The sequence below is a fragment of the Novosphingobium sp. GW821-FHT09E05 genome (assembly GCF_059416165.1).
The window spans coordinates 2245974-2303245 of record NZ_JBWKOQ010000001.1; the positions used below are offsets into that span (position 1 = coordinate 2245974).

Genomic DNA, 57272 nt, shown 5'->3' on the forward strand with positions numbered 1-57272 from the left:
CGGCCGCATAAAATCTGCCGTCATCCCAGCGAAAGCCGGGACCGCTGTGTACCCTTGAGGCGATAGCTCTCCGACAGCCACTCGCCGGCAAGCTCTCCGCAGAAACCTCGCGGGGCCTTGCCAGCGATCCCAGCCTACGCTGGGATGACGGTCAGGGGATCGCGTGCCACCCGGTCAGACCCCGCCGCGATTGACGCAGCCGTCGGTCACCGTCTTGCTGCACTTGGGATACTTCTTGTCCATCGCGGTGGCGGGCGGCGGCGTCAGCGCGCCCTTGTAGGGGCCGCCTTGATAGCTCTCGTCAGCCGGCATGGCCGGACGGGCGGCCTGTCCCGCTGCCTGCGGATCGGGCACTCCGGCGGTCGGCATACCCTCGCCCGGAGGGTTTGCCTGCCCGGCCGGCGTGCTGGGCGTCTCGCCGCTCATCTGCTGCACGACCGAGTTCCACGCCATCTGGCGCTGCTCGGGCGACATCTTGTAGATCTGGCCGCGCTGGTCGCCGGTCAAGGCCCAGTAACCCTTCTGCTGCTCGGCGTTGAGCGTCCAGTAATAGACCTTGTAGTCGTTCGGCCACGAGGCATAGTCGGCCTTCTGCTCCGGCGTCCAGGCGTCGTGGACCGCCTTCTGCTCGGGCGTCAGGGCGGGCGCGGTGGCGGTGGATGTCGCCGGAGCGGCGGGCATGGCATCGGTGCCTTGCGCATGGACGGCGGGGATGGCCATCATGGCGAGGGCAGCGGACCCTGCGAGCAGTAGCTTACGCATTCTCACTCTCCATTATATTTTGTGCTGCCTGACCGACGAACCGGCGCGGGAATTGTTCCGTGCGTGCGACGAACCGGGCTTGCACCGAGCCGTCCCGTTCCCTAGTTGTTCACGGTGAACAATCTGCAATCCCCCCCCTCTCCCGAGGCCCTGATCGAGGGCCTCAACGCACCCCAGCGCGAAGCGGTGCTGACTACCGAGGGGCCGGTGCTCATGCTGGCGGGGGCCGGCACCGGCAAGACCGCCGCGCTGACTGCCCGGCTTGCCCACCTCGTGCGCAATCGCCTCGCCTGGCCGAGCGAGATTCTCTGCGTCACGTTCACCAACCGCGCCGCGCGCGAGATGCGCGAGCGGGTGGGCCACCTGATCGGCCCGGCGGTGGAGGGCATGCCGTGGCTGGGCACATTCCACTCGATCGCTGCCAAGATGCTGCGCCGCCATGCCGAACTGGTGGGCCTGCAATCGAACTACACGATCATCGACACCGACGACCAGCTACGCCTGCTCAAGCAGCTGATCGTGGCCGAGGGCGTGGACGAAAAGCGCTTCCCCGCCCGCCAGCTCGCGCAGCTGCTGGACCGCTGGAAGAACCGCGGCCTCAACCCCGCCGACATCGACGCGGGCGAGAGCGAGGCCTATGCCAACGGCAAGGGCCAGAAGTTCTACCAGCTCTACCAGGACCGGCTGAAGGCCGTGAACGCCTGCGATTTCGGCGATCTGCTGCTCCACATGCTCAACATCCTGCGCACCCACCGCGACGTGCTCGAGCAGTACCAGCAGCGCTTCAAGTACGTCATGGTGGACGAGTACCAGGACACCAACCAGGTCCAGTACCTGTGGCTGCGCCTGATCGCGCAGGGCCGACAGAACATCTGCGTGGTGGGCGACGACGACCAGTCGATCTACTCGTGGCGCGGCGCCGAGGTGGCCAATATCCTGCGCTTCGAGAAGGACTTTCCCGGCGCCAAGGTGATCCGGCTGGAACAGAACTACCGCTCCACCCCGCAGATCCTCGGCGCGGCGTCGGGGCTCATCAACGAGAACAGCCAGCGCCTCGGCAAGACGCTGTGGACCGAGCGCCACGCCGGCGAGCAGGTGCGCGTCGTCGGCGTCTGGGACGGCCCGGAGGAAGCGCGCCGCGTGGGCGACGAGATCGAGCGGCTGGAACGCGAAGGCGCCCCGCTCGACCAGATCGCGATCCTCGTGCGCGCGCAGTACCAGACGCGCGAGTTCGAGGACCGGTTCATTGCGATCGGCATGAAGTACCGCATCGTGGGGGGTTTTCGCTTCTACGAGCGCGCCGAGATCCGCGACGCGCTGGCGTACCTGCGCGTCATCGCCCAGCCGCAGGACGACCTCGCGTTCGAACGCATCTACAACGCCCCCAAGCGCGGCCTCGGCGCCAAGGCGCTGGAGGGCATCCATACCCTCGCCCGCCGGCGCGGCATCCCGCTGACGGCCGCCGCGATCGAGATCGCCGACAGTGATGAGCTACCGGCGCGCGCCCGCAACACCTTCCTCTCGCTGATGCGCGACTTCGCCCGCTGGCGCGACCTTTCCGCCACCGAGAAGCCCTCGGACCTCCTGCGCACCGTCATGGACGAATGCGGCTATACCGACGCGCTGCAGGCGGAGAAGACCGCCGAGGCGACCGGGCGGCTCGAAAACCTCGTCGAACTCGCGCGCGCCATGGAGGAATACGAAAGCCTCGGCGACTTCCTCGAACACGTCAGCCTCGTCATGGACAACGAGAACGCGGCGGACGAGGAGAAGGTCACGATCATGACTATGCACGCCGCCAAGGGCCTGGAATTCGACAACGTGTTCCTGCCCGGCTGGGAGGAAGGCGTGTTCCCCTCGCAGCGCGCGCTCGACGAAGGCGGCCTCGCCAGCCTAGAGGAGGAACGCCGCCTCGCCTACGTCGCGATCACGCGGGCGCGGCGGAAATGCACGATCCTCCACGCCGCCAACCGCCGCATCTACGGGCAGTGGACCAGCTCGATCCCCTCGCGCTTCATCGCCGAACTGCCTGACGATCATGTGGAAGCGGAGACCACGCTGTCGGGCGGAGCCTCGCTGTGGCGCGCGCAGTGGTCGGAGCACGGCGATCCCTTCGCCGACGTCGCCCGCATCCAGCCGTCGCGCATCGTCACGCGCGGCCCCGGCTGGCAGCGCGCGGCGGCGCAGGAGTTCGACACCAAGCCCAAGCGCGTCGCCGAAAGCACTCGCAGCGCCGCCAGCTTCGCCGCCAAGCCCCGCGCCGACATCGGCGTGGGCGACCGGGTGTTCCACGAGAAGTTCGGCTACGGCGCCATCGCCGCGCAGGAAGGCAACAAGCTGGAGATCGACTTCGAGCATTCGGGGCGCAAGCGCGTGATCGACAGCTTCGTCAAGCCTGCCTGAACGCAGTCACACACCCCACTTGGCCAGTCGTTCCGCCAGCCAGTCGACCCCGCGCGTGATGGCCGGCTCGTAGCCCTCCTCCTCGATAGCGGGGCCGAGGAATTCGAGGTCGAACAGCCCGGCGTAGCCCGCCTCCAGCAGTTCCCCCAGCAGCCATTCGAGAGGGATAGAGCCGTCGCCCGGCACGCGGCGGTTGAAGGCAAGCGGCTCGCCGAGGCGGAAATCGCTGACGTTGACGATCAGGAAACGCTCGTGGTTCTCGCGGAACAGGCGCGGCAGGTCGCGCTCGTACCAGCAGTTCTGCAGTTCGACGACGACGCCGGTATCCGCGCGGCGCGACAGTTCGCAGGCGTCGGCGAGCGAGCCGACGAAGCCCAGCTGCCGCGTGGCGATGGAATTGTGCTCGACCGCCAGCCTGACGCCGGACTGGATGGCATAGCCGTTGGCGAGGCCGATCATCGCGGTCAACCGGTCGAACGCCTCGTCGGTGGGCATGTGCTCGGGTGCGGCGCCGGAGACGGTGAAGGCGTTAACGCAGCCGAGCGCTGCCGCCGTGTCGATCAGGGGACGCAGGTGCGCGAGGGTGGCCTGGGCATCGTCGATCAGCGAGGCGCCGCCGGTGCCGATCGAGGCCACCGCAAGCCCGCTGTCGCGCACCAGCGCGATGGCGTCCTCAGGCTGGTCGCCCAGCCGCGCCAGGGTCAGCGACACCGCGCCGACGCCGAGCCGACGCAGGAGGCCGAGCGTGCGTTCGAGCGGCCAGCGCGCGGCGCAGACTACACTGACGGAGAGGCGGGGATGGACCGGGGTGAAGCTCATCCCAGCAGACTAGAGGGTGTCCGGGCGGGGAAGAACCCCAATTTACAGAACTGAACGACCTACTCCGTCGCCCCCGCGGCGGCGGGGGGCCCGCTTCCTTGCGTCACGCCATAACCTGAAAGGAACAAGCGGGGCCCCGCCTGCGCGGGGACGACGAGGGTTTGGTGCTGAGGCCGCCGCGACCGGGATCACCCGGACGCAGTGTTATCTCAGAACAGCGCCGAGACGTTGAGGAAGCTCGGGATCGGGCCGTTCCACGCATCGTCGCGGGCAGCCGCGGGTGCCGGTGCGCGGCGAGCGGGGGCGCGTTTCTCGGTGGGACGTTCGGCGGCGGGTTCGCTGCTCGGCGCCCGCTCGGCGCGCGGGGCACGAGGTGCGCGTTCGGCGCGGGGGGCTCGTTCAGCGCGAGGCGCGCGTTCGGGGCGTTCCGCCACCGGTGCGGCCGCTTCGGGCTGCGTGGCGACTTCGGCCGGTTCCGGCGCTTCCACGTCGGCGCGAGGCGCGCGGCGGGCGCGCGGTTCGCGCTTGGGCTTTTCCTCGCGCGCGGGCTTTTCGCCGCGCTTCGGCTTGCTTTCGCGGGCCGGTGCTTCGGCGCCCGCTTCGGTGGTTTCACCCAGCGCGAGGTCGTAGATCGGGATCGGACCTCCGGTCAGTTTCTCGACGTTGGCGATCGCCTCGGCGTCCTCGGGGGCGACGAAGGTGAAGGCGCGGCCGGTGGCGCCGCCGCGGCCGGTGCGGCCGATGCGGTGGACGTAGTCGTCCGGGTGCCAGGGCGTGTCGAAGTTGAAGACGTGGCTCACGCCCTTCACGTCGAGCCCGCGCGCGGCGACGTCGGAAGCGCACAGGATGCTGATCTCACCGGCCTTGAAGCGTTCCAGTTCCGCGTTGCGCGATGCCTGGTCCATGTCGCCGTGGATCTCGCCCGCCGAGAAACCGTAGCTCTTCAGGCTCTTGGCCAGTTCGCGCACAGTGGTTTTGCGGTTGGCGAAAACGATCGCGGTGGTGACGTTGTCGGTCTTGAGTATCTGGCGCAGCGCTTCACGCTTGCCGCGCGAGGACACCGCAACCTTGTGCTGGACGATGCTGGTGTTGTTCGAGGCCGGACGCGCGACTTCGATGTACTTCGGGTTCGTCAGGAAGCGGTCGGCCAGCTTCTTGATGACCGGCGGCATCGTGGCAGAGAACAGCAGCGTCTGGCGATTGGCCGGCAGCTTCGAGCAGATCGTCTCGATGTCGGGGATGAAGCCCATGTCGAGCATGCGGTCGGCTTCGTCGATGACGAGCAGTTCGCAGCCGGTGAGCATGATCTTGCCGCGCTCGAACAGGTCCATCAGGCGGCCCGGCGTGGCGATGAGCACGTCGACGCCGGCGGACAGCGCCTTGAGCTGGTCACCCATCTGCACGCCGCCGATCAGCAGCGCCATCTTCAGGTCGTGGTTCTTGCCGTACTTCTCGAAGTTCTCGGCGACCTGCGCGGCGAGTTCGCGCGTCGGCTCGAGGATCAGCGATCGCGGCATCAGCGCGCGGCGGCGACCATGGCCGAGGATGTCGATCATCGGCAGCACGAAGGCCGCGGTCTTGCCGGTGCCGGTCTGCGCGATACCGATGATGTCCTTCATCATCAGCACGGGCGGAATCGTCTGCGCCTGGATCGGAGTCGGCTCGGTATAACCGGCGGCCTCGACCGATTGGAGCAATTCGTCAGACAGGCCGAGATCGGCAAAGCTCATAGGCGTTTGGTTTTTCCGGAAAAACTTGGTCAATGGGGCGACATGGAGCCGGACGGAACATCAGCCCGTCGGAGACACCTGTTGCGCGACAGTGCGCCCTTTGCGGGAAATGCCCTGAAAGTCAAGGAATTCCGCGCACTCGTTCGGCCCGGGAGCTCAGTGATCCTGTTCGACCAGTTCGCGGATGCGGGTGAGCTTGCAGCTCATGCCGCTGCGCGAGAGCAGGTTGTCGCGATCGACGCAGACGCGGCCATCGTCGCTGCGCTCGAGCAGGAAGCCCGAATAGAAGTCGCGCGCCCGGCACGAACGGTCGAGTTCGGCGCTGACGACACGGCTGTCGCGCATGAACAGCAGCAGGCGGTTGGCGCGGTCGGGGCGGACGCTGGAGATGCCCGCGATCGTCAGGCACTTGCCGATCTTGCGCTCGGTGAACTGCGGCACGCCCTCGCCGCCGGGCATGCCCATGAACATCTCCGGGGCCACCCGCGCACCCGAGCGCGGGGTGATGCGGATGATGACGCGCTGCTCGATGCGCACCTGCCGCGCGTCCTGCGGGAAAGCGTCGAAGATCAGGCGCGCGGCATAGGGCGAATCGGCGGGAAATCCGGGAATTTCCACCTGCGGCCAGACATGGGCTTCGGCCGGCACCACGCCGCCCACCTCGGCCGCCTGCTCGCGCGCGTCGTCAGGGCGCGAGGCGACATCGCTCGCGCCTGCCGCCGGAAAGAGCAGGAAGATGGGATACAGCAAGGTGGAGACGAAATTCATTCTCGATCATATGTCCCGGATGTCGGCCCCTGGTGCCTGGGGATGCCGACATGTCCGCCATACGGCAAGAGCTTGAACCCGGGCTTAACCCTCCGGCATCGCTCCGGAAAGGAAGCGATGCATTTGTGCAACGCGAGAAGCGACGCCTCTTTAACGAGGGCATGGCCTCAGGTGGGTGAAACCGCCCTCGCCTTGTGCCATATCGGGCGCCATGACCGCATCCTCCCCCTTCCTCGACGAGGCATCCGCCCTGCTCGGCCCTCGCGGCCTGACGCGTGACCCCGAGCTGCTCGGCCCCTGGCTTACCGACTGGCGTGGACGCTTCACCGGCCGCGCCTGCGCCCTCGCCTCGCCCGCCGACGTGGGCGAACTGTCAGCGCTGGTGCAGCTCTGCGCGCAGCATGGCGTGCCGATCGTGCCGCAGGGCGGCAACTCGGGCATGTCGGGCGGCGCCACGCCGGACCAGAGCGGCGAAGCCCTGCTGCTCTCGCTGCGCCGGATGAATGCGATCCGCGAGATCGACATCGAGGCCCGGCGCGTCACCTGCGAGGCCGGCGTCGTGCTCCAGACCCTGCACGAGGCGGCCGAGGCGCAGGACCTGCGCTTTCCCCTGACGCTGGGCGGCAAGGGTTCGGCGACGGTGGGCGGGCTCATCTCCACCAATGCGGGCGGCTCGCAGGTGCTGCGGCACGGCTCGATGCGCGCGCTGGTGCTCGGGCTGGAGGCGGTGCTGGCGGACGGGCAGGTATACTCGGTGCTGACCCCGCTCAAGAAGGACAACCGCGGCTTCGACCTCAAGCAGCTGCTGATCGGCTCGGAAGGGACGCTGGGCATCGTCACCGCCGCGACACTGCGGCTGCTGCCCGCCGTCGCCGAGCGCGTGGTGATCTGGGCCGGCGTTTCCTCACTGCCCGCCGCGCGCACGCTGCTGCTCCACTGCGACGACATGGCGGGCGAGGCGCTCGAAGGCTTCGAGGTCATGCCCCAGGCCAGCATCGACGCGATGAAGGATTACCAGCCCGCGATCCGCGCGCCGCTCGAGGGACGCCATGCCTGGCATGTCCTGATCGAGGTCGTCGCCGACCGCGCCTCCGCGCCCACCCTGCGCGATCGCTGCGAGGCGATGATGGCCGACGCCTTCGAGCGCGACCTGCTCGAGGACGCCGCGATGTCGGCGAGCGAGAGCCAGGCCGAGGCGTTCTGGCTGATCCGCGAGACCGTCCCTGCGGCGGAACGCGCGCGCGGCCCTGCCGTGCAGCACGACATCTCTGTCCCGGTCGAGCTGATGCCCCGGTTCGTCGAAACCACCGCGCCGATGCTCGAAGCGGAGTTCCCCGGAACCGAGGCGATCGCCTTCGGGCATCTGGGCGACGGCAACGTCCACTACCACGTCATCGCCCCGGCCGTGGCCGCGGCCGATGGCGCCGCCTGGAACGCGAACGAGGGCAAGACGATCAGCCGCCGCGTGCATGATCTCGTGACCCAGTGGGGCGGCTCGATCTCCGCCGAGCACGGCATCGGCCAGCTCAAGCGCGACGAACTCGCACGGCTGGGCGATCCGGTGGCGTTGTCGATGATGCGCGCGGTCAAGCAGGCGCTCGATCCGCAGGGGCTGCTGAACCCCGGCAAGCTGGTGTGAGGACAGGTCGTCCCCGCCTGAGCGGGGGCGACGGCCTTTCGATGCGCGCCTGCACGAATCCCCCGGAACGGCGGGCCGCCGTGCTTGCGCCGTCGTAACCGAGACACTAAAGCGGGCGGCTTCACAGACTGCCCCACCTCGCGGAGAGTATCGCAATGGCCAGCGCGCCTCAGAATCCTGCCCTGCCCCTGTTCTACAAGGACCTCATTCCGCTCAATTCGCAGCAGCATGCGACGTGGAAGACCAAGGCGACCGACAAGGCGACCTGGCTCGCCGGGATCAATTCGGTGCCGCTGACGGTGGAGGAATTCCCGCAGGCCCAGCGCAACTTCCCGATCATCTTCACCGCCGGTGCGGACCCGATCCCGCTCGTGCTGATGGGCATGAACGAGGGCGTGAACGTCTTCGTCGAGGACGACGGCACCGTGAAGGACCCGATCTACGTCCCGGCCTATGCGCGGCGTTATCCCTTCATGCTCGCCAAGCTGCGCGCCGACGTGGATGAGCTTTCGCTCTGCGTCGATCCCACCAGCGACCTCGTCGGCGAACTCGACGAGGGCCAGCCCCTGTTCACCGAGGACGGCCAGGCCAGCGACGCCACCACCAACATGCTCAAGTTCTGCGAGAACTTCGAGATCGCCGGCACCAAGACCGCGCAGTTCATGGCCGAGCTGACCAAGCACAAGCTGCTGATGGACGGCGAGCTGAACATCGACCTCGGCAACGGCCAGCCGCCGTTCAACTACCGCGGCTTCCAGATGGTCGACGAGAACAAGCTGCGCGAAGTGCGCGGCGACGTGCTGCGTACCTGGAACCAGAACGGCCTGCTGCCGCTCATCTACGCGCACCTGTTCTCGCTCGACCTCGTGCGCGACATCTTCAGCCGCCAGGCAGCGCAGGGCAAGGTCCCCAATCTGCCCACGCAGGCGGCGGATGCCGCACCCGGCGTGAACGCCTGATTCACCATCGACAGGGCGGGGTTATGACACTTTTGTCACAGTCCCGCCCAATTCTCCAAGCGCCGCTCATACATCGCTGGACATTTCTTATCAGCTCGTCATGACGAATCGCTTGAATATCTGCCGAGGGGTGCGTATGTAGGTCTTGCCCGGCCGGCGCTACCCTCATGGCCCGTTCGGGTTGGTGCATTTCGATGCACCTCCTCCCTGAACCTTGGCCACCTCGCGCATCGCGCGAGGTGGTTTTTTAATGTCCCCAGTGCGCGGATGCCCGGCCTGCCGGAAAGCTTACTCCGCTGCGAGCGGCCAGGCACCGGCGTCCTGTCCCAGATCGGCCACCACCGGCGCCAGGCACCGGACCAGCTGCGCCAGATCCTCGATCATTCCCGCCATCCCAGGGCCCGGCTCGACGAGAGCGGGATCGAGATACCGGCTGCGGTCGATCTCGACCTGCAGGGCATGGATGCCTTGGCGCGGGTTCGCGTGTCGCTCCAGCACGTAGCCACCGGCGTAGGGCCGGTTGTGCCCCGCCTCGCGCCCGCAATGGGCGAAGTGCGCAAATGTCGCCGCCACGACGCTGCCGTGACAGCTGGCGCCGAATCGGTCTCCGATCACCACTTGCGCGCTCGGCACGCCGGGGCGCGTGCCGAGCGGCGGCATCGAATGCAGGTCGATCAGCAACGCCGCGCCCCATCGCTCCCGCAGCCGGGTCAATTCGGCGTCGAGCGCGCGATGATACGGCTCGTGGATGCCGTCGATCCTGTCCGCCAGGTCGGCCGCGCCGAGCCGGCGGCGCCACAGTTCGCCCAGCCCCGCCAACCGGCGCGGGAACAGGCCGAGGCCGCTGCGGGCGCGCCGACTGGTCATCGGCAGGCCGCCGGCAGGATGCGCGCCGCGCTCGACCATCTCCCAGTCGATGTCGTCGATCGCGCGGTTGAGGTCGACCATCGCGCGCGGCGCATGGGCGATCAGCAGGCTCGCTCCGGTGGCCTCCGCAACACGCCGCGCCAGTTCATCGACATGGCGGTCCTCCAGCCTGAGGAGAGCATCCGGCGCATGGCGAAATTCGCGCGTCAGGGACGGCGGATAGACTCGCCCGCCATGCGGCGCGGCGATCACCACCGGGATCGCGGACGCTTCCCGCGCCGTCAGAACAAAGGCCGCCGCCCCCGGAGCGCCGGGGATTCGTCCCCCTCGCTCCTGTTGCGAATCACTCTCATCCGGCTGGTCGATCATGGCCCGACGCTGTGCGCTTCGGGCGATCGTGTCAAAGCGTCCCGATCCCGGTCAGGGTCAAATCGGACAAGAATTTTAACGGGTGGTGCGCTATGGCGGCCTCAGATAACACGACGCGTCGCACGCACTACAATTGGATACCCAGCGATGATCCGCATTCTCCTCGCCGAAGATGACGACGCCATGCGCACTTACCTTGCGCGGGCGCTCGAAAACGCCGGCTACCGCGTCGTCGCAGTGGATCGGGGCACCGCGGCGGTTCCCCACCTCCAGAACGATGATTTCGACCTGCTCCTCTCGGACATCGTCATGCCCGAGATGGACGGCATCGAGCTTGCGCAGAAGTGCGCCGAGATTTCGCCGAAGACGAAAGTCATGTTCATCACCGGCTTCGCCGCCGTGACCCTGCGCGCCAGTCGCGAAGCCCCGCAGGCCAAGGTTCTGTCCAAGCCCTTCCACCTGCGCGACATCGTGCTGGAAGTGCAGCGCATTTTCGGCCTGACCGAGCACGCCACGCTCTGACTGAAATTTTTCTCATCAAGGCGCTTGCCACGGGAAAAACCCGAGGCTAAAGGGCCAGTCCTCCGGCGGGGACACCCGGTCGGAGCGCTCGAATGGTCACCGGCGGCTCGCTGACGGGAACCATTATGGAATGGGCGTATAGCTCAGTGGTAGAGCACTATGTTGACATCGTAGGGGTCGCAAGTTCAATCCTTGCTACGCCCACCATTCCGTAAAAATGCCCGCCGGTCCCTGTGACCCGGCGGGCTTTTTCTTGCCCTTTGGCCTCAGCGCCCCTTCCACTCCGGCGCGCGCTTTTCGGCGAAGGCCCGCGCCCCTTCGCGAGCATCTTCCGACGCGAAGACCGGCGCGACGTAGGCGTTCTGGTGGGTGTTGAGGTCGTCCAGCGGCCAGAGCCACGAATCGCGCACGATTCCCTTCGACGCCGCCACCGCCAGCGGGCCGTTCGCGGCGATGGCGTGCGCCAGTTCCCGCGCCGCCTCTATCGCCGGGCCGTGGGTGACGCGGTTGATGAGCCCCAGTTCCAGCGCGCGCCCAGCCGAGATCGGCTCGCCCGTCAGCGCCAGTTCCATCGCCAGCGGGCGCGGCAGCAGGCGGGGCAGTTGCACCACCCCGCCGCCGCCCGCCACCAGCCCGCGCTTGACTTCGGGGATGCCGAAACGCGCATCCGCGCCCGCGACGATGAGGTCGCAGGCGAGCGCCAGTTCGAACCCGCCCGCGAGCGCCAAGCCATCGACCGCGGCGATGATCGGCTTGACCGGCGTCCAGGTGCAGATGCCCCCGAATCCGCCGCGTTCATCGACCGGCAGCTCGCCGCGCAGGAAGCCCTTGAGGTCCATGCCCGAGCAGAAGCTTCCCCCTGCCCCGGTCAGGATAGCGCAGCGCAGGTGCCCACGCGAATCCAGGACATCCATCGCCGCGCCGATCGCCTGCGCCGCCGCCCTGGTCATGGCATTGCGCTGGGCCGGCCGGTTGATCGTCACTTCCAGCACGCTGCCGCGCTCGGCAACGAGCACCTCGTCTTCCATCCGTCGCTCCTCTCCTGCGATTAGTGACAGGCTGGAGGGACAGGCCCGGCCTGTAAAGCCGATATCCGCCCCGCCATGGCCTTGCCATGCGCGCCCACGCTGCCTAGAGACGGCGGCAATTCTCACCCCAGGGGAGTGTTTTTGAATGGCTAAGATCAAGGTTGCGAACCCCGTCGTCGAGATGGACGGCGACGAAATGACCCGCATCATCTGGCAGTGGATCCGTGAACGACTGATCCTCCCCTACCTCGACATCGACCTCAAGTATTACGACCTCTCGGTCGAGAAGCGTGACGAGACGGGTGACCAGATCACCATCGACGCCGCCAACGCGACCAAGGAATTCGGCGTCGCCGTCAAGTGCGCGACGATCACCCCCGACGAAGCCCGCGTCGAGGAATTCAGCCTCAAGAAGATGTGGAAGTCGCCCAACGGCACGATCCGCAACATCCTGGGCGGCGTCGTCTTCCGCGAGCCCATCGTGATCTCGAACGTGCCCCGCCTGGTTCCGGGCTGGACCGACCCGATCGTCGTCGGCCGCCACGCTTTCGGCGACCAGTACAAGGCCACCGACACCCTGATCCCGGGCCCCGGCAAGCTGCGCCTGGTGTGGGACGGCGACAACGGAGAGAAGATCGACCTCGACGTGTTCGACTTCCCGGCTCCGGGCGTCGCCATGGCGATGTACAACCTCGACGAATCGATCCGCGACTTCGCGCGCGCCTCGTTCAACTACGGCCTCAACCTCGGCTGGCCGGTGTACCTGTCGACCAAGAACACCATCCTCAAGGCCTATGACGGCCGCTTCAAGGACCTGTTCCAGGAAGTGTTCGAGACCGAAGGCTTCTCGGACAAGTTCAAGGCCGCCGGGATCATCTACGAGCACCGCCTGATCGACGACATGGTCGCCTCGGCGCTCAAGTGGTCGGGCAAGTTCGTCTGGGCCTGCAAGAACTACGACGGCGACGTGCAGTCGGACACCGTGGCGCAGGGCTTCGGCTCGCTCGGCCTGATGACCTCGGTCCTCCTCTCGCCCGACGGCAAGACCGTCGAAGCGGAAGCGGCCCACGGCACCGTGACCCGTCACTACCGCCAGCACCAGCAGGGCAAGTCGACCTCGACCAACCCGATCGCGTCGATCTTCGCGTGGACGCGCGGCCTGATCTATCGCGGCAAGTTCGACAACACCCCCGACGTGGTGCGCTTCGCCGAGACGATCGAGCGCATCTGCATCGAGACCGTCGAGAGCGGCAAGATGACCAAGGACCTCGCGCTGCTGATCGGCCCGGACCAGTCCTGGATGACCACCGAGCAGTTCTTCGAAGCGATTGTCGAGAACCTCGACGCGGAAATGGCCAACTGGGCCTGATCCGCTAAGCCGGCAGCGGAAGCGCTGCCGGCCTGAGACCACAAAGAAGCCCGCCGGCTCGGACGAGTCGGCGGGCTTCTTTGCGTCGGGGCGAAAGGTTCAGGCCGCCATTTTCAGCGGCTCCGCTTCCGGCGCGGCTACCGGCTTCGCCCTCAGGGCATCGACCCAGCGTGGCAGGTCGAACAGCCATGCGCCGCTCGCGCGGAGCAGCACGGCATGTGCCGCGAGCGAGCACAGCACCAGGACCCCGGCGCCAGCGACCGGATAGGCGAACCCGGCCCAGACCCAGCCCAGCAGCGGCGCCGCCCAGATCGCGGTGGCGCTCGCCAGGAGCGGCATCGCGAGGAAGTGCAGCAGGTATATCGGCAGCGTACGCCGCGCCAGCCAACTGGCCGGCCGCGCCAGCGCCGGAAGGCCCCGGGCCAGCAATCCGCACAGTCCGGCGCCGGACGCGACGCCCAGCACGTCCACCGGCAGCAGGAATATCTTCAGCTTCACGCAGATCAGCGAGCCGACGACATAGACGGCGCACAGGCCAATCGTGCGCCGGGCGGTCATGCCCTCGACGAACGTGAGCAGCCGCGTCTTCATGCGGACCCCCGCGACGAAGAAGATCGCGCAGCGCAGCATGTTCGTCGGATTTCCGGCGAAATAGGGGCAGATGAGCGTCGCCGCCAGCGACATGACCGCGCAGGCGATCAGCACCGTGGCAAGCGGCAGCTTCAGCGTCGCCTTGGAAAACAGGTAGAATATGCCCAGCGCCGCCATGTACCAGGAGGACGACATCAGCGCCGTCACGAAGAACGCATGGTCCAGAATGGACATATCCGCCCAGGCCCCACCCTCGCCCTCGGGGATGAGCAGCCGGTAGATCGCACCCCATAGCAGATAAAGGTAAAGCGGCCGCGTCAGCCGGTTTCGCGCGGTCAGCGCGTGCGGCCGCAGGATCGAATTCGACGCCATGATCCCGGAGACGAGGAAGAACAGCGGCATGCGCATTGGCCGCAGGAACCAGTTGATCGAATGCCAGGCGTCCGCAAACGGATAGTGGTGGGCCAGCGGCAGGGATGCGATGCGCTCGCCGAAATGCATCACCACCACGAGGATGATGCAAGCGGTCTTGGCCATGTTCGGCCAGACCAGTTCCGCGCCGCCATCTTGATACGTCATGCACTTCAGCCCCCACCGAGCCAGAAGCGTTAAAGGGAAGTGGTTTCTTTCGCGTTAATTGCATCCGTATCGGAGGGGTTGCTACGCATGCGGTCTATCCGCCGCCGAACGAAAACGCCGCCCTCTTTCGAGGACGGCGCCGGTGGTGTCGTTGCGGGCAGAGGCAGTCGGATCAATCGACGGCCCAGGCCTCCTCGCCTTCGAGCTTGGTGCGGTGCATCATGCGCCCGCAGGTGGGATCGTAGGCCTCGGCGCGGTGCATGGTGCCGGTGTTGTCCCAGATCACGAGGTCGCCTACCGACCACTCGTGGCTATAGGTGAAGTCCTCGGAGGTCGCCCATTCGCGCAGGCCATGGATGATCCGCGCGCTTTCGAGGTGGTCGACGTCGAGGACATGGTGGCAGGTGCAGCCCAGCACCAGCGACTTGCGGCCCGACTTGTGCTTCCACACCAGCGGCAGCACCTTCTCGCCGATGCCCTGCATGCCCTTGAGCTTGGCAAGGCTCGGCTCGGGCTCGTAGTAGAACAGCGAGGCCCAGGGGCCGTGCAGCACGCGCATGTCCTCGTACTTGGCCTTGTCCTCGTCCGACAGCGCCTCGTAGGCGGCGTAGGTGTTCGAGAAGCCGGTGTTGCCGGTACCCTTGGGGCTCGGCACCTTGCACGAGAGCAGCGAGGCCAGGATCGGCACTTCGTTGCGAGTGCCGTCGATGTGCCAGTAGAGCGAACCCTTGAGGTATTCGGCGGCGGCCGGGTTTTCCTTCACGTCGAGCGTGATCTTGCTCGGCGCGCCATCGGCGCCTTCGGCGGCATATTCGCCCAGCGTCTTGGTGAAGGCGATCTGCTCGGCGTCATCGAAGTGGATTTCGGGGAAGACGAGGATGCCGCGCGCTTCCAGTTCCTCGCGCAGCTGGGGGCCGAGTTCGCCCGACAGCAGCTCTTCCTTCGTGTTCAGGATGCGGCTGCCGATCTTCGGCTTGACGTGTTCGACCTTGAGCTTGGTCGCGGTTTCGACGGACATTGTGGACTCTCCCATTATCGGGTCGGCGATCGGATATGAGAACACCGTTACCACATTCCCCTGCCGTAAGGGAAGGTTAAGGCCCACATAAGGCACCGCCAGCGCGGTATCGCCTACCTCAGTCCTTCGCGGGGGCAAGGCGTTCGAGCCAAGTCTCGACGATGCGCATGGCCTCGGCGTGGCCGGTGCTGACGCCGAGCCCCTCCTCCATCACGATGGCGCGGCCGATCCCGGCGAGGATGACGCTGAGCCCCGCGGCGTCGAAACCCTCGAGCCGGTCGATGCGCTCGCCCAGGATGCGGCGGAAGATGTCGACCTGCCGCGCGCGCATCGCCTCGCTGTGCCCGGCCATGTATTCGCGCACGGCGGGGCGGTGGTTGGCCAGCGCCATGAATTCGAGCGCCATCGCGGTGCGGCTGGTGTCGGCGAAGAACTGCCAGAGCGCGCGCATCGGGTCTTCGGAGGTCAGCGCCGCCTCGATCATCCGGTCGCTCTCGGCCGCGCCCTGGCGCGAGACTTCGACGAAGAGGTCGTCGGTGGTCGGGAAATAGTAATGCACCAGCGACGGCTTGAGCCCGGCCCTGGCGGCGACGCGGCGGGTGCTGACGGAGGCGTAGCCCTCGTCCCGGATCAGCTGGTTGGTCGCCTCGACGATGAGCGCCCGCGTCGCGGACGTCTCGGCTCCGACCCTGCGCGCTGCGCCTGCCATCGTATTTCCCCTTTGCGACGGGCCTAGGGGCGCGGGGATGGAAGATCAACCGGCGAACGGCGGATTGACTTTTGTTCCCTTTTTGTTCATAAGCGACTCATGGAAAGGATCAAAGGCAGAGGCGCGGTGAGCAGCGCGGCAAGCACCCGTTTCAACCTCCCCGCCCGGGAGGCGGACGGCGACTGGCTCGACGACGCCGAGGTGGTCGACGGCCCCGGCCGCCACCCGCAGACCACCGTGACCGAGGAGCATCCACGCTCGATCCTCTCGTTCAACACCTCGCCCGACATCGGGTTCGACCGCTCGGTCAACGCCTATCGCGGCTGCGAGCATGGCTGCATCTACTGCTTCGCCCGGCCCAGCCACGCCTATCACGATCTCTCGCCCGGCCTCGATTTCGAAACGAAACTGTTCGCCAAGCCGACCGCCGCGAAGCTCCTGCGCGAGACATTGGCCAAGCCAAGCTACAAGCCCGCGCCGATCGCCATGGGCACCAATACCGACCCCTACCAGCCGATCGAGACGCGCTACCGCATCACCCGCGAAGTGCTCGAACTGTGCCTCGAAGTCGGCCATCCGGTTACGATCACCACCAAGTCCGACCGCGTGCTGCGCGACCTCGACCTGCTGGAGCAGATGGCGGCGCGAAACCTCGTGCATGTCGGCATCTCGGTCACCAGCCTCGATCCGGTGCTGTCGCAGAAGCTGGAACCGCGCGCGACCTCTCCGGCCAAGCGGATGGCCGCGCTGGGTCGGCTGGCGCAGGCGGGCGTGCCCGCGCACGTCTCGGTCGCGCCGGTGATTCCAGCGATCACCGACCATTTCCTCGAGGCGATCCTCGAGGAAGCGGCGGCGCTGGGCGTACTCTCGGCTACGTGGATCATCGTGCGCCTGCCGCACGAGGTCGCGCCGCTGTTCCGCGAATGGCTCGACGCCCACTTCCCCGACCGCGCGGGCAAGGTCATGGCCACCATCCGCTCGATGCGCGGCGGGCGCGACAACGACCCGGAATTCTTCACCCGCATGCGCCCGCAAGGCGTCTGGGCCGACCTGTTCCGCGCCCGCTTCCGTATCGCCGCCACGCGCCTCGGCATGACCGGCCCGCGCATCGCGCTCGACGCCGCGCAGTTCCGCCGGCCGTCGCTGGACGGTCAACTCTCGCTGCTATAGCCTCGCAACCGACGTTTCGAGGAGGCATGCGACGATGATCCCGGCAGCTCTTGCGATCCTGGCCGTCGCGGCGGCAACGCCCGCTCCGGTGCAGACAGTGACGATCTCCAACCAGGGCCCGCCGCGCGGCCTGCCCGCCCCTTCATGCAAGACGGGATGCATGTCGGCGATCGAGGCGGTGACGTATGCGTCCTACCTCGGCAACAAGGGCGGCGTCGCGGGCACGTTCGACATGCCGGTCGTCGATGTCGGGCAGCAGGACGGGCTGTTCTACCTCAATTCCGAAAGCGATTACCGCGACCGCAACTGCCTGACCGTGGCGATGACCCCCGACGCCATGCAGTCGCTGGCCCGGACCACCGACCTCGCGCAGATCCGCAAGCGGCTGAACGGCCACCGGGTGATCGTGCGCGGCGTGGCCCGGCAGGTGCGCATCACGTTCTTCGCCAATGGCAGGCCGACCGAGAAATACTACTACCAGGTCCACATCCGCGTGGGCGAGCCGGATCAGGTCCGCATCGCGGCCTGACCCACCGCTCCGACTTCCCGGCGGGGCAATCGCCCCCGCCGCTCCAGGACTTGCCCTCCCCTGCCCGCCGCCCGAGGGTCCGCCGCAATGACGCAAGGGACAGCCATGGCAGACGACCCCATCCTGATCGAGCGGAGGGGCGCGGTGGAGATCGTGTCGCTGAACCGGCCGCAGGCACTCAACACGCTGGACGAGCCGGTCACTTTCGCGCTGCGTGACTATTTCGCAGGGCTCACCGACCGGATCGACGTGCGCGTCGTCATGCTGCGCGCGCAGGGCCGCACGTTCTGCGCCGGGCTCGACCTCGGCGGGTGGGCTAACGACGGCTCGCGCGGGACCCTGCAGCACTACTGGCGACTTCAGCGCGCCATCGCCGGCCTGCTCGAACTCATGCGCGCCTGCCCGCAGCCGATCATCGGGCTCGGCCACGGCGCGGCCTGCGGGGCGGGCTTCTCGCTGCTGCTGGCGAGCGACGTGCGGTTCGGCACGCCCGACCTGCGGATGAACGCGGCCTACATCAAAGTCGGCCTCGGCGGCTGCGACCTCGGCTGCAGCTACTTCCTGCCGCGCCTCGTCGGCGCTTCGATCGCCTCGGAGTACATGCTGACGGGACGCTTCATGACCGCCGACAAGGCGCTGGCGTGCGGGTTGCTGAGCGAGGTGGTGGCCCCGGAAGACCTGCTCGATGCCGGGCTTGCACTCGCGGAGGAGATGGCCGCCAACGCGCCGATGGGGCTGCGCCTCACCAAGGACGCGATCAACCGCAACCTCGACGCGCGCTCGCTGTCCGATGCCATGGCACTGGAGGACCGCCAGCAGGTCATGATGCTGATGAGCGAGGATTTCGAGGAAGGCGTCGCCGCCTTCCGGGAACGGCGGCCGCCGCAGTACAGGGACCGCTGACGCAACCCCTCGCCTCCACGCGCGTTGCTCCCGCCAAGAAACACAATGGACAGGAGCTTAGCATGGCAGACGAAACCGTAGTCACCCCGCCTTCCGACGCCCCGGCGACGCACACCACGATCATCCACGAAAGCCCGCGCTCGAGCAGCGGCATGGGCATCATCATGGCGCTGATCCTGCTCGTTGTCGTGGTGGGCGGTATCTACCTCTTCACCCAGAACTCGAGCGAGAGCCGCAAGGACAACGCCATCGCGGAAGCCGCCGGCGATGTCGGCAGTGCCGCCACCAAGGTCGGCGACGCCGCCGAAAACGCGGTCAGCACCAACAAGTAAGCGCCTGCCTGCCGGGGTGGATCACTCCGGCAGGCGATAGTCCCGGAACCGCGCGCGCAGGTCCTTCTTGCTGACCTTGCCGGTGCCGGTGTGCGGCAACGCATCGACGAACGCGATGCCGTCGGGAAGCCACCAGCGCGGGACGTGCTCGACGAGGAACGCCAGCAGTTCTTCGGCGGATAGTGCACTGCCGGGCTGGCGGACCGCGACCAGCAATGGGCGCTCGACCCAGTGCGGATGCGCGACGGCGATGGCGGCGGCTTCCATTACTTGCGGGTGCGCGACCGCAGCATTTTCCAGCTCGACCGAACTGATCCATTCACCGCCCGACTTGATAAGGTCCTTGGTGCGGTCGGTGAGACGCACCACGCCGTCCGGCGAGATCGCGGCGACATCTCCGGTGTCGAACCAGTTGTCGCGGCCGACTGTGTCCTCGTCCGCCTCGAAATAGCGCTTGATCGTCCATGCGCCCCTGACCTGCAGCGCGCCCGGCGTCCTGCCGTCCCGCGGCGCTTCGCTCGGGGGATCGGAGAGCGAAACGGCGCGCACTTCGCTGCCGTAGACGGGGCGGCCCTGCCGGGACTTGCACGCGACCTGCTCGTCGAAGGTCATCGCGTTCCATTCGGGAGGCTCGTACGTGATCGTGGCGATCGGCGAGGTTTCGGTCATGCCCCAGGCCTGGACCACGCGCACGCCCGCACGCATCAGCCGCTCGACCACGCTGGCCGGAACCGCCGAACCGCCAGAAAGCGCCATCTGAAACGCGGGCATGTCCCGGCCGGTGCGCTCGATATGCTCGAACATCGCCAACCACACCGTCGGCACCCCGCCGACGTGGGTGACCTGCTCGGCGGCGATCAGGTCGCAGAGCACGGCGGCGTCGGCGACCTGGCTGTAGACCATCTTCGCCCCCGTCGCCGCGCAGGCCCAGGGCAGGCCCCAGTTGTTGGCGTGGAACATCGGCACGACCGGCAGCACGCACGAACGCGGCTCGATCCCGAGGCAGGCGGGCTGGAGCATCGCCAGCGTGTGCAGCACGTTCGAACGGTGCGAATAGAGCACGCCCTTGGGGTCGCCGGTGGTGCCGCTGGTGTAGCACAGCATGCACGGCCCCCGCTCGTCGCCGGGGCTCCACAAGGCATCGCCGTCCTCGACCGCGATCCAGTCGGCGAAGGTGACGGCGTACCGGGGGTCGTCGAAACAGATGTAGTGCTCGATCGACGGCCAGCGCGGGCGCATGCGCTCGACGATGGGGTGGAAGGCGACGTCGTAGATCAGCACCCGGTCGGCCGCGTGATTGACGATGTAGTCGAGCTGGTCGTCGAACAGCCGCGGGTTCACGGTGTGGAGCACGCAGCCCGCCCCGGTGATGCCGAACCAGCTGGCGAGATGCGCCCCGTGGTTCATCGCCAGCGTGGCGACGCGGTCCTCGGGATAGATGTCGAGCCGGCGCAGCGCCTGCACCGTGCGCAGCGCGTCGCAGCGCAGGTCATACCAGTTGGTTCGCGTCCGGGTGCCGTCGGCCCAGGCGGTGACGATCTCGCGCGAGGGATGCGCGCGCGCGGCATGGTCGATCAGGCCCGAGACCCGCAACTCCCAGTCCTGCATCCCACCCAGCACCGCAGCTTCTCCCGCTCGGCGACATCGCGCAAGAAGCTATGCGCCCTTTTGAACAAAGCGGATTGTAAATTCGGGACAACGGCAGCAGGAGCGGGCCGGCAGGCATCAGCCTCGCCGCAAGGTGGTGCGGCCTTGCCAGCGGTCCCCGATCAGGTCGGGGACGACGGGCTTTTCACAAGGAGGCTCACGCCGCCAGCCGCACGCCTTCCGGACCGCGCTTGGCGGTGAGCGAGACGTTCGAGATGCCCGCCACGCTCTGCAGCTGCTCGGCGAACTCGCCGTCGAGCGCGAAGTCGCGGCCGAGGCGGATCTTCTGCTCGCGCCCCTGCCCCAGGTGCAGCGTCGCAATCACCTCGCCGCTGCCCCTGGCACCCGGGCGCATCAGCAGCGCGAGTTCCTGCACCGCGTCGATCCGGTCTATGTCGAGCGTGAGCACCATGCGCGCGTCGGCCTTGACCTCCGCGAGCGGCCGCCCGCCGCGCACGGTGACGCGGGGCGGCTCGTCAACGCTGGGCGAATCGAGTTCGACGTTGAGCAGGATGCAGGTGCCGTCCTTGGCCCATTTGACGAAGTTCTCGACCATGCTCTCCTCGAAGCACGAGGCGGAGAAGTTGCCCGACTGGTCGGAGAAGTCGGCGAGCACGAAGTCCTTGCCGCGCTTGGTCTTCCGGCGCTGCACGTTCTCGACCATCGCCGCCATGACCGCGCCCGTACGCCCGCCCCCGCCGCCGCCTGCCATGAGGCTGCCATAAGTCCGCGCGCCGTTGGCCGAGGCCACCGCGCGGTACTGCTCGACCGGGTGCGCGGCGAAGTAGAAGCCGAAGTTCTCGCGCTCCCTGGCCATCTGGTCGGTGCGGCTCCACGGCTCGGCATCGACGAGGCGCAGGCCCTGTTCGGCGTGCTCCTCGCCGCCGAACAGGCCGTGCTGGCTGGAATTGCGCTCGCGCGAGGAGCGGTCGGCCTCGGCCAGCAGGGTGTCGGCGTTGGCGAGCACCTTGGCGCGGTTGGGCTCCAGCGTGTCGAAGCCGCCGGCCGCGCCGAGGCTTTCGAGCTGGCGGCGGTTCATCGAGCCAGCGGGCGCGCGGCGGAACACGTCGTCGAGGCTTTCGAACGGGCCGTTCGCCATGCGCTCGGCGACGATCGCTTCCATCGCCTTCTCGCCGACGTTGCGGATGCCGGCGAGCGCATAGCGCACCGCATGGCTCTCCGCCGTCTCCTCGACGATGAACTCGGCCTCCGACCTGTTGATGTCGGGCGGGGCGAGTTCGATGCCGTTGCGGCGCGCGTCGTCCACGAAGATCGCCAGCTTTTCCGACTGGTGCATGTCGAAGCACATGGCGGCAGCGTAGAATTCGTGCGGGTAGTGCGCCTTGAACCACGCCGTGTGGTAGGCGAGCAGCGCGTAGGCGGCGGCGTGCGACTTGTTGAAGCCGTAGCCGGCGAACTTGTCGATCAAGTCGAACAGCTCGTTGGCCTTGGCCGCCTCGATGTCCGATTCGCGTTTGCAGCCTTCGACGAAACGCTGGCGCTGGGCGTCCATCTCGGCCTGGACCTTTTTGCCCATCGCGCGGCGCAGCAGGTCGGCGTCGCCCAGCGAGTAGCCCGCCAGGATCTGCGCGGCCTGCATGACCTGCTCCTGGTAGACGAAGATGCCATAGGTCTCGCCCAGGATCACCGAGAGCTTTTCGTGTGGATATTCAATGGCTTCGAGGCCGTTCTTGCGGCGACCAAACAGCGGGATGTTGTCCATCGGGCCCGGACGGTAGAGCGAGACGAGCGCGATGATGTCGCCGAAGTTGGTCGGCTTCACCGCCGCCAGCGTGCGGCGCATGCCTTCCGATTCCAGCTGGAACACGCCCACCGTGTCGCCGCGCTTGAGCAGTTCGTAGACCGAGGGGTCGTCCCAGCCGAGCGTCGAGAGGTTGATGGTAATGCCGCGCCGCGCCAGCAGCTCGCCCGCCTTGTGCAGCACCGACAGCGTCTTGAGGCCGAGGAAGTCGAACTTCACGAGCCCGGTGTCCTCGACATATTTCATGTCGAACTGGGTCACCGGCATGTCGGAGCGCGGGTCGCGGTAGAGCGGCACCAGCTGCGCCAGCGGACGGTCGCCGATGACCACACCCGCCGCATGGGTGGACGAGTTGCGCGGCAGGCCTTCCAGCTGCACCGCGAGGTCGACGAGGCGCCGCACGTCGGGGTCGCTGTCGTATTCGCGGCGGAACTCGGGCACCGGCCCGTCCTTGGTGACGCCGTGTGCCTTCCGGCCGTTGATCGTCTCGGTCAGCGTCCAGGGGTCGGTCGGATGGTTGGGCACCATCTTGCAGAGAGAATCGACGCGGCCGTAGCTCATCTGCAGGATGCGCCCGCAGTCGCGCAGCACCGCGCGGGCCTTCATCTTGCCGAAGGTGATGATCTGCGCGACGTGGTCGCCGCCGTACTTGGCCTGGACGTAGCGGATCACCTCGCCGCGCCGGGTTTCGCAGAAGTCGATGTCGAAGTCGGGCATCGAGACGCGCTCGGGGTTGAGGAAGCGTTCGAACAGCAGGCCCAGCTTGAGCGGGTCGAGGCCGGTGATGGTCAGCGCCCAGGCGACCACCGAGCCCGCGCCCGAACCACGGCCCGGTCCGACCGGAATGCCGTTGTCGTTCGACCACTTGATGAAGTCGGCCACGATCAGGAAGTAGCCCGGGAAGCCCATGCCGACGATGATCTTGACCTCGAAATCGAGGCGGTCGGCGTAAACGAGGAAGTCCTCCGTCACGCCTTTCTCGCGCAAGGCCTCGTAGGCGGCGACGCGCGCGTCGCCGGTGAGCGCCATCGCCTCGTCGAGTTCGGCCTCGGTCACCTCTGGCCAGTAGGGCGCGAGCCGGGCGGCGAGGCCGCGGCGCGAATCGTCGGCGAGCATGCGCGCCTCGCCCTCGCGGTCGCCGGCGAGGCTGGGCAGCAGCGGCTTGCGCCTCGGCGGCGCATAGGCGCAGCGTTGCGCGACGACGAGCGTGTTGGCCAGCGCCTCCGGCAGGTCGGCGAACAGCTCCTGCATGGTCGCGACCGGCTTGACCCAGCGTTCGGAGGAGGAGCGCGGGCGGTCGGGCGCGTCGATCTGGGTCGAGTTGGCGATGCACAGCAGCGCGTCGTGCGCGGCGTGGAACGACTGTTCGGGGTACTGGGCGGGATTGGTACCGACCAGCGGGATATCCCGCTGATACGCGAGCGCGATCAGGTCCTCCTCGCTCTCGTCCTCCTCGGGCTCGCCGGTGCGGGTGATCTCGATGTAGAGTCGGTCACCGAACAGCGACTGCAGGGTGTCGCAGTAGCTTTCGGCCTGCTCATGCCGGCCCGCCGCATAGAGCCGCGCCAGTGCGCCTTCGTCGCCGCCGGTCAGGCAGATCAGGCCGTCGGTATAACCGCGCAGCGATTCGAGGCTGACATGCGGGTCGAGTTCCAGCGGCCTGTCTAGGTGCGCGCGGCTGACGTGGTGGCAGAGGTTCAGCCAGCCGGCCTCGTCCTGCGCGAACAGGGCGAGCCAGTCGATCGGCAGGTCCCGTCCCTGTGTGTGCACACCGGGACGGGCGACAGCGAGGAACGTGCCGATGACCGGCTGCACGCCCGCACCCTTGGCCGCGCCTGCAAAGATCGGCGCGCCGTAGAGGCCATTGCGGTCGCAGATCGCAGCGGCGGGAAACTTGCGCTCCCTGGCCAGCTTGGCGATCGCCTTCGGATCGATCGCGCCGTCCAGCATGGTGAAGCTGGAGAAGATGCGGAGCGGTACGAAGGGAGCATGGGCCATCGTGGGAATCTATGCACTGCCCATGGGGGCGATCAAGGGCGGGCTGGGGATAACGTGGGGGATTAGCGGCGATCGGTCCGCCAAGGCTCGGACGGACGGCTGCTGGCTAAGCTGGCCCCCACCTAAATATCCTCGTCGCCCCCGCGCAGGCGGGGGCCCCGCTTCCTTGCGCCGGAACAAGAACAAGCGGGGTCCCCGCCTTCGCGGGGACGACGGAGATTGTTACGGGACGTTGTTGGGCGGACGACAAGGCCTTGTTGCGGAGACCTCACCGCACCGTCAGCGGGTCCCTGCCCACTTTCGCATCCCCGTCCTTGCCGAAGTCGAGGATCACGTCCTTGGCCGGATCGTAGCGCGGCCAGACGGGCAGCGTGCCGCCGTTGGGGTTGCCGGTCTTCGCGAAGGCGACGAGCGCGTCGCTGACCTGGTGGCCGACATGATTGTCGCGCGCGGTGGCGGTGTCGCCGTACTTCATCGCCTGGGTGTCGAAGAAGAACGGGACGTCGGTGGCGTGGCCCGCGCCCGCGTCCTTCTGCGATGAAGCGACGTAGGAGAAACGGTAGGCGTAAGTCGGAACCCCGGCGGCCGATAGCGTGGCCGCCATGTCGCGCGCGCCCTTGATCATCATGCCCTGCGGCCCGCCGATATCCGCGCTGGTAGCGCCGACCATGACCGGCACCTTGGTGAATTTGCCCGAGGCATAGGCCTTGCCCGCATCGACCACCACGCGCCCGTCCACGAAGGGCGAGGAGAACGCCGGGCGGGGGCCGCCGAATAGCGCCGCGAGATTGAGCCCGTCGACCACCTGCTCCGCCGGCAGCGCGCGCAGTCTGGCGAGCGCCTGCGGGTCGGTGGCGGTGATGCCCTTGGTGGCGGCGAACTGTGTGCCGACCGTTTCGGCCGTCGCCATGCCGCCCGCACCGAACGCCTTGCCGTCCCCGCCCGACATGATGACCGCGCGGTGGAACAGGCCCTGCGCCAGCGGCGAGGTCATCAGCATGTGGACGGACATGCCGCCCGCGCTCTCACCCATCAGCGTGACGTTGCCGGGATCGCCGCCGAACGCCGCGATGTTGTCGTGAACCCATTTCAGCGCGGCGACCTGGTCGAGCGTGCCGTAGTTGCCGAGCAGCCCGCCGTCCGCGTTCGCAGCGGTCAGCGCCGGATGCGCGAAAGTGCCGAAGCGGCCGAGGCGGTAGTTGAAGCTGACCACCATCACGCCCTTGCGCGCCAGCTCCGCCCCCGAATACGTCGGCGGCGAGGACCCGCCGTTCACGAAGCCGCCGCCGTAGATCCACAGCACAACGGGCAGCTTGGCCTTCGCGCCTTCCGCCTTCCAGACGTTGAGGTAGAGGCAGTCCTCGGACGGCGGCGCGCCGAGCGGCGCGGCGTCGCTGGGGAACGGCTCCTGCATGCAGTCGGGGCCGTAAGCGGTGGTTTCCCGGACGCCCTGCCATGCAGGTGCAGGCTGCGGTGCCCGCCAGCGCAGGTCGCCCACCGGCGACGCGGCGAAGGGAATGCCCTTCCAGCTGACGACGCCATGGTCAGTGGTACCGGTGACGGTGCCACTGCCTGTCTGCGCGGTGGGCGACTCAGCCAGCACCGGGGCGCAAGCGGTCAGGATGGTCGCGCCGGCAAGCGATGCGGCGATGGTCAGGCTTTTCATGGGGGGGCAGCTCCGATGGAGTGAGAATTGCGTGGTCCCCGGCTGGGTTCGGGATCGCTGGCAGGGCCGCACAGGCTGTAGGTCGGGCTAAGCCCGAAGGACGGCCAGCGGGTCCCGCCTTCGCGGGGGCGTATTAGTGGGACGACGGCTAAAGCAGCGCCTCGATGTCCTTGGCCATAGCCTCGGGCTTTTCGGTGGGGGCGTAGCGGCGCACGACCTTGCCGTCGCGGCCGATGAGGAACTTGGTGAAGTTCCACTTGATCGACTTGGAACCGAGCACGCCCGGCGCCTCGGCCTTGAGCCAGTCGAAGAGCGGCGCGGTGCCTTCCCCGTTGACCTCGACCTTGCCCATCAGCGGGAACGAGAGGCCGAAGTTCACTTCGCAGAACGTGGCGATCTCGTCGGCCTCGCCCGGTTCCTGCTTGCCGAACTGGTTGCAAGGGAAAGCGATCACCTCGAAGCCGCGGTCGCGGTACTGCTGCCACAGGTCCTCGAGGCCCTTGTACTGCGGGGTGAAGCCGCACTTGCTGGCGGTGTTAACCACCAGCACCACCTTGCCGAGGCGGTCCGCCAGGCTGATCGCCTCGCCGTTGGGCAGTCTCGCCGTGAAGTCGGCAATGGTGCGGGGCGTGCGCGGATCAGGCATTCTTGGGGAAGTCCGCGCGGCGCGAGAGATTGCGTATCTCACCGATGCGGAAAGTGTGGTCGCCGTCCTTCTGGATGGCGTAGTCGTCCTGCCTGTCCTCGGGCATGCCCATGACGAAGCCGATCAGTTCGGCCACGGTACCCCGGCGGATGGTCTTGAACCGGTGGAACAGGCCGCCGCCATCCTCGCACTTGTGAAGTTCGGCGGAATCCTCCCAGCCGAAGCCCTTCACCGGCGTGGTGCTCGTCTCGATGGTGGACGGGGTGTCGCTCATCGGCGGTGTCCTTTTCTGTTCATTGTCGCACATACGATGTGGGAACAGAAAACCGCGAGTGCAACGTCGGTTCCGACCCGCAGACGTTAAGTAAGCACCCCATCGTGGAGGCGCACTACGCGGTCCATCGCCGCCGCCAGTCGCTCATTGTGCGTGGCGACCAGCGCTGCGCTGCCCTCCCCCCGCACGAGTGCGAGGAACTGCGCGAAGACCTTGTCGGCGGTCGCCTCGTCGAGGTTGCCGGTGGGCTCGTCCGCCAGCACCAGGTGCGGCCGGTTGGCGAGCGCGCGGGCCACCGCCACGCGCTGCTGTTCGCCGCCCGAGAGCTTGCTGGGCCGGTGCTCCAGCCGCTGGCCAAGGCCCAGCGCTGTCAGCAGTTCCCTCGCCCGCTCGTCGCACTCCGCGCGAGGCTTGCCGGTGATGAGCTGGGGCAGCACCACGTTCTCGCTGGCGTTGAAGTCGGGCAGCAGATGGTGGAACTGGTAGACGAAGCCGATATGGTCGCGCCGCACGGCCGCGCGCTGGTCCTTGCCGAGCTTGCTGGCGTCGATCCCGGCGATCTCGATGCGGCCGCCGAAGCCGCCTTCGAGCAGGCCGATCGCCTGCAGCATGGTCGACTTACCCGAGCCCGAGGGGCCGAGCAGGCCGACGATCTCGCCGGGGCGCACGGTCAGGTCGACGCCGCGCAGCACGTCGATGCGCACGCCGCCCTGCTCGAAGCTGCGGGTCACCTGCGTGAGGCGCACGACGGGGGCCGAGGTGGAGGCGGGGATGGTTTCACTCATAACGCAGCACCTGCACGGGATCGGTGCTCGCCGCCCTGTAGGCCGGGTAGAGCGTCGCGAGGAAGCTGAACACCAGCGCCATGACGCAGATCGTGACGATCTCCACCGGGTCGGAGCGCGAGGGCAGTTCCGTCAAAAAGCGGATCGAGGGGTCCCACAGGTTCTGCCCGGTGAGGATCTCGACGAGATGGACGATCGGCTGGCGGAAATAGAGGAACACGAAGCCCAGCAGCAGCCCCACGAACGTCCCCATCGCGCCGATGCAGAAGCCCGCCGTCACGAACACCTTGAGCAGCGACCGCCGCGTCGCGCCCATCGTGCGCAGAATCGCGATGTCGCGGGTCTTGGCGCGCACCAGCATGATGAGCGAGGACAGGATGTTGAACACCGCCACCAGCACGATGATCGAGAGCACCACGAACATCGCGACGCGCTCCACCGCCAGCGCCTCGAACAGCGAGGCGTTGATGGTCTTCCAGCTGTTGACCACCGCGCGGCCCGCGAGCTGGCGTTCCAGCGGGGCGAGGATGGCGCCGACGTTGTCGGGATCGTTGGTGGTCACCTCGATCATGGAGATCGAATCGCCCGTCAGCAGCAGCGTCTGCGCGTCCTGCATGGGCATGACCACGTAGGCGTTGTCATAGTCGTAGATGCCGATCTCGAAGATCGCGGAGACCGTGTAGGCAATCTGGCGCGGCACCGTGCCGAAGGGGGTGGAGCGCCCCTGCGGGTTGATGATGGTGATGACGTCGCCCACCTGCGCGCCGAGGTTCTGCGCCAGCTGCTTGCCGATGGCGACGGTATCCCCGCCCGGCTTGAGTGCGGTGAGCGTCCCGGCCTTAACCTTGTCCTGCAGGCGGCCGAGGTCCTGCGCCGTGTTGCCGCGCACGAGGATCGCCTCGACCCGGCCGTTGAAGCTGGCCAGCAGCGGCTGCTCGATCAGCGGCGAGGCGCGGGTGACGCCGGGCGTCTTCCTCACGTTTTCGAGCACGTTCTGCCAGTCGTCGATCCGCCCGCCATAGGCCTGGATGATGGCGTGGCCGTTGAGGTTGACGATCTTGTCGAACAGCTCGGCGCGGAAACCGTTCATGACGCTCATGACGATAACCAGCGCGGCGACGCCGAGCGCGACCGCCACCAGGCTGATGCCGGCGACCAGGGCAATGAAGCGCTCGCCCTTGCCGGGCAGCATGTAGCGCTTGGCGATGGTCCATTCGAAAGGGGATAGGATCAAGAGCGACGGGTCCGTCTGTGATCGGCTGGGTAAGCCCGGCATTAGGATGATGGCTGCGCGCTGGCAAGCGGTGGGGCAAGCGATGCGGCGCGCGAATGGTTCCCGGTGCGGCCATCATCCTCCAAATCACCCCCTGCGTCGCCAGCGTAGACGCGCAGCAGCATTTGCCTTTTTCTGGAGCCCGCCTTGGGGGTATCCATGAACGAGATCGCGCGCGCCTACGAAAAGCACTGGGTGAGGCCCGTCGCGCCTTTCCGCGCCGTCGCAGTCGATCTCCTCGTCGGCGGGGACCGGCACGCCATCGCCGCCGACCGGCCGCGCGTGTTCGATGCGCTGACTCTGGTCTCGCACGACACCTGCTCGAGACGGAGCGCCGACCTCGGCGGGCGGGGCCTGCGCGCCATCTCGAAGTGGGTGGTGAGCCGTCATGCGCGGCCGCTGCGCACCGGCTACTTCTTCGACACCCGCTTCATCGAGCCGAACAACGTCTCGCACCTGCTGATGGACATTATCCCGCTGTGCCTGTCGGTCGGAAAGGAAGTGGGCGAGGTGACCTTCGTGTTCCGCTCGCTGCAGCCCCGTTTCCGCGAGCTGCTGTCCCATTTCGGCATCGAGCCGCTCTGCACCTACCGCCCGGTCAGTGGCCGGCGCCTGACCTATCGCCTCTCGCGCGGGCTCGCCCAGTTCGAGATCACGGAAACCTTCGACGCGCCTTTGTACAGCTACATGGGCGACGTCTATTCCGGCTATACGGCCGCGAGCGAGCCGGGGTCGAAAGTTTTCGTCTCGCGCCGAGGGCCGAGGGCTCCCACCAACGCCGCCGAACTGGAGGCCTTCCTGCGCGGACGGGGTTACGAAATCGTCTTCCTCGAAGACCATCCGATTCCCGAGCAGATCGCCGTGATGCAGCGCGCGGACGAGGTCGTCGCCATCCACGGCGCGGCGATCGCCTATCTGGCCCTGAAGGAACGGACGCGCTCGCTCGTCGAGATCATGCCGCCCAGCGTCTACCACGACCATTTCGCGGTCGGGGTCGGGGGCAAGGTGGACAGGTTCGTCCAGATCATACCCCGCTTCGACGAGGAAGTGCAGTTCCAGGGCTGGCCCGCGATCCTCGCCAGCAAGCAGCAGCCCTTCGCGGTGGCCCTCGGCCAGCTGGAGCGGGCGCTGGACTTGGTCGGATAGACGATTTTCCCGCATCGCGCGCCGCTGCAGGCCCTTTCCCATAGTCGATCCCCAGCCCGCCTTTCCCTCACGAAGACGGCGCCGCGCGGATGTGCTTCATCCACGGAAGCCCCCACCCCGGCCCCGTCATCCTCGCGTCACACGCCGACCGCAAAAAACCAGCCCGCCGTCGCCCCGTCGCAAGCGCCCGCCTTGCCCCTTGCTTTTCGGAACGATCGCAGCCAAATGCGCGAGCGTTTTGACGCGCCAGCGGGCTGGACACATCCATGAACATGACACACCCCTATCGTGATGCCGACGGGGACAAACTGCGCGAAGAGTGCGGTATTTTCGGCGTTATCGGCGCCAAGGAAGCTGCGGCGATCACCGCGGCGGGGCTCCATTCCCTCCAGCACCGCGGGCAGGAGGCGGTGGGAATCACCTCCTTCTCCGGCGACGAATTCCACTCGCACCGCGGCATCGGCCACGTGGCGCAGGTGTTCAGCCAGAAGGAAGTGGACACCCTGCCGGGCGCCATGGCCTCGGGGCACGTGCGCTACGCCACCACCGGCGGCTCGGGCCTGCGCAACGTGCAGCCGCTGTTCGCGGACCTCGCCGCGGGCGGCTTCTCGATCGCCCACAACGGCAACATCTCCAACGCGATGGCGCTGAAGCATGACCTCGTGTCGAAGGGCTCGATCTTCCAGTCGACCTCCGACACCGAAGTCATCATCCACCTCGTCGCGACCAGCCGCTACCCCACGCTGCTCGACCGCTTCGTCGATGCGCTGCGCATGGTGGAAGGCGCCTATTCGCTGATCTGCATGACGCCCGAGGGTATGATCGCCTGCCGCGATCCGCTCGGCATCCGTCCGCTGGTGATGGGCCGTATCGACTCCGCCACGGTCTTCGCCTCCGAAACCGTCGCGCTCGACATCGTCGGCGCCGAGTTCGTCCGCTCGATCGAGCCGGGCGAGCTGGTCCAGGTCGACCACAAGGGCACGATCTCGAGCCACCGCCCGTTCGGCGATCCCTCGCCCCGCCCCTGCATCTTCGAGCACGTCTACTTCTCGCGCCCCGATTCGATCATGGACGGCCGCTCGGTCTATTCCGTGCGCAAGCAGATCGGCGTCGAACTGGCCAAGGAAGCCTTCGCCGAGGCCGACGTGGTCATCCCGGTGCCCGATAGCGGCGTACCGGCGGCCATCGGCTACGCGCAGGAATCGGGCATTCCGTTCGAGTTGGGCATCATCCGCTCGCACTACGTGGGCCGTACCTTCATCCAGCCGGGCGACGCCGCCCGCCATGCCGACGTGAAGCGCAAGCACAACGCCAACCGCCCTGTGGTGGAAGGCAAGCGCATCATCCTCATCGACGATTCGATCGTGCGCGGCACGACCTCGAAGAAGATCGTCGAGATGATGCGCGATGCCGGCGCCGCCGAAGTGCACATGCGCATCGCCAGCCCGCCGACCGAGCACTCGTGCTTTTACGGCGTCGACACGCCCGAGCGTTCGAAACTGCTGGCCGCCACGATGGATACGCAGGCCATGGCCGATTTCATCCAGGCCGACAGCCTCGCCTTCGTCTCGATCGACGGACTCTACCGCGCGGTCGGCGAGGAAAAGCGGACGAACAAGTGCCCGCAGTTCTGCGATGCCTGCTTCACCGGTGAATACCCCACCAAGCTGACCGACTTCTCCGACCGCTTCCCGGCGGCACTCAACGCCGCATGAGCACGCCGTTCGAAGGACAGGTCGCGCTCGTCACCGGGGCCAGCCGCGGCATCGGCGCGGCGACGGCGATCGCGCTCGCTGCGCAGGGTGCGCACGTCGTGCTCACCGGACGCGACACCAAGGCCCTCGAAGGCGTCGAGGACACGATCTTCCAGGCCGGCGGTTCGGCCACGATCGCGCCGGTGGACCTGGTCGAGCCCGATGGCATCGCCCGGCTGGCGACCGCGCTCTCGCAGCGCTGGGGCAAGCTCGACATCATGGTCGTCAACGCGGCTATCCTGCCCGAGCTGACCAGCGTCGCCGACATCGACCAGCGCGCCTTCAACAAGGCGCTCACGACCAACGTCCTCGCCACCCAGGCACTGATCGCCAACTTCGATCCGCTGCTGAAGAAAAGCGGCAACGCCCGCGTCGTCGGCATGACCACGACGGTGGCCCAGGCGCCCCGCGCCTACTGGGGTGCCTATGGCGCCACCAAGGCCGCGTTCGAGGTTCTGCTTGATGCCTACGCGCAGGAAACCGCCAGGATCTCGAAGATTCGGGTCGCCATCGTCAACCCCGGCGCCACCCGCACCGCGATGCGCGCGCGCGCCTATCCGGGCGAAGCCCCGGCCTCGGTGAAACCGCCGGAAGTTGTCGCTGACCGCCTGGTTTCGCTGCTGCTGGAGGACTTTACGACCGGACACCGGGAAACCGTTAACCAACCGGCGTAATTCGAAGGTAACCCCAAAGTGGGACACATGGTGCCGACTCGGCGCTGGACATGCGCTCAGTTCTAAAAAAGAGTGAGGTCGCCATGGTCAACCACTCCCAGCAGGAACGTTACGCAGCCGCCGCCCAGGAAGACCGGAGCGCGCCGCGATTGCGCATTTCCATTCCGGCATCCTTACGCCCCTCGGGCTCGAAAAGTTTCCAGACCGCCGTTCGGGACCTGTCGCTCTCCGGCTTCTCGGCCACCGCCATGTCCCAGATTGCGCCGCGCACGATGTGCTGGCTGACCCTGCCCGGCATGGTGACGGTGACCGCCAAGGTCGTCTGGTGGGACAACGGTCTCGTCGGCTGCGCTTTCGACCAGCTGCTCGACCCCGTCGAACTCGAAACGATTCTGAGCCGCTGGGACCTCGACGCGCCGCGGCGGCGCTGACGGGCCGAGTTTCAGCCCTTCACCAGTGTCACCTGTGCGACATCGATGCCGCCGCCGAGGAAACCACCCTCGCAGTACATCAGGTAATAGCGCCAGAGCCGCACGAAGCGCTCGTCGAAGCCCTGCGGCAGACGGCCTTCCTCCACCGCGAGGTCGAACAGGCGGCGCCATTCGCGCAAGGTGCGGGCATAGTCCGGCCCGAAACCATGGCGGTCCTCCCAGCTCAGCCCGCGCTCGGCGGCGAGCGCGCGGAACTCGCTCTCGCTCACCAGCATGCCGCCGGGGAAGACGTAAGTCTGGATGAAGTCCGCGCTGCTGGCGTAGCGTTCGAAGATGTCGTCGTGGATCGCGATGTACTGGATCGCCGCGCGCCCGCCCGGGCGCAGGCTGCGGGCAAGGCAGTCGAAGAAGTCGGGCCAGTAGGCGCGGCCGACCGCCTCCACCATCTCGACCGAGACGATCGCGTCGTACTGCTCCGCAACGTCGCGGTAGTCCTGCTTGCGGAACACGGCGCTGCCGCCCTCCCGCGCCCAGCGATCGCGGGCATAGGCGAGCTGTTCGTCCGACAGGCTGATCGCATCGACGTGGACGCCGTCGTGGCTGGCGAGGAACGCCGCCAAGGTGCCCCAGCCGCAGCCGATCTCGAGCACCCGCTCGCCCGGCGAAACCGCGATCCGGTCGATCATCGCCCCGGCCTTGGCCGACTGCGCGCAGTCCAGTTCGGTGACGAACTGGCTGTAGGCGTTGGGCCCCGGGTCCGTCCGGGAATACATCGCGCTCGAATAGAGCATCGTGTCGCCCAGCCACTGCGAATAGAAGTCGTTGCCGAGGTCGTAGTGCGCGTGGATGTTCTTCAGCGAGCCCGAGCGCGTGTTGCGGTGGAGCGCATGGACCAGCCGCGTCACCAGCCGCCAGGGCCCGTGCGCGCGGGCCACGCCGCCCAGAGCGACGGCGTTGTCCATGAACAGGGCGAACAGCGGTACCGGGTCCGGGCTGTCCCACTCGCCTGCCTCCCAGCCCTGGTACCAGCCGACCGAGCCCGCCGTCGCCAGCCGCAGCAGCGCGCGCCAGCTCCTGAGCTCGACGACCGCGTCGAACCCCGGCGCGCGCCCGCCCAGCAGCCGCGTCTCGCCGCCCGGCAGCGTCGCCATGATGGAGCCGCGCTGCAGCCCGGCGTCGATGCGGTCGAGGATCCTGTGGACTCCGCCCGACCACAGGCGCGCAAGCCACTGCGGCCCGACGCCGATGGCCCGTCCGCCTTCAAGAAGCTCCCCGCCCCTACCCGGTACATGCGCGTTCATGGTGGTGATATGGACTCGAATTCGATCCCGGGCAATTGCCTAGGACGATGGACGGATTGCACTATTGCGCCTTGGCCTGCTGCCATGCCGACAGTGCCCGTTCGCGCGCGTCGCGGTGCTCGATGCGCTTCGCAGGGTAGCCTTTGGGACGCATTAGCGCCGAAGGATCGTGGATTTCGTCGTCCGGGAGGTCGGCGAGTTCGGGCACCCATTCGCGGATGTAGCGGGCGGCGTCGAACTTCTCCGACTGCGTGAGCGGCGCCATGATCCGAACGAACATGTTCGCGTCCACGCCCGAGCCCGCCGTCCACTGCCAGTTGACCGCGTTGGAGCCGTAGTCGGCATCGACCAGCGTGTCCCAGAACCATTTCTCGCCCTCGCGCCAGTCGATCAGCAGGTGCTTGATGAGGAAGCTCGCCGCGATCATCCGCACGCGGTTGTGCATCCAGCCGGTGTGCCAGAGCTGGCGCATCCCGGCATCGACGATCGGATAGCCGGTGCGCCCCTGCTGCCACGCCTCGAGATCGGCCTTGCTCGTCCGCCAGGGAAAATCGCCGAACGGATCGCGGGCATATCTGCTGCCATAGTCGGGAAACTGCAGGATCACGTTCTGCGCGTAGTCCCGCCAGCCCAGCTCGCCAAGGAACGTCCCCACCGAACCGCCGGCGTTCGCCGCCGCATGCCAGACCTGCGAGGGCGAGACCTCGCCGAAATGCAGGTGGGGCGAGAGCATCGAGGTGCCGTCCACCGAGGGGAGGTTGCGCTGCCCTTCGTAGGCCGAGGCTTCCTCGGCGAAGCCGCGCAGGCGCTTTGCCGCCCCCGCCTCGCCGGGCTCCCACATGTCGCGCAGGCCGCCTGCCCAGTCCGGCTTCGAGGGCAGCAGGCCCCAGTCCTCCAGCCTGTCCGACTTGGGCCATGTCGCCGGCGCGGCGATCGTCTGAGGGCAACGCTCGGGCTCGGGCGGCGGCAAGCGTTCGCGCAAGGTTCGCCAGAACGGGGTGTAGATCTTGTAGAGCCCGCCCGATCCCGTCGTCACCGATCCCGGCGGGGCGAGGTAATTGCCGTGGTGCAGGCACAGGGTCAGGTGTCTGGCGACTGCCTTCTCGGCATTGCGCCACCACGGTTCGTAATGGTGGAGCGCATGGACTTCGGACGCCCCCACCTGCTCTGCCAGCTTCGCGAGCACGTCGTCGCTGCGCCCTCGCCGCAGGATCAACCGCAATCCCTTTTCGCGAAACGCCGCCTCGAGGCTGGCGAGCGAATGGTGCAGCCACCAGCGCGAGGCGCCGCCCATGGCGCGGTGTTTGGGCGTCTCGTCGTCGAGAATGTAGACGGGGATCACCGGGCCTTTGCGCGCGGCTTCCGCGATGGCAGGCTGATCCGACAGGCGCAGGTCGCGCCGCAGCCAGACGATGACGGGAGAACTCATGGACAGCAACTCATCGCAGGGGCAACGCCTTGCCCGGAAGCGCGTTCCCTAGCGCGATGGTCGTCGCTTCCGAAACCCTGAGATTGCCCCTGCGCGGCTTTCGCATCGATCCGCGCAAGGCGCTGGCCTGCGCCATCCTGTGCTGGGCGGGTGTCGCGCTGGTCGTATGGGCCATGCGCAGCGGTCACATTGCGGCGCTCGACGAGACCGGCCTGCTGTTCTGGCGCGACGACACGCTCCGGCCGCAAGGCTCGCCCAAGCTGCTCGAAGGCGTGCGCGACGTGACGGCGCTGGGCGGCGTGCTGCTGCGCAACCTCTTCGCCGCCGGCGCCGTCGTCGCGCTGCTGTTCCTGCGCCTGCGCCGCGAGGCCGTGCTGCTGGCCCTCACGGTCGCTTCGGGCTGGGCGGTCAACAGCGCGCTCAAGGGCCTCGTCGGCAGGGCGAGGCCGGAGATCGTGCCGCACCTCACCGAAGCGGGCGGCAACAGTTTCCCGAGCGGGCACGCCTTCAACGCCGCCGTGGTCTACATCGCCATGGCCCTCGCCTTCGCGGCGCTGAGCCGGCGCGAGACGGTGCGCTGGACGGTGATCGCCGCCGCCATGGCAACCAGCCTCGCGATCGCTTGGAGCCGGGTCTGGCTGGGGGTCCACTGGCCCAGCGACGTGATCGCCGGATGGCTGGGCGGCGCCGGCTGGGCCTTCCTCGCGAGCGCCCTGCTCTACCGCCCGGCGCGGGCCACGGTCGATGCGGCCGAAGCTGTCAGCAGCCCGGAGCCAGCGTAGGCACCGTCGCGACGTGGGTGAAGCTGCCGGCCACGCGCGGCCCGGAGAAGCGCGCATCGCCGAAGGTCACTCTCGCCGCGCAGCCATGGCGCTCGACTTGCGCGAAAGGCATCTGCGACCAGTCGAGGAAGTCCGCCACTTCGGGCGAGGCGGCGATGGCGCGGCGGACCAGCGGATCGGCCATGTTGTCGGGCCGAGATGGTGCGATCCCGGTCAGTTCGAGACCGTGCAGAGGATCGAAGCGGCCTTGCCCGATCCTGCCATAGCTGCGCCAGACGACCTCCCGGCGCCAGAACAGCAGCGCCTCGGGCGAGGCGAAGACACGATCGGTGCCCGCGTAGTTGGGCGCCGAAACCCACGCCAGCGCCGAAATGCCGAGGTTGAGCACGATGAAAGCCGCGGTTGCCGCGAGCGCCATCGAGGCCGGTCGCCCCGCCTTCGGACGGCCGCAGCGCCAGCGGCGGCGCGATCGCCATATGCCTGCGCCCAGGATTGCGAGCAGCCATGGCGAGACGATGAACAGCCCGTCGGTATGGAACCAGCGCGCGCTGAGCGGCGACAGCAGCTGCACGGCATAGGCGTTCTGCAAATCGAGCAGCGGATGCGTCAGCGCACCGAGATAGCACAGCGCCAGCAGCCAGCCGAAATGCATGCGCAGCCCGCTCTTGAAGAAGGCTCCGCGCGCGATCTGCCAGCGGTCGAGCCACCACAGCAGCCCCGCCAGCAGCGGCGGCATCAGCAGCACCCCGCCCACCAGGCCATGCGTGAAACCCCGGTGCATCGCCAGCGGCGCCCACGGGGCCCAGCCGAAGAACACGTCGATGTCCGGCATGTTCGCCGCCAGCACGCAGGCGGCGAGGCCCTTGCGCGTACGGCGCTTGAGCCCCGTCTCGGCGAGCGCCCAGCCGACCAGGCTGTGGGTGAGATTATCCAAGAGGGATGGGCAATTGCATCGCGCGGACTATCGGGCGCGGGCGGCCATTAGGCAAGCCCACGACGACAAGCTGCCTTCGGCACCCTTCCGTTGGCGCCGAGCGGAAGGGGTTCGGCACCAAAACGGGTAAAATCGACGGAGGGCCTCAGACGTCCGGCGCGCTCACCGTCCAGGTCTGCCCCTTCGAGAGCAGCTTGCCCAGGTCCGCCGTCTTGCCCGAAACCAGCGCCGCGCGCTCGGCGACGACGGCGCTCTCGAAGGTCGGCGCGGGATCGTCGTAGATCACGCCCAGCGCCATCGGGAACGGCCCGAAGGGCATCTCCACCAGCATATGCGCGAGGCCACGGCTCTGCGGGTTGTGCAGCGCGACGCCCGCCGTCTTCCAGTCACCATCCACCAGATCGACCACCTTCAAAGACAGCGTCTCGAGATCGAGTGCCAGCCCCTTGGTTCCCTTGGCGAAAACGAGCGGCTCGCCGTCCCGGCACACCACCTGATTGTCCGCCGCGACGGCCTTCTGGGTGAAGTCGTCGAAGCGGTCCTTGTTGTAGACGATGCAGTTCTGGAAGATCTCGACGAAGGCCGCGCCCTTGTGGCGATAGGCGGCGACCAGCACTTCGGACAGGTCCTTCGACACATCATACCCGCGCGCCACGAACCGAGCGCCCGATCCCAGCGCGAAGGCGCAAGGGCTAGCCGGGCGATCGACCGACCCGATCGGCGAAGTCGGCGACGGCGTGCCGACGCGGCTGGTCGGCGAATACTGCCCCTTGGTGAGCCCGTAGATCTCGTTGTTGAACAGCAGGATCTGGCAGTCGAGATTGCGGCGCAGGACGTGCATCGTGTGGTTGCCGCCGATCGATAGCCCGTCGCCGTCCCCCGTCACCAGCCAGACGTCGAGGTCCGGATTGGCCAGCTTGATCCCCGTCGCGACCGCCGGCGCACGGCCGTGGATGGTGTGGAAACCGTAGCTTTCGACGTAGTATGGGAAGCGGCTCGAACAGCCGATGCCCGAGACGAACACGGTATTCTTCGGATCGGCGCCGACCATCGGCAGGGTGCGCTGGACGGCCTTCAGGATCGCATAGTCGCCGCAGCCAGGGCACCAGCGCACTTCCTGGTCGGTTTCCCAGTCCTTGAGCGTGGTCTGGATCGGGGTCATGTCGTTCATGATCGGGGCTCCAGGCTCAGGGCCGTTCGATTTCAGGGGCGGGAAGCTGGGTGGCGTTGACGAAGACCTCGCCGCCCTCGTTGCCGGGCACGCCATCGAAGAACTTCGCGATGGCGGCCTCGATCTCGGCGATGGCGAAGGGCTGGCCGCTGGTCTTGGCGAGCGGCACCGCGTCGATGAGGAACTGGTCGCGCAGCACCGTCTTGAACTGGCCGGTGTTCATCTCGGGCACCAGCACATGGTCAAAGCCAGCGAGCAATTCGCCCAGATTCGCCGGCAGCGGCCAGACGTGGCGGACGTGGATGTGGCTGACCGCCAGGCCCTTGCGGCGGGCGCGGCGCACGGCCTGGTGGATCGGCCCGAAGGTCGAGCCCCAGCCCACGACCGCCAGCTTGCCCGAGGTCTCGCCCAGCGCCACCTCCTGCGCCGGAATGGCGTGGGCGATCCCGTCGATCTTGGCCTTGCGCGCGTCGGTCTGGGCCTGGTGGACGTCGGGGGCGTAGTCGATGGCGCCGGTGTCGATGGCCTTCTCGATCCCGCCGATACGGTGCATCAGGCCCGCCGTGCCGGCCTTGATCCACGGCCGCACCCCGCGCGCGTCGCGGCGGTAGGGCAAGACCTTGCCGTCCGGGTTGTTGCTCTCCTCGAGGAAGCGCACCGGGAACGGCGTGAACGCGGCCGGGTCGGGCACTTTCCACGGCTCGGAGGCATTGGCGATGTAGCCGTCCGTCAGCAGGATCACCGGCGTCATGTACCCCACCGCGAGGCGGCAGGCCTCGATCGCGCATTCGAAGGCGTCGGCGGGCGAGCGGGCCGCGATCACCGGCAGCGGCGCGTCGCCGTTGCGCCCGTAGACCGCCTGGTAGAGGTCGGACTGCTCGGTCTTGGTGGGCAGGCCGGTGGAGGGACCGCCGCGCTGCGAATTGACGATGACCAGTGGCAGTTCGGTCATGATCGCCAGCCCCATCGCCTCGCCCTTGAGCGCGATGCCCGGGCCCGACGAGGAGGTGACGCCCAGCTGCCCGGCATAGGACGCCCCGATGGCGGCGCAGATCGCGGCGATCTCGTCCTCGGCCTGGAATGTGGTGACGCCGAACTCCTTCATCCTGACGAGGTTGTGCAGGATCGCCGAGGCCGGGGTGATCGGATAGCCGCCGAAGAACATCTCCAGCCCCGCCAGCTGCGCCCCCGCGACGAGGCCGAGGCTGACCGCCTCCGCACCCGTGATCGTGCGGTAGAGGCCCGGTTCGGAGGCCACCGGCTCGACGTGGAGCTTCCTCAGCGGACCCGCCAGCTCGGCGGTCTCGCCATAGGCGTGCCCGGCATTGAGCGCGGCGATATTGGCCTGCGCCAGAACCGGGTTCTTCGCGAACTTGGCTCCCAGCCAGTCCACCAGCGGCTGGCGGTCACGGTCGAACATCCAGAGCGCCAGGCCCAGCGTCCACATGTTCTTGCAGCGCAGCGCCTCCTTCATGCCGAGGCCGAAGGGCTTCACCGCTTCCATCGTCAGTTCGGAAATGTCGAAGGCCAGCACGTCCCATTTGGCAAGGCTTCCATCATCGATCGGGCTGGCCTCGTACTTCGCCTTCTCGAGGTTGCGCTTCGTGAACTCCCCGGTATCGACGATGACGAGACCGCCCGGTTTCAGCGCCTGGACGTTGGTCTTGAGCGCCGCCGGGTTCATCGCCACCAGCACGTCGGGCGCGTCGCCGGCGGTGGTGATCTCGCTCGACCCGAAGTTGATCTGGAACGCAGAGACCCCGAACAGCGTGCCCTGCGGCGCGCGGATCTCGGCGGGGAAGTCGGGGAAAGTGGCAAGATCGTTGCCGGCGAGCGCGGTGGAGAGGGTGAACTGCCCGCCGGTCAGTTGCATGCCGTCGCCCGAATCCCCGGCGAAACGCACCACCACTGCCTCGGGGCCGGCTTCTGGCGCGGCTTCGCGGATTTCGTGCGTGGCAGGTGACCTCGCCATGGCCCATCCTCTCTCCGGTCTGTGCCGGAATTTCCTTGCACTTCGAAGGTGCGCAGTTCCATTCGCCTCTACAAATTAGTTTTCCCTTGGGCGAACAAACATTGCATTTCCCATGTCCCACTGTGGGCCGCAAATCCGGCTAGTCAAGCGCGCGCCCATCGGCCATTCTGACGCTCACGGTGTGCACTTCCGGGAAACCATCCGAGTGCCTTGCGCGCCCTCACCCCTTCAGCCTGGAAATGTCTTTCGCGATGACCGATCCCTCGTCCCTGCCCTACCGCCCCTGCGTGGGCGTCATGCTCGTCAATGCCGACGGGAAAGTCTTCGTCGGCAAGCGAATCGACACGCGCGAGGGCGACTGGTGGCAGATGCCCCAGGGCGGCGTCGACAAGGGCGAGGACCTCAGGGCCGCCGCCTTCCGCGAGCTGTGGGAGGAAACCGGCGTCACCGAGGACAAGGTCAAGTTGCTGGCGCAGACGCGCGAGGAACTGCTCTACGACCTGCCCGACGAACTCGTCGGCAAGCTGTGGAAGGGCAAGTACCGCGGCCAGCGCCAGACCTGGTTCCTCGCCCGCTTCGAAGGCGACGACGACGGTGTCGATCTCGACGCGCACCAGCCGCCGGAATTCTGCGACTGGAAATGGGTCGAGGCGGAACTGCTTCCCGACCTCATCGTGCCGTTCAAGAAGCGCGTCTACCGCGCGGTGCTGGAAGAGTTTCGCGCGCTGATCTGAAGGCTGAATCGCGGATCAGGTGTGCGTCCGCTGGAGCTTCGCCTGCGATGCCTCTGCTCAGACTCCGACCCTTCCCTTTATCTTCGCCCCCGCGAAGGCGGGGGGTCCCGCTTCCTGGTGCCACGTCTCAGGAAAAAGCGGGGTCACCGCCTGCGCGGGGACGACGGGGCTCGGGTTCGATTGACTTGGTCAGCCGTGCTCGGCGTCCCACCGCACACAGCCCATGCGGGCTCAGTTTTCCGAAACCACCGTCTTGGGCGCCCCGGCGTCGGCCGTGACCATGCGCGGCGCCGGGCCCTTGGCGATCGCCGCCGCAAGCGTCTCGGTCTCGCTGCAGGACTTGCCGCAGAGCGTCTGCAGCCGCGCGAGGTTGCGGTTGGCCTTCTCGGTCGCGCCCTTTTCCGCCAGCGCCATGCCCTCGCCCGCGATGGCGGTGAGGTTGCGCGGGTCGCTGTTGAGCGCGATGCGATAGTAGTGGAGCGCCTTGCCCTGCAGGCCCTGACGGCGCGTGGCCTCCGCCAGCGAAAGCAGCACCGGCACGCTGCTGGGTTCCACCGTCAGTGCCGACTCGTAGGCATCGATCGCCCCGTCGACATTACCGCCGGCCAGCGCCGCCCGTCCTTCCGCCAGCAGCGACACCGCGCGCGGGTCGAGCGGCTGGGGCGACTGGCTATGCGTGACACTGGATGAAATGGCGGCGAGAAGGGAAAGAGCAACAGCAGCGGGCGTGTAGCGCATCAGCAGGTCCTTGGCCGAGGTCTTCGTCCTCATCATGGGACGGGACGCTATCACAGGCGGATGAAGCGTGCGACGAAAAAGCCGTCGGTGCCGTCATGATACGGTGACAATCTGAGGCCCGGACCGCGCGGGGTTCCAGCTGGCAACACCGGGACTTCGCCGCGCCAGCCAGGATGGCGGTCGAGGAAGTCCTGCGCCTGCTCGGCCCCTTCGAGGTCGAGGAGCGAGCAGGTGACGAACACCAGCCGTCCGCCGGGCTTCACCAGCTTCGCACCGATGTCGAGCAGACGCGACTGCACCGCCATATAGCGCTCCAGCTGCTTTTCGGTGAGCCGCCAGCGCGCTTCGGGGTTGCGCCGCCACGTTCCGGTACCCGAACAGGGGGCATCGACCAGCACGGCGTCGGCCTTGGCGGCATAAGGAGCTAGCGCTTCCATCTCGCGGTTGGCGTCGAGCAGCAGCGTCTCGATCATGGTCGCCCCGGCCCGCTCGGCGCGGGGAGCGAGTCGGGAGAGGCGGGCGCGGTCGGCGTCGCTGGCGATCAGCGTGCCGGTGTTCTCCATCGCCGCCGCCAGCGCGAGCGTCTTGCCCCCTGCCCCGGCGCACAGGTCGATGACTGTCTCGCCGGAGCGCGCGGCCACGGCCTCGCAGGTCAGCTGGGAGCCGGTGTCCTGCACCTCGATTTGGCCCTGGAGATAGGTCGGCGACTGCTCGATCCGCGTCTCGGGCGGATAGCGCCAGCCGTTTGCCGCCACCGTCCGCTCGCCGCCCTCGGGCAGGTCGAGCGCGCCGGACTTCAGCGTGTTGACGCGGATGTCGAGCGGCGCGCGGCCGAGCAGCGCCTCGCCTTCGGGTTCCTCGATGTCGCTTTCGGCCAGCCGCTGCATCAGCCACGCCGGGGCGACGCCGGGTGTTGCAGCCCGCTCGTCCGGCCCGATCGGTGCGGGAGCATGGGTCGAGCCGTCGAACAGTGCGGCCAGTTGCGCATCGTGCGCGGCGACCAGCAGCATCGCTGCCCGGCCGCTCTCGGGCACTTCACCGCAGGCGCGGATCGCGCGGTAGGCGAGTTCGCGCACCGCGCGCCGGTCGCCGCTGCCGGCAAAGCGGCGGGCGCGGAACCAGTCGGCGATGATCCGGTCGGCGGGCGCGCCGTTCGCGCGCGCCGCCTCGATCACGAGGTCGAGGATGTCGATTCCTGCCTGGACGCGGGCGGAGGGGGTCATCGCCCGTCCCTCGCTCAGCCCCGCGTCGGGTAGTTCGGTGCCTCTCGCGTGATCGTCACGTCGTGGACGTGGCTCTCGCGCAGGCCCGCGCCAGTGATGCGGATGAACTTCGAGTTGCGGCGCATGTCGTCGATCGTGGCCGAGCCGGTGTAGCCCATCGCCGCCTTGATGCCGCCGACGAGCTGGTGGATGACGTCCTTGGCCGGGCCCTTGTAGGCGACCTGGCCCTCGATGCCCTCGGGCACGAGCTTCATCTGGTCCTTGATGTCGCCCTGGAAGTAGCGGTCGGCCGAACCGCGCCCCATCGCGCCGACCGAGCCCATGCCACGGTACGACTTGTAGGCGCGGCCCTGGTACAGGAAGGTCTCGCCCGGCGCTTCCTCGGTGCCGGCCAGCATCGAGCCGACCATGATGGTGGAGGCACCGGCGGCCAGCGCCTTGGCTGCGTCACCGGAGGTGCGCAGGCCGCCGTCGGCGATGACGGGGACGCCCGCCTTGTCGGCTTCCTCGGCAGCTTCCATGACGGCGGTGAGCTGCGGCACGCCCACCCCGGCGACGATGCGCGTGGTGCAGATCGAGCCGGGGCCGATGCCCACCTTCACGCAGTCCGCGCCCGCGTCGATCAGCGCCTTGGCGGCTTCCGCGGTGGCGATGTTGCCGGCGATGACCTGCGCCGAGTTAGACAGGCGCTTCACCCGCTCGACCGCCAGCGCGACGTCGCGGTTATGCCCGTGGGCGGTATCGATGACGACCACGTCGCACTCGGCCGCGAGCAGCGCCTCGGTGCGGGCGAAGCCCTTGTCGCCCACCGTGGTGGCGGCGGCGACGCGCAGGCGGCCGGCGCCGTCCTTGGTGGCGTCGGGATAGGTGACGGCCTTCTCGATGTCCTTGACGGTGATGAGGCCGACGCAGTGGAAGCCCTCGTCAACGACCAGCAGCTTCTCGATCCGGCGCTGGTGGAGCAGGCGGCGCGCCTCTTCCTTGCCGACGCCGATGCCGACAGTGGCGAGGTTCTCGTGCGTCATCAGCTCGCGCACGGGCTGCATGGGGTTGTCGGCGAAGCGCACGTCGCGGTTGGTGAGGATGCCCACCAGCCGCCCCGAGGCCTCGACCACCGGGATGCCGCTGATGCGGTTCGCGGTCATCAACGCCTGCGCCTCGCCCAGCGTGGCGTTGGGGTCGATGGTGATGGGATTGACCACCATGCCGCTCTCGAAGCGCTTCACCTGGCGGACTGCCGCGCACTGTTCCTCGATCGTGAGGTTGCGGTGGAGCACGCCGATGCCGCCCATCTGCGCCATCGCGATCGCCATGTCGGCCTCGGTGACGGTGTCCATGGCGGACGAGATGACGGGGATGTTGAGCCCGATCGTGCGGGTCAGCATGGTGCGGGTATCGGCCTGGGTGGGGACGATGTCGGACTTGGCGGGACGCAGCAATACGTCGTCGAAAGTGAGTCCGAGCTGGATATCCATGTGCGCCACCAATGCCTTTGCGGGGGAGAATCGTGGCGGCCCATGTAATCAAAGGGGGGCGCGAGGGCTAGGGCCTGATCGCTTTCTATTTTGATGCGGTGGTTTTCGGGCGATTTTGCGAGGCTCGCCCCGCCCGCTCACTTCCTCGCGGGTACTTTCGCCGGCGCCCCGCCGACCGGCACCCGGCGTGTATCGCCGAACCAGCGCCCCAGCGCGGTGAGCATCTTCACATCGTCCATCGCGCCTGCCAGCTCGAGCGGGTGCGAAAGGTCGTCGCTGGGGCGGTGATAGTCGCCGTCGAAGAACGTGCGCATGCGGTCGATGTCGCCGTAGGACGTGGTGACCATGACGGCGGGGATGTCATGCTGGAGCAGCGCCCAGCCGTCCTGCCGCTTGACGAATTCATTGGCCTCGTCGTTGTCGCGCAGCTTGAAGCCTTCGGCCTTGGCGACGCGGGCGATATCCCTGTCGAGCCCGGTCATGCCGCGCCCGACGATGGCGAAGGGCGTCCGACGCGGGGCGATGGCGATCGAATCGATGTTGAAGGCGGCAACGATCCTTTCCAGCGGCAGCGGCGGATTTTCAGCGAAGGCGTGGGCGCCCAGCAGGCCCACTTCCTCGGCCGTGGTGGCCAGGAAATAGACATCGCGGTCCAGCTGCGGGGTGCGGGCAAGGCGGCGCGCCACTTCGGTCAGCGCGGCGACGCCGCTGGCGTTGTCGATCGCGCCGTTGCAGATCAGGTCCTCGGCCGGCGGCTCGCCGCACTCTCCGAAATGGTCCCAGTGCGCGACATAGAGCAATGCGCCGGCCTGCCTGTTGCGGCCCGGCAGCTTGCCGATGAGGTTGTGGGTGCGGATCGTGGTCTCGTTGGTGGTCGCCTCCAGCGTGGCCGTGACATCGAGCATGATCGGCACGAACTCAGGCTCCGCAGCCGCCAATTCCAGCGAAGCGAGCGTGTGTGCGGTGCCCTTGAGCAGTGTTTCCATCGTCGCCCGGCCGACGAAGGCCTCCAGGTCGCCGCCCAGCGAATCCTCCGACAACGCATAGCCCGAGCGCTGGCGCCGCGCCGCGACCGCGTCGAGCCCCCGATCGCCGTCGAGCACGGTCAGCACAGCCGAGGCCCCCAGCGCGAGCAGTGCGTTCTGGCGCGTACTGTCGGGCGTCTCGCCGTCGAGCACGACCGCAATGCGGCCTGCCAGTTCGGTACGCGAAAAGTCCTGGCTGCGGGCCTTGCCGACGAACAGCAGCGGCGCATTGCGCACGAGGCTGCGCTTGCCCGATGTCAGGACCAGCACGTCTTTCGGCGCGATCACGGTGCGGAAGCCCCGCCGCAGGAACTGCGCGGTGCCCGTCGCCGGTTCGCGCGCCACGAGAGTTACCGGCGCGAACCACTCGTTCCCGGGATCGTTGGTGCCCGAGACTAGGCCGATGTCGAACCACTGCTTGGCCAGATAGCGCAGCGTCTTCGCTTCGCCTTCGGTGCCCGGCTCGCGGCCGTCGAACGAATCGCTGGCCAGCGTCTCGATATGCGCGCGCAGCCGCGCCTCGAGTTCGCGGTCGGCACGGCTCGGGCTTGCGGCGGGAGCGGGCGCGGGCACGAAAAAGGCGAGCGCAAAAGCGGCGAGTGCGCAAAGCGCAGCCGCCCTCCCCGTCAAAGTCCCTGTGCCCGAATTGCCCGCGATCATCGTCCCTCATCTATACGACACAATTTGCCCGGCGCTTGGAAAATCTCCGCCGGGATGGGTTCTTCGTGTCATTTTACACGCATGCCACCGCGACATGACGCGCCCGTGCAACACCGAAGACTTGGGAAGATACGGGGAACGACGGTGCGCCTTGCGAATTGATCTGCGCACGGCGACAAGGCCCTCTCCATGGGACACAGGGAAGGACTACTCGGCAATGCGGCTCAACAGGTTCGATCCTTCCAACATTCGCGTGACCAGTGGCGGAGGAGGCGGCGGCTTTCCCGGCGGCGGCGGCGGCAAGCTGGGCTGCGGCTCGCTGGTGATCGTGCTGATCGGTGCGCTGGTCTTCGGCGTCGACCCCGGGCAGATGCTCGGTACGCTGGAAGGTGTCCAGCAGCAGACTTCGGCCCCTTCCGCGCCGACCGGACCGCAGGACACGACCCAGATCTGCGAGGCCAACGCCTATTCGCTCGAATCGTGCAACGCGCTGGATTCTCTCAACAAGACCTGGCAGCCGCTGTTCCAGCAGGCGAACGTCAAGTTCGACCAGCCGACGCTCAACTTCTACGCCGGCGGAACCAGCAGCGGCTGCGGCGCGGCGCAGAGCGCGATGGGACCTTTCTACTGCCCTCCCGACCAGGGCATCTACATCGACACCAGCTTCTACGACCAGCTCGACAGGCAGCTCGGCGCCAAGGGCGACTTCGCCCGCTATTATGTGATCGCCCATGAGTACGGACACCATGTCCAGCACATGCTCGGCCTCAACGCGCAGGTCCGCAAGGAGCAGCAGCGCAACCCCTCGCAGGCCAATGCGCTGCAAGTGAAGATGGAGCTTCAGGCGGACTGCTATGCGGGCGTCTGGGCAGGCAAGCACCGTGATCTGATCGAGCCCGGTGACATGGAGGAAGGCCTGACCGCCGCCAGCGCCATCGGCGACGACACGCTGATGAAGAACGCCGGCCAGGACGTGAATCCCGAAAGCTTCACCCACGGCTCCAGCGCCGAGCGCATGAAATGGCTGAAACGTGGGCTCGACACCGGGAACGAGGAGGCATGTGACACGTTCACTGCCGGGAGATGACATAGGCAGCGGCTCGATTTGGCGGTCGCCGCGCTGGGCACGAACAGGAGTAACGGGGATGAACAAACACTGGATCAGCGCGGTCGTGATAACGACCATGCTTGCGACGCCCGCTATGGCCAGGCAGGAGGAGAAAGCGATCACCAATCGCGATCCCAACGCCATGGATGTCGCCAAGACTCCGATCGACGATCTCAACGTCGGCCGTGACCGCGAGATCCCGCCGCTCCTCATCGCCGCGACGGGAGAGCCCTACACGCTCAAGGGCCTGGGTAAGTGCCGCCAGCTAGCCGGGGCGATCCAGGAACTCGACGAAATTCTCGGCCCCGACATCGACCTTCCCGCCAGCGAGCGCGAACGCATCAGCGCCGGCCGCGTGGGCAAGTGGGTGGTCGCCTCGTTCATACCCTTCCGCGGACTGATCCGCGAAGTCTCGGGCGCCAACGCGCAGGACCGTAAGGTCAACGCGGCGATCCAGGCGGGCCTGACGCGGCGCGGCTTCCTCAAGGGCGTCGGTGCATCGAAGGGCTGCCGTTATCCCGCGTCGCCGGCTCCGGCCAGCGTCGTTCAGGCGCACGTCGACAAGATGGAATCGGGCAAGAAGAGCAAGGATGGCAAAGGCGCCGGTGAGCTGGCGTTCAAGTCCGAGCCGGACGCGCAGCAGCCCTCACCCAAGAACTGACTTTCTGACGACCACGCGCGGGGCCGCCGGTTGCAGGACCGGCGGCCCCGTTTTGCGTCGAACCGTCATTTCAGTCACTTGCGCAAGAGACGAATAGAACATAATAAGAACTTATGCCTCAAACGCCCATGATGGAGCGGCTCGCGATTCTCGCCGATGCCGCCAAGTACGACGCTTCCTGCGCCTCGTCGGGCACGGCGAAACGCGACAGCCGCGACGGCAAGGGGCTGGGCTCGACCGAAGGCATGGGCATCTGCCATGCCTATGCGCCGGACGGGCGCTGCATCTCGCTCCTCAAGCTGCTGCTGACCAACCACTGCATCTTCGACTGCCATTACTGCATCAACCGCAAGAGCTCGAACGTCGCCCGCGCGCGCTTCACACCGCAGGAGGTGGTGGACCTCACGCTGTCGTTCTACCGGCGCAACTATATCGAGGGGCTGTTCCTCTCCTCGGGCATCATCAAGTCCTCCAATCACACGATGGAGCAGCTGATCGAGGTCGCGCGGATCCTGCGCGAGGAGCACGCGTTTCGCGGCTACATCCACCTCAAGACCATTCCTGAGGCCGATCCCGAACTGGTCGCCCAGGCGGGCCTGTGGGCCGATCGCGTCTCGATCAACGTCGAGCTGCCCACCGAGGCCGGGCTCGCCCGCCTCGCGCCCGACAAGAACGGCGCGACGATCGAGGGCGCGATGGGCAACCTCTCCGATTCGATCGTCGAGGCGAAGGATGCGAAGAAGCATTTCCGGCATGCCCCGCGCTTCGCACCCGCCGGCCAGTCGACGCAGATGATCGTCGGCGCCGACGGGGCGAGCGACGCGCAGATCGTCGGCAAGGCCAGCACGCTCTACGACCGGTTCGCGCTGCGCCGCGTCTACTACTCGGCATTCAGCCCGATCCCCGAGGCAAGTGCGGTGCTGCCACTCAAGCGCCCGCCCTTGATGCGCGAACACCGGCTCTACCAGTCCGACTGGCTGATGCGCTTCTACGGCTTCGCGCCGCATGAGGTGCAGCAGGCGGCGGATGCGGATGGGATGCTGCCGCTCGACATCGATCCCAAGCTGGCGTGGGCGCTCAAGTTCCGCGAGCGGTTCCCGGTGGACGTCAACCGCGCCCCGCGCGAGGACCTGCTGCGCGTGCCGGGCCTGGGCACCAAGGCGATCGCGGCACTGCTGACGGCGCGGCGCTATCGCACGCTGCGGTTGGAGGACGTGGGCCGGTTGACCACCTCGATCCGCAAGCTGCGCCCCTTCATCGTCACCGCCGACTGGCGTCCCACCCTGCTCACCGACCGCGCCGACCTGCGCGCCCGGCTCGCGCCCCCGGCGAAACAGATGGAGCTGTTCGGATGATCGCCGCCGACCTCGCCGAGCCCGACGACTTCGAGGCCTGGCGCGACGAGGCGCGGCGGCTGGTCGGCCAAGGTGTCGCACCCGATGCGGTGGCGTGGAGCGATGGCGACGGTGCGGGCGATCTCTTCGCCGTCCCCGCCGCGCCCGGCGCTGCGCAGGTCCGCGAAGTACGCGCCAGCCGCGCTTTCATGGACCTTGCCCGCAGCGCCATCCTGCACAGCGATCCCGGTCGCCTGTCCCTGCTCTACCGCGTGCTCTGGCGGCTACAGGACCAGCCCCGCCTGCTGGACGATACCGCCGACCGCGACGTTGCCGCGCTGGAGCGGCTGGCCAGGCAGGTGTGCCGCGACATCCACAAGATGCGCGCCTTCGTCCGCTTCCGCTCGGTAACCGACGAGGACGGGATCGAGCGCTTCGTCGCCTGGTTTGAGCCCGACCACCGGATCGAGCGCGCCAATGCGGATTTCTTCGTGGCTCGCTTCGCCAGCCAGCGCTGGTCGATCCTGACCCCGCGCCTTTCGCTGCACTGGGACGGCATGGCGCTCCTCGAAGGCCCGCCTGCCGAGCGGACCGATGCGCCGTCCGAGGATGCCACCGAAGACCTCTGGCTGGAATACTACCGGTCAACCTTCAACCCCGCGCGGCTCAAGGTGGGCATGATGGTCAAGGAAATGCCGCGCCGATACTGGAAGAACCTGCCCGAAGCACGCGAGATTCCCCACCTGATCGCCGGCGCCCACAAGCGGGAGGCGGCGATGATCGCCACCGGCGCCAGCCTGTTCGAGGAAGTTCCGCCCGCCACCCTCAAGGCCGTCGCCGAGGGCATCGCCCAGTGCCGCCGCTGCGCGATCGGCTGCAACGGCACCCGTGCGGTCATGGGCGAAGGGGCTGCCCACGCCGACCTGATGATCGTGGGAGAACAGCCCGGCGACACCGAGGAGCGCGACAACCGCCCCTTCGTCGGCCCCGCCGGCCAGTTGCTGGACAGCGCGCTCGCCGAGGCCGGGATCGACCGCGCAGCGGCCTACGTCACCAATGCGGTCAAGCACTTCAAGTTCGCCCCGCGCGGCAAGCGCCGCCTGCACCAGACCCCGACGGCGGGCGAGATCGACATCTGCCGCTGGTGGCTCGACGGCGAGCGGTCGCTGGTGAAGCCCCGCGTCATCCTCGCGCTCGGCGCCAGCAGCGCGCGCGGTCTGCTCGGCCGCACCCCCTCGATTAACAGGGAGCGCGGTCAGGCACTGGCGCAGGGCGACGGCACCCTGGTATGGCTGACCGCCCACCCCAGCTACCTCCTGCGCCTCGACGGCGAAGCCCGCGAGCGCGAACATGCCAGGTTCGCGGACGATCTCGCCGGGTTGGCGGAGGTACTGGCGAAAACCTGAGACCGCGCGCGCCCTTCCGTTCGTGTCGAGCGAAGTCGAGACCCGAACGGAAGGGCGTGGTGTCTCGACTTCGCTCGACACGAACGGAAGGGGGTGTTCGGATCACCCCCAAACGACCGCAATTCCGCCAGCACAAACTTAACCCGTCGTCCCCGCGTAGGCGGGGACCCCGCTTGTTCCTTCGGCCTCGCAGAAGAAAGCGGGACCGCCGCATCCGCGAGGGCGATGAAGTGTTTGTGGGATAGGAAGGATTGCCGGCCCACCGCACAAATCCCCCGGTCTCCGGGGTAATCCGCGCCGCGGGAACCACCCACGCTTTCCACCGCTTGTGACAGCGGAAGGAACCGCCCATGCCCGCACGCGCCTACTGGAAAGGCCAGATCCGTCTGGCCCTCGTCTCGATCCCCATCGAGGTCTACCCGGCGACCCGCTCGGGCGCTGCGATCGCGTTCCACCAGATCCACGAGCCGAGCGGCCAGCGCATCCGTTACGAGAAGGTCGCGCCCGGCGTCGGCCCGGTCGACCGCGACGAGATCATCAAGGGCTTCGAAGTCTCCAAGGGTAGCTACGTGCTGCTCGACGAAGAGGAGATCGAGGCGGTCAAGATCGACAGCCGCAAGACGCTCGAACTCGTCCAGTTCGTCGATTCCGACGAGATCGACGTGCTCTATTACGAAAAACCCTATTTCGTCGTCCCCGCCGACGACCTGGCGGAAGAGGCCTACATCGTCCTGCGCGAGGCGCTGCGGGCCAGTCGCAAGGTCGGGCTCGGCCAACTGGCGGTGCGCGGGCGCGAGCAGCTGGTCTCGATCAAGCCGTGCGGGCGCGGGCTGGTCATGGAAGTGCTGCGCTACGCCGACGAGGTCCACAAGGCGCAAGGCTACTTCCGAGACATCGAGGACGGCAAGCCCGACGCCGACCTGCTCGACCTCGCCACGACGCTGATCGACAAGAAGACCGCGCCGTTCCACCCGGCCGAATTCCACGACCGCTACGTCGATGCGCTCCACCGCCTGATCGACAAGAAGGCCAAGTCCAAGAGCAACAAGCGCATCCTCGAGGACGTCGAGGCACCGTCATCGGGCAAGAGCAACGTCATCGACCTGATGGCGGCACTGAAGAAATCGGTCGGCGACGGCGGGACCACCAAGGCGGCCAAGAGCGCGAAGCCAGCGGCGGCGGCCGAAAAACCCGCCGCAAAGAAGGCGCCCGCCAAAGCCGCTGGCAAGCCCGCGCCCGCGCCAACCCGCTCCCGCAAGCGCGCCTGAGCCATGGCCCGGCGACCGACCACCACCGCCGCCGATCCGGGCCGGGACCTGCTGGCCGAGTACAATCGCAAGCGCGATTTCAACAAGACCGCCGAACCCTCCGGCAAGCGCGCGGCGGGCAAAAGCGGCAACAGCTTCGTGGTCCAGAAGCACGCCGCGCGGCGCCTGCACTGGGACTTCCGGCTGGAGGTCGACGGCGTGCTCAAGTCATGGGCGGTGACGCGCGGCCCCAGCGCCGACCCGGCCGACAAGCGCCTCGCCGTGCGCACCGAGGACCATCCGCTGACTTACGGGGGCTTCGAGGGGCTGATCCCCCAGGGTGAATACGGCGGCGGCACCGTCATGCTCTGGGACCGCGGCACTTGGGCCCCGATCCCGGGCAAGAGCGCCAAGGACATCGAAGAGGGCCACCTCCACTTCACCCTCGAGGGCGAACGGATGAAGGGCGAGTGGCTGCTGGTGCGCATGAAGGGCCGCCCCGGCGAGAAGCGCGAGAACTGGCTGCTGCGCAAGGTCAGCGACACCCATGATACAGTCGGCGACACGCTCGTCGAACAGGGTCTCACCAGCGTCCTCACCGGCCGCACCATGGCCGAGATCGAGATCGACAAGGCCGGCACCCAGTCGCTCAAGGGCAAGAAGGGCGACGCCTTCACCAAGGCGATGCAGGCGGCCTCCACCCACACCCAAAGCAAGGCCAAGCCGAAGGCCCGTCGTAGATCCCCCGGCACGCCGCCGAAATTTCGTCCGCTCCAGCTCGCCACGCTGGTCGACGCGGTGCCCACGGGCAACCTGTGGATGCACGAGATCAAGTTCGATGGCTACCGCGCCCTCATCGCCGCGGTGGGCGAAGCCGTGCAGGTCCACACCCGCAGCGGCCTCGACTGGACCGACAAGTTCGGCCCCCTTGCCGCGCACATCGCCGCGCTCGACCTGCCGCCCTGCCTGATCGACGGCGAGGTCATCGCCCGTAACGCCGAGGGCAACCCGGACTTTTCCAGCCTGCAATCCGTGCTCAAGCGTGGTCACGGCAGCCAGACGCAGGACGACAAGCTGGAATTCCACGCCTTCGACCTGCTCGAAATCGACGGCGAGGACCTGACCGCCCTGCCCCAGATCGAGCGCAAGGAGCGGCTCGAAGCCCTGCTCGCCGACGCGCAGCCGCCGGTCTTCGTCGCCGACCACGTCATCGGCGCGGGCGAGAGCCTTTACCAGGCGATGTGCGGCGCCGGGCAGGAAGGCATCATCGCCAAGCGCGTGGACGCAGCCTATTCGGGCAAGCGCAGCCGCTCATGGGTCAAGGTCAAGTGCACCCGCCGGCAGGAGTTCGTCATCGTCGGCTGGTCCAGATCGAACGCCAAGGGCCGGCCGTTCTCCTCGCTGCTCCTGGCGCAGTACGAGGGCGACAGGCTGGTCTATCGCGGCAAGGTCGGCACCGGCTTCAATGGCGACAGCCTTGCCGACATGGCCGCCCGGCTGGACAAGCTCGCGCGCAGGACCGCGCCTCTGGAGGTCGACCGCACCGAGGCGCGCGGGGCAAGCTGGGTGACGCCGAAACTAGTTGCCGAGGTCGCCTTCGCCGAACTGACCGCCGAGGGCCGCGTGCGCCACGGCAGCTTCCTCGGCCTGCGAGGAGACAAGGACGCCAGGGCCGTGACACCTGAAAAACCGCAGGCCGCGCCGGTGGCGGAGATCGATGTGAAAGTCACCAACCGCGAACGCGCGATCTTCGAAGGCGGCCAGACCAAGGGCGACCTCGCCGACTACTACGCCGCCATTGCCCCGCTCATGCTGCCCTTCGCCGCGAACCGGCCGATCAGCCTCGTGCGATGCCCTCAGGGCCGCGCCAAGAAATGTTTCTTCCAGAAACACGACAGCGGATCGTTCGGCCCGCACGTCTCGCAGGTCCCCATCCGCGAGAAGGACGGCGGCTCGGAAGACTACCTCTACCTCGCCGACGCAGCCGGGCTGGTCGCCTGCGTACAGATGGGCACGATCGAGTTCCACGGCTGGGGCGCCAAGGTCGAGGACGTCGAGCAGCCCGACCGCATGATCTTCGACCTCGACCCCGACGAGGGGCTGGATTTCAAGGAATGCGTCCGCGCCGCGCAGGACATCCGCGCGCACCTGTCGGACATCGGCCTCGTCAGCTTTGCGATGCTCTCGGGCGGCAAGGGCGTGCACGTCGTCGTCCCGCTCAAGCGCGGGCACGACTGGGACACGCACAAGGACTTTTCACGCCGCTTCGCCGAGGCGCTGAGCATGGCCGAGCCCGACCGCTTCGTCGCCACCATGAGCAAGGCCAAGCGCAAGGGCCGGATCTTCATCGACTGGCTGCGCAACCAGCGCGGCGCGACGGCGGTCCTGCCGTATTCCGCCCGTGCCCGCGTCGGGGCGCCGGTCGCGGTGCCGATCGCCTGGGACGAGCTCGACGCGGCGAAGGATGCGCATCCGTTCTCGATCGCCGACGCGGACACGCTGGTCGAGCGCGCACAGGGCTTGCGCGGCTGGGGATTTGCCGAACAATCGCTGCCGGAGTTCTGAGCAGCACGGAGTCCCCACCTCAGCTGGCCGAACAAAACCGACCCTCACCCCGAAAGAACAAGGGGGGCCCGCCTTCGCGGGGACGCCGGGACTCACACCGCCATGACACCCGGGTACTTCCCCGCAGTCGCGTGAGCGTCTATCTGCGGCGGGCGACTACAGAAACCTCCCTGCCCAGTGACGACAGAACCCATCAGTGCCGGACTTGAAGCGGCTTTTCTCGACAACCGGGACAAGCTGGTCCGATTCCTGCGCGCGCGCGGAGCGGGCGACGCGGCAGAGGACCTCGTGCAGGAGGTCTGGCTGAAGATCGCCGCCAGCCGCGCCGGTCCTGTCACCTCGCCGCTGTCCTACCTGTTCCGTACCGCCGACCTCGTCATGATCGACCGCTTTCGTTCGGCCCGGCAGGCCGGATTACGAGACCGGGACTGGACACAGATCCATGCCGGGGACCCGCCCGGAACTTCCGCCGAACCCTCGCCCGAGCGCCGCATCGCCGCCGCGCAGGAAGCCGCCAGCGTACTGGCCCTGCTCGACGGGCTGGGTCCGCGCGTCGCCGCGATCTTCCGCCGCCACCGCATCGACGGAGCACCGCAGAAGACTATCGCGGCCGAGATGGGGCTTAGCCTCAGCACCGTGGAAAGCGACCTGCGCGTGGCCTACCGGGCGCTCGCCGAATGGAAGGACCGCGAGAAATGAGGCTCGCTATAAGGCTGGGGACGAACGCCTCCGTCATCGCCGCAGAAGGAGCGCGTAATGGCGAGTGACGGTGCAATTCGGGAACAGGCTCTCGACTGGGCGGTGCGTGCGGGCGACCCCGCGTTCGCCGACTGGGAGGCGTTCACGCTGTGGCTGGAAGCCGACCCCGCCCATGCGCGCGCCTACGACGAAGTCACCGCCGCCGCCACCGACGGCGCCGACCTCATTGCCGAGGCCGGTCCCGCCAACGATGACGTGGTCGAGGACCGCCGCCGCCCCCGCCGCCTGTGGCTGGGCGGCGCCATCGCCGCATCGCTGGCACTGGTCGGCGCCCTGTGGCTGTTCCAGGACCAGAGCCGCGATCTCTACACCGTCAGGACCGCGCTGGGCGAAGCGCGCGCGATAACGCTCGATCCGGGCACCCGCGTGGACGTCGCCGGCGGTACAACGCTCGTGCTCGACCGCAAGGATACCCGCTTCGCCCGGCTCGACGAGGGTCAGGCGCTGTTCACCGTCCGCCACGACGCGGCGCACCCCTTCGAAGTCGCCGTGGGCGAGGAGAAGCTGGTCGACATCGGCACCGTCTTCGACGTGCGCCACGATAGCGGCGGCGCGCTCAGCGTCGCGGTCTCCGAAGGCGCGGTGCAGTTCGATCCCGGCGGCGCCGACGTACGTGTCTCGCCGGGCGAAGTGCTCCGGCGGGAGGCCGGGGCCACCGCTCTCTCCGTGTCCAAGGTCGCGGCCGAACAGGTCGGCGAATGGCGCGAGGGGCGGCTGACCTTCGAAGCGGCTTCGCTCGAGGATGTCGCCGCGCAACTGCGGCGCGCCACCGGGATCGACTACGCCGCCGCGCCCGGCGGCGGCTCGGGCACCGTCTCCGGCTCGATCCTCGTCGCGCCGCTGCGCATGGACCCCGCCGCCCTCGGCCCGCTGCTTGGCGTGTCGGTGCGGGCCGAAGACCATCGCTGGGTCATCGGCTCGCACTGAGGCATGCGCCGGGGCTCCCTGATCGCGGCGGCCACAATGGCCCTGCCCCTGGCCATGCCGGGAACCGCGCTTGCACGGGAGAGCGCGGTTTCGACACGCGCGGGGCTGGCGGGCGACGTCGCGATAGAACTGGCGCGCCAGACCGGATCGAGCATCGTCGTCGCAGACTCCCGGGTGGCAAGCCGCATCGTCCCGGCCTTGCGCGGGCGGATGGAGCCCGCCGAAGCGGTCCGCCGCCTCGCGCAGTCCGCCGGTGGCCGCGTGATCGCGGTCGCACCGGGTGCCTGGCGCATCGAGGCGGCCGCCCCTGCGCGGACACGAGCGCCCCGGCCCGCTCCCGCGCCTTCCGCCCCCTCCATGCCGCCGCCTCAGGAACCCGCCGAGCCGATCGTCGTCATCGCCTCGAAGCGGGAGCTGCGCATCGGGCAGCTCCCGGGGCAGGTCTCGATCCTCGACGGAGCCTCGCTGGAGGCGGGCGGGATCGGCGGTACCGAGAAGATCACCCAGCGCATCGCCACCGTCACCTCGACGCATCTCGGCTCGGGCCGTAACAAGCTGTTCATCCGCGGCATCGCCGACAGCAGCTTCACCGGGCCGACGCAGGCCACCGTGGGCCAGTACCTCGGCGACCTGCGCCTCACTTACAACGCCCCGGACCCCGACCTGCGCCTGTCCGACATGGCCCGCGTCGAGGTGCTG

49 protein-coding genes and 1 tRNA gene (1 of these 50 only partly in view) are annotated in these 57272 nt (G+C 67.8%); 25 read left to right on the top strand and 25 right to left on the bottom strand.

All coding sequences use genetic code 11. The features are described 5' to 3' along the window. Positions 1–174: 174 nt before the first annotated feature. Positions 175–762: a hypothetical protein gene (locus tag AC07M9_RS10655; protein ID WP_494883622.1), complete on the bottom strand. Its 588-nt coding sequence runs from the start codon at positions 760–762 to the stop codon at positions 175–177. 114 nt (positions 763–876) lie between these two features. On the opposite strand from AC07M9_RS10655, the gene AC07M9_RS10660 reads away from it, so the two are divergent. Then, positions 877–3165 (top strand): ATP-dependent helicase, encoded by a 2289-nt coding sequence (locus AC07M9_RS10660; RefSeq protein WP_494883624.1) that lies wholly within the window; start codon positions 877–879, stop codon positions 3163–3165. Between the two features lie 6 nt (positions 3166–3171). On the opposite strand, the gene AC07M9_RS10665 is transcribed toward AC07M9_RS10660, so the two are convergent. The 3 genes from AC07M9_RS10665 to AC07M9_RS10675 all read right to left on the bottom strand — a co-directional run bounded on the left by AC07M9_RS10665 (position 3172) and on the right by AC07M9_RS10675 (position 6482). Beyond that, complete coding sequence (locus AC07M9_RS10665; protein ID WP_494883626.1) at positions 3172–3984, bottom strand: sugar phosphate isomerase/epimerase family protein; 813 nt, start codon at positions 3982–3984, stop codon at positions 3172–3174. 209 nt (positions 3985–4193) lie between these two features. Beyond that, entirely contained in the window at positions 4194–5714 is a 1521-nt protein-coding gene (locus AC07M9_RS10670) for a DEAD/DEAH box helicase (RefSeq protein ID WP_494883627.1), read from the bottom strand. A gap of 156 nt (positions 5715–5870) precedes the next feature. Beyond that, positions 5871–6482, bottom strand: a complete 612-nt coding sequence (locus tag AC07M9_RS10675) for a hypothetical protein (RefSeq protein WP_494883629.1) — start codon at positions 6480–6482, stop codon at positions 5871–5873. Between the two features lie 211 nt (positions 6483–6693). Here AC07M9_RS10675 and AC07M9_RS10680 point away from each other — a divergent pair, with 211 nt between their 5' ends. Continuing rightward, positions 6694–8121, top strand: coding sequence for an FAD-binding oxidoreductase (locus AC07M9_RS10680; protein ID WP_494883631.1), 1428 nt, complete (start codon positions 6694–6696; stop codon positions 8119–8121). A 155-nt stretch (positions 8122–8276) separates the two neighbouring features. Further along, positions 8277–9080 (top strand): SapC family protein, encoded by an 804-nt coding sequence (locus AC07M9_RS10685; protein WP_494883633.1) that lies wholly within the window; start codon positions 8277–8279, stop codon positions 9078–9080. A 288-nt stretch (positions 9081–9368) separates the two neighbouring features. On the opposite strand, the gene AC07M9_RS10690 is transcribed toward AC07M9_RS10685, so the two are convergent. Continuing rightward, positions 9369–10316, bottom strand: coding sequence for an N-formylglutamate amidohydrolase (locus AC07M9_RS10690; RefSeq protein ID WP_494883634.1), 948 nt, complete (start codon positions 10314–10316; stop codon positions 9369–9371). Between the two features lie 147 nt (positions 10317–10463). On the opposite strand from AC07M9_RS10690, the gene cpdR reads away from it, so the two are divergent. Both cpdR and AC07M9_RS10700 read left to right on the top strand, forming a co-directional pair. Then, positions 10464–10838, top strand: a complete 375-nt coding sequence (cpdR, locus tag AC07M9_RS10695; RefSeq protein ID WP_494883636.1) for a cell cycle two-component system response regulator CpdR — start codon at positions 10464–10466, stop codon at positions 10836–10838. Positions 10839–10970: 132 nt separating this feature from the next. Next, positions 10971–11045 (top strand) — tRNA-Val (locus tag AC07M9_RS10700). Between the two features lie 59 nt (positions 11046–11104). Here AC07M9_RS10700 and AC07M9_RS10705 read toward each other — a convergent pair. After that, positions 11105–11866 (bottom strand): crotonase/enoyl-CoA hydratase family protein, encoded by a 762-nt coding sequence (locus tag AC07M9_RS10705; RefSeq protein WP_494883637.1) that lies wholly within the window; start codon positions 11864–11866, stop codon positions 11105–11107. A gap of 145 nt (positions 11867–12011) precedes the next feature. Here AC07M9_RS10705 and AC07M9_RS10710 point away from each other — a divergent pair, with 145 nt between their 5' ends. Beyond that, positions 12012–13235 carry an NADP-dependent isocitrate dehydrogenase gene (locus AC07M9_RS10710; RefSeq protein ID WP_494883639.1) on the top strand — a complete coding sequence of 408 codons (1224 nt, stop codon included), beginning with the start codon at positions 12012–12014 and terminating at the stop codon, positions 13233–13235. A gap of 99 nt (positions 13236–13334) precedes the next feature. Here the strand turns inward: AC07M9_RS10710 and AC07M9_RS10715 are convergent, their stop codons facing one another. The 3 genes from AC07M9_RS10715 to AC07M9_RS10725 form a co-directional block, all read right to left on the bottom strand. Next, positions 13335–14405 carry an acyltransferase family protein gene (locus AC07M9_RS10715; RefSeq protein WP_494883641.1) on the bottom strand — a complete coding sequence of 357 codons (1071 nt, stop codon included), beginning with the start codon at positions 14403–14405 and terminating at the stop codon, positions 13335–13337. A 172-nt stretch (positions 14406–14577) separates the two neighbouring features. Then, a complete protein-coding gene (locus tag AC07M9_RS10720; protein ID WP_494883643.1) occupies positions 14578–15423 on the bottom strand; it encodes a TauD/TfdA dioxygenase family protein in 846 nt (281 codons plus the stop codon). Positions 15424–15541: 118 nt separating this feature from the next. Beyond that, positions 15542–16132 (bottom strand): TetR/AcrR family transcriptional regulator, encoded by a 591-nt coding sequence (locus tag AC07M9_RS10725; protein ID WP_494883645.1) that lies wholly within the window; start codon positions 16130–16132, stop codon positions 15542–15544. Positions 16133–16231: 99 nt separating this feature from the next. Here AC07M9_RS10725 and AC07M9_RS10730 point away from each other — a divergent pair, with 99 nt between their 5' ends. From AC07M9_RS10730 to AC07M9_RS10745, 4 genes are all read left to right on the top strand, one after another. Beyond that, positions 16232–17302, top strand: a complete 1071-nt coding sequence (locus AC07M9_RS10730) for a PA0069 family radical SAM protein (protein ID WP_494883647.1) — start codon at positions 16232–16234, stop codon at positions 17300–17302. A 34-nt stretch (positions 17303–17336) separates the two neighbouring features. Further along, positions 17337–17831, top strand: a complete 495-nt coding sequence (locus AC07M9_RS10735; protein WP_494883649.1) for a hypothetical protein — start codon at positions 17337–17339, stop codon at positions 17829–17831. A gap of 105 nt (positions 17832–17936) precedes the next feature. Beyond that, positions 17937–18734: an enoyl-CoA hydratase/isomerase family protein gene (locus tag AC07M9_RS10740; protein ID WP_494883650.1), complete on the top strand. Its 798-nt coding sequence runs from the start codon at positions 17937–17939 to the stop codon at positions 18732–18734. 62 nt (positions 18735–18796) lie between these two features. Then, positions 18797–19066: a hypothetical protein gene (locus AC07M9_RS10745; RefSeq protein WP_494883652.1), complete on the top strand. Its 270-nt coding sequence runs from the start codon at positions 18797–18799 to the stop codon at positions 19064–19066. Between the two features lie 21 nt (positions 19067–19087). Here AC07M9_RS10745 and AC07M9_RS10750 read toward each other — a convergent pair whose 3' ends face one another. The 7 genes from AC07M9_RS10750 to AC07M9_RS10780 form a co-directional block, all read right to left on the bottom strand. Next, positions 19088–20686, bottom strand: a complete 1599-nt coding sequence (locus AC07M9_RS10750) for a long-chain fatty acid--CoA ligase (protein ID WP_494883653.1) — start codon at positions 20684–20686, stop codon at positions 19088–19090. 184 nt (positions 20687–20870) lie between these two features. Next, positions 20871–24473: a DNA polymerase III subunit alpha gene (dnaE, locus tag AC07M9_RS10755; protein WP_494883654.1), complete on the bottom strand. Its 3603-nt coding sequence runs from the start codon at positions 24471–24473 to the stop codon at positions 20871–20873. A gap of 268 nt (positions 24474–24741) precedes the next feature. Next, on the bottom strand, positions 24742–26139 hold the full coding sequence (locus AC07M9_RS10760; RefSeq protein ID WP_494883656.1) for a carboxylesterase/lipase family protein: 1398 nt from the start codon (positions 26137–26139) through the stop codon (positions 24742–24744). Between the two features lie 148 nt (positions 26140–26287). After that, positions 26288–26785: a glutathione peroxidase gene (locus AC07M9_RS10765; protein ID WP_494883657.1), complete on the bottom strand. Its 498-nt coding sequence runs from the start codon at positions 26783–26785 to the stop codon at positions 26288–26290. After that, positions 26778–27059, bottom strand: coding sequence for a hypothetical protein (locus AC07M9_RS10770; RefSeq protein ID WP_494883658.1), 282 nt, complete (start codon positions 27057–27059; stop codon positions 26778–26780). The genes AC07M9_RS10765 and AC07M9_RS10770 overlap by 8 nt, the downstream gene beginning before the upstream one ends. Positions 27060–27145: 86 nt before the next feature. Continuing rightward, the gene (locus AC07M9_RS10775) at positions 27146–27844 is read right to left on the bottom strand and encodes an ABC transporter ATP-binding protein (protein ID WP_494883659.1); all 699 of its coding nucleotides are present in this window, start codon (positions 27842–27844) and stop codon (positions 27146–27148) included. Beyond that, positions 27837–29078 (bottom strand): lipoprotein-releasing ABC transporter permease subunit, encoded by a 1242-nt coding sequence (locus tag AC07M9_RS10780; RefSeq protein ID WP_494883660.1) that lies wholly within the window; start codon positions 29076–29078, stop codon positions 27837–27839. The genes AC07M9_RS10775 and AC07M9_RS10780 overlap by 8 nt, the downstream gene beginning before the upstream one ends. 198 nt (positions 29079–29276) lie before the next feature. On the opposite strand from AC07M9_RS10780, the gene AC07M9_RS10785 reads away from it, so the two are divergent. From AC07M9_RS10785 to AC07M9_RS10800, 4 genes are all read left to right on the top strand, one after another. Further along, positions 29277–30263 (top strand): glycosyltransferase 61 family protein, encoded by a 987-nt coding sequence (locus tag AC07M9_RS10785; protein ID WP_494883662.1) that lies wholly within the window; start codon positions 29277–29279, stop codon positions 30261–30263. 266 nt (positions 30264–30529) lie between these two features. Next, the gene (gene purF / locus AC07M9_RS10790; protein ID WP_494883664.1) at positions 30530–31978 is read left to right on the top strand and encodes an amidophosphoribosyltransferase; all 1449 of its coding nucleotides are present in this window, start codon (positions 30530–30532) and stop codon (positions 31976–31978) included. Continuing rightward, complete coding sequence (locus tag AC07M9_RS10795; RefSeq protein WP_494883666.1) at positions 31975–32691, top strand: SDR family NAD(P)-dependent oxidoreductase; 717 nt, start codon at positions 31975–31977, stop codon at positions 32689–32691. The genes purF and AC07M9_RS10795 overlap by 4 nt, the downstream gene beginning before the upstream one ends. An 83-nt stretch (positions 32692–32774) precedes the next feature. Further along, complete coding sequence (locus AC07M9_RS10800) at positions 32775–33122, top strand: PilZ domain-containing protein (protein ID WP_494883668.1); 348 nt, start codon at positions 32775–32777, stop codon at positions 33120–33122. 11 nt (positions 33123–33133) lie between these two features. Here AC07M9_RS10800 and AC07M9_RS10805 read toward each other — a convergent pair whose 3' ends face one another. Together AC07M9_RS10805 and AC07M9_RS10810 are read right to left on the bottom strand one after the other, a co-directional pair. Further along, on the bottom strand, positions 33134–34423 hold the full coding sequence (locus AC07M9_RS10805; RefSeq protein ID WP_494883670.1) for a class I SAM-dependent methyltransferase: 1290 nt from the start codon (positions 34421–34423) through the stop codon (positions 33134–33136). 61 nt (positions 34424–34484) lie between these two features. Continuing rightward, on the bottom strand, positions 34485–35852 hold the full coding sequence (locus tag AC07M9_RS10810) for a cryptochrome/photolyase family protein (RefSeq protein ID WP_494883671.1): 1368 nt from the start codon (positions 35850–35852) through the stop codon (positions 34485–34487). A gap of 29 nt (positions 35853–35881) precedes the next feature. Between AC07M9_RS10810 and AC07M9_RS10815 the strand changes: the two genes are divergently transcribed. Next, entirely contained in the window at positions 35882–36634 is a 753-nt protein-coding gene (locus AC07M9_RS10815) for a phosphatase PAP2 family protein (RefSeq protein WP_494883673.1), read from the top strand. On the opposite strand, the gene AC07M9_RS10820 is transcribed toward AC07M9_RS10815, so the two are convergent. From AC07M9_RS10820 to AC07M9_RS10830, 3 genes are all read right to left on the bottom strand, one after another. Next, entirely contained in the window at positions 36612–37568 is a 957-nt protein-coding gene (locus AC07M9_RS10820; protein ID WP_494883675.1) for a metal-dependent hydrolase, read from the bottom strand. The genes AC07M9_RS10815 and AC07M9_RS10820 overlap by 23 nt on opposite strands. A gap of 145 nt (positions 37569–37713) precedes the next feature. After that, entirely contained in the window at positions 37714–38739 is a 1026-nt protein-coding gene (locus AC07M9_RS10825) for a 2-oxoacid:ferredoxin oxidoreductase subunit beta (protein WP_494883677.1), read from the bottom strand. Positions 38740–38755: 16 nt separating this feature from the next. Continuing rightward, positions 38756–40711, bottom strand: coding sequence for a 2-oxoacid:acceptor oxidoreductase subunit alpha (locus tag AC07M9_RS10830; protein WP_494883679.1), 1956 nt, complete (start codon positions 40709–40711; stop codon positions 38756–38758). A 251-nt stretch (positions 40712–40962) separates the two neighbouring features. On the opposite strand from AC07M9_RS10830, the gene AC07M9_RS10835 reads away from it, so the two are divergent. Then, positions 40963–41445 carry an RNA pyrophosphohydrolase gene (locus tag AC07M9_RS10835; protein WP_494883680.1) on the top strand — a complete coding sequence of 161 codons (483 nt, stop codon included), beginning with the start codon at positions 40963–40965 and terminating at the stop codon, positions 41443–41445. Positions 41446–41676: 231 nt separating this feature from the next. On the opposite strand, the gene AC07M9_RS10840 is transcribed toward AC07M9_RS10835, so the two are convergent. The 4 genes from AC07M9_RS10840 to AC07M9_RS10855 all read right to left on the bottom strand — a co-directional run bounded on the left by AC07M9_RS10840 (position 41677) and on the right by AC07M9_RS10855 (position 46566). Then, a complete protein-coding gene (locus AC07M9_RS10840) occupies positions 41677–42219 on the bottom strand; it encodes a tetratricopeptide repeat protein (RefSeq protein WP_494883682.1) in 543 nt (180 codons plus the stop codon). Positions 42220–42233: 14 nt separating this feature from the next. Beyond that, positions 42234–43406 carry an RsmB/NOP family class I SAM-dependent RNA methyltransferase gene (locus AC07M9_RS10845; protein WP_494883684.1) on the bottom strand — a complete coding sequence of 391 codons (1173 nt, stop codon included), beginning with the start codon at positions 43404–43406 and terminating at the stop codon, positions 42234–42236. Positions 43407–43420: 14 nt separating this feature from the next. Further along, positions 43421–44881: an IMP dehydrogenase gene (guaB, locus tag AC07M9_RS10850; RefSeq protein ID WP_494883686.1), complete on the bottom strand. Its 1461-nt coding sequence runs from the start codon at positions 44879–44881 to the stop codon at positions 43421–43423. Positions 44882–45018: 137 nt separating this feature from the next. Beyond that, positions 45019–46566, bottom strand: a complete 1548-nt coding sequence (locus AC07M9_RS10855) for a M20/M25/M40 family metallo-hydrolase (RefSeq protein WP_494883688.1) — start codon at positions 46564–46566, stop codon at positions 45019–45021. 217 nt (positions 46567–46783) lie between these two features. Between AC07M9_RS10855 and ypfJ the strand changes: the two genes are divergently transcribed. The 9 genes from ypfJ to AC07M9_RS10900 all read left to right on the top strand — a co-directional run. Beyond that, entirely contained in the window at positions 46784–47653 is an 870-nt protein-coding gene (ypfJ, locus tag AC07M9_RS10860; RefSeq protein WP_494883690.1) for a KPN_02809 family neutral zinc metallopeptidase, read from the top strand. Between the two features lie 58 nt (positions 47654–47711). Next, complete coding sequence (locus AC07M9_RS10865; protein ID WP_494883692.1) at positions 47712–48335, top strand: hypothetical protein; 624 nt, start codon at positions 47712–47714, stop codon at positions 48333–48335. A gap of 113 nt (positions 48336–48448) precedes the next feature. Then, a complete protein-coding gene (locus tag AC07M9_RS10870) occupies positions 48449–49690 on the top strand; it encodes a putative DNA modification/repair radical SAM protein (protein WP_494883694.1) in 1242 nt (413 codons plus the stop codon). Further along, positions 49687–51075 carry a UdgX family uracil-DNA binding protein gene (locus tag AC07M9_RS10875; RefSeq protein ID WP_494883695.1) on the top strand — a complete coding sequence of 463 codons (1389 nt, stop codon included), beginning with the start codon at positions 49687–49689 and terminating at the stop codon, positions 51073–51075. Before AC07M9_RS10870 ends, AC07M9_RS10875 begins: the two co-directional genes overlap by 4 nt. Positions 51076–51425: 350 nt before the next feature. After that, the gene (gene ku / locus AC07M9_RS10880; RefSeq protein ID WP_494883696.1) at positions 51426–52343 is read left to right on the top strand and encodes a non-homologous end joining protein Ku; all 918 of its coding nucleotides are present in this window, start codon (positions 51426–51428) and stop codon (positions 52341–52343) included. Positions 52344–52346: 3 nt separating this feature from the next. Next, positions 52347–54887 (top strand): DNA ligase D, encoded by a 2541-nt coding sequence (gene ligD, locus AC07M9_RS10885; protein WP_494883697.1) that lies wholly within the window; start codon positions 52347–52349, stop codon positions 54885–54887. A gap of 177 nt (positions 54888–55064) precedes the next feature. Beyond that, positions 55065–55586, top strand: coding sequence for an RNA polymerase sigma factor (locus AC07M9_RS10890; RefSeq protein ID WP_494883699.1), 522 nt, complete (start codon positions 55065–55067; stop codon positions 55584–55586). A 57-nt stretch (positions 55587–55643) separates the two neighbouring features. Then, positions 55644–56573 carry a FecR family protein gene (locus AC07M9_RS10895; RefSeq protein WP_494883700.1) on the top strand — a complete coding sequence of 310 codons (930 nt, stop codon included), beginning with the start codon at positions 55644–55646 and terminating at the stop codon, positions 56571–56573. Positions 56574–56609: 36 nt separating this feature from the next. Then, on the top strand, positions 56610–57272 hold the beginning of the coding sequence (locus tag AC07M9_RS10900) for a TonB-dependent receptor (RefSeq protein ID WP_494883701.1). The gene runs 1731 nt beyond the window's last position; only the first 663 of its 2394 coding nucleotides appear in the window; the start codon lies at positions 56610–56612; its stop codon lies beyond the right edge, outside the window.

Coding starts and splice junctions, on each gene's coding strand:
- AC07M9_RS10655 (WP_494883622.1), bottom strand. CDS start 762: ATGCGTAAGCTACTGCTCGCAGGGTCCGCTGCCCTCGCCATGATGGCC.
- AC07M9_RS10665 (WP_494883626.1), bottom strand. CDS start 3,984: ATGAGCTTCACCCCGGTCCATCCCCGCCTCTCCGTCAGTGTAGTCTGC.
- AC07M9_RS10670 (WP_494883627.1), bottom strand. CDS start 5,714: ATGAGCTTTGCCGATCTCGGCCTGTCTGACGAATTGCTCCAATCGGTC.
- AC07M9_RS10675 (WP_494883629.1), bottom strand. CDS start 6,482: ATGAATTTCGTCTCCACCTTGCTGTATCCCATCTTCCTGCTCTTTCCG.
- AC07M9_RS10680 (WP_494883631.1), top strand. CDS start 6,694: ATGACCGCATCCTCCCCCTTCCTCGACGAGGCATCCGCCCTGCTCGGC.
- AC07M9_RS10685 (WP_494883633.1), top strand. CDS start 8,277: ATGGCCAGCGCGCCTCAGAATCCTGCCCTGCCCCTGTTCTACAAGGAC.
- AC07M9_RS10690 (WP_494883634.1), bottom strand. CDS start 10,316: ATGATCGACCAGCCGGATGAGAGTGATTCGCAACAGGAGCGAGGGGGA.
- cpdR (WP_494883636.1), top strand. CDS start 10,464: ATGATCCGCATTCTCCTCGCCGAAGATGACGACGCCATGCGCACTTAC.
- AC07M9_RS10705 (WP_494883637.1), bottom strand. CDS start 11,866: ATGGAAGACGAGGTGCTCGTTGCCGAGCGCGGCAGCGTGCTGGAAGTG.
- AC07M9_RS10710 (WP_494883639.1), top strand. CDS start 12,012: ATGGCTAAGATCAAGGTTGCGAACCCCGTCGTCGAGATGGACGGCGAC.
- AC07M9_RS10715 (WP_494883641.1), bottom strand. CDS start 14,405: ATGACGTATCAAGATGGCGGCGCGGAACTGGTCTGGCCGAACATGGCC.
- AC07M9_RS10720 (WP_494883643.1), bottom strand. CDS start 15,423: ATGTCCGTCGAAACCGCGACCAAGCTCAAGGTCGAACACGTCAAGCCG.
- AC07M9_RS10725 (WP_494883645.1), bottom strand. CDS start 16,132: ATGGCAGGCGCAGCGCGCAGGGTCGGAGCCGAGACGTCCGCGACGCGG.
- AC07M9_RS10730 (WP_494883647.1), top strand. CDS start 16,232: ATGGAAAGGATCAAAGGCAGAGGCGCGGTGAGCAGCGCGGCAAGCACC.
- AC07M9_RS10735 (WP_494883649.1), top strand. CDS start 17,337: ATGATCCCGGCAGCTCTTGCGATCCTGGCCGTCGCGGCGGCAACGCCC.
- AC07M9_RS10740 (WP_494883650.1), top strand. CDS start 17,937: ATGGCAGACGACCCCATCCTGATCGAGCGGAGGGGCGCGGTGGAGATC.
- AC07M9_RS10745 (WP_494883652.1), top strand. CDS start 18,797: ATGGCAGACGAAACCGTAGTCACCCCGCCTTCCGACGCCCCGGCGACG.
- dnaE (WP_494883654.1), bottom strand. CDS start 24,473: ATGGCCCATGCTCCCTTCGTACCGCTCCGCATCTTCTCCAGCTTCACC.
- AC07M9_RS10760 (WP_494883656.1), bottom strand. CDS start 26,139: ATGAAAAGCCTGACCATCGCCGCATCGCTTGCCGGCGCGACCATCCTG.
- AC07M9_RS10765 (WP_494883657.1), bottom strand. CDS start 26,785: ATGCCTGATCCGCGCACGCCCCGCACCATTGCCGACTTCACGGCGAGA.
- AC07M9_RS10770 (WP_494883658.1), bottom strand. CDS start 27,059: ATGAGCGACACCCCGTCCACCATCGAGACGAGCACCACGCCGGTGAAG.
- AC07M9_RS10775 (WP_494883659.1), bottom strand. CDS start 27,844: ATGAGTGAAACCATCCCCGCCTCCACCTCGGCCCCCGTCGTGCGCCTC.
- AC07M9_RS10785 (WP_494883662.1), top strand. CDS start 29,277: ATGAACGAGATCGCGCGCGCCTACGAAAAGCACTGGGTGAGGCCCGTC.
- purF (WP_494883664.1), top strand. CDS start 30,530: ATGAACATGACACACCCCTATCGTGATGCCGACGGGGACAAACTGCGC.
- AC07M9_RS10795 (WP_494883666.1), top strand. CDS start 31,975: ATGAGCACGCCGTTCGAAGGACAGGTCGCGCTCGTCACCGGGGCCAGC.
- AC07M9_RS10800 (WP_494883668.1), top strand. CDS start 32,775: ATGGTCAACCACTCCCAGCAGGAACGTTACGCAGCCGCCGCCCAGGAA.
- AC07M9_RS10805 (WP_494883670.1), bottom strand. CDS start 34,423: ATGAACGCGCATGTACCGGGTAGGGGCGGGGAGCTTCTTGAAGGCGGA.
- AC07M9_RS10810 (WP_494883671.1), bottom strand. CDS start 35,852: ATGAGTTCTCCCGTCATCGTCTGGCTGCGGCGCGACCTGCGCCTGTCG.
- AC07M9_RS10825 (WP_494883677.1), bottom strand. CDS start 38,739: ATGAACGACATGACCCCGATCCAGACCACGCTCAAGGACTGGGAAACC.
- AC07M9_RS10830 (WP_494883679.1), bottom strand. CDS start 40,711: ATGGCGAGGTCACCTGCCACGCACGAAATCCGCGAAGCCGCGCCAGAA.
- AC07M9_RS10835 (WP_494883680.1), top strand. CDS start 40,963: ATGACCGATCCCTCGTCCCTGCCCTACCGCCCCTGCGTGGGCGTCATG.
- AC07M9_RS10840 (WP_494883682.1), bottom strand. CDS start 42,219: ATGATGAGGACGAAGACCTCGGCCAAGGACCTGCTGATGCGCTACACG.
- AC07M9_RS10845 (WP_494883684.1), bottom strand. CDS start 43,406: ATGACCCCCTCCGCCCGCGTCCAGGCAGGAATCGACATCCTCGACCTC.
- guaB (WP_494883686.1), bottom strand. CDS start 44,881: ATGGATATCCAGCTCGGACTCACTTTCGACGACGTATTGCTGCGTCCC.
- AC07M9_RS10855 (WP_494883688.1), bottom strand. CDS start 46,566: ATGATCGCGGGCAATTCGGGCACAGGGACTTTGACGGGGAGGGCGGCT.
- ypfJ (WP_494883690.1), top strand. CDS start 46,784: ATGCGGCTCAACAGGTTCGATCCTTCCAACATTCGCGTGACCAGTGGC.
- AC07M9_RS10865 (WP_494883692.1), top strand. CDS start 47,712: ATGAACAAACACTGGATCAGCGCGGTCGTGATAACGACCATGCTTGCG.
- AC07M9_RS10870 (WP_494883694.1), top strand. CDS start 48,449: ATGCCTCAAACGCCCATGATGGAGCGGCTCGCGATTCTCGCCGATGCC.
- AC07M9_RS10875 (WP_494883695.1), top strand. CDS start 49,687: ATGATCGCCGCCGACCTCGCCGAGCCCGACGACTTCGAGGCCTGGCGC.
- ku (WP_494883696.1), top strand. CDS start 51,426: ATGCCCGCACGCGCCTACTGGAAAGGCCAGATCCGTCTGGCCCTCGTC.
- ligD (WP_494883697.1), top strand. CDS start 52,347: ATGGCCCGGCGACCGACCACCACCGCCGCCGATCCGGGCCGGGACCTG.
- AC07M9_RS10895 (WP_494883700.1), top strand. CDS start 55,644: ATGGCGAGTGACGGTGCAATTCGGGAACAGGCTCTCGACTGGGCGGTG.